Annotated in this window: 60 protein-coding genes (2 of these 60 only partly in view); 22 read left to right on the forward strand and 38 right to left on the reverse strand. The window is 38.7% G+C overall.

Translation table 11 applies throughout. The features are described 5' to 3' along the window. The 3 genes from HQN86_RS17935 to HQN86_RS17945 form a co-directional block, all read right to left on the reverse strand. Positions 1-196, reverse strand: the beginning of a protein-coding gene (locus HQN86_RS17935) for a superoxide dismutase (RefSeq protein WP_172662272.1). It extends 410 nt beyond the left edge of the window; 196 of the gene's 606 nt are visible here — the first part of the coding sequence; it begins with the start codon at positions 194-196; the stop codon falls past the left edge of the window. Positions 197-342: 146 nt separating this feature from the next. Beyond that, entirely contained in the window at positions 343-816 is a 474-nt protein-coding gene (locus HQN86_RS17940; protein WP_172662273.1) for a nucleoside deaminase, read from the reverse strand. After that, entirely contained in the window at positions 817-1152 is a 336-nt protein-coding gene (locus HQN86_RS17945; RefSeq protein WP_172662274.1) for a tRNA-binding protein, read from the reverse strand. 101 nt (positions 1153-1253) lie between these two features. On the opposite strand from HQN86_RS17945, the gene HQN86_RS17950 reads away from it, so the two are divergent. Continuing rightward, on the forward strand, positions 1254-1889 hold the full coding sequence (locus tag HQN86_RS17950) for a LysE family translocator (RefSeq protein WP_172662275.1): 636 nt from the start codon (positions 1254-1256) through the stop codon (positions 1887-1889). Between the two features lie 32 nt (positions 1890-1921). Continuing rightward, positions 1922-3106 carry a class I SAM-dependent rRNA methyltransferase gene (locus HQN86_RS17955; protein ID WP_172662276.1) on the forward strand — a complete coding sequence of 395 codons (1185 nt, stop codon included), beginning with the start codon at positions 1922-1924 and terminating at the stop codon, positions 3104-3106. Between the two features lies 1 nt (position 3107). On the opposite strand, the gene HQN86_RS17960 is transcribed toward HQN86_RS17955, so the two are convergent. From HQN86_RS17960 to HQN86_RS17990, 7 genes are all read right to left on the reverse strand, one after another. Continuing rightward, positions 3108-3347, reverse strand: coding sequence for a DUF6814 family protein (locus HQN86_RS17960; RefSeq protein WP_048908201.1), 240 nt, complete (start codon positions 3345-3347; stop codon positions 3108-3110). 21 nt (positions 3348-3368) lie between these two features. Further along, complete coding sequence (locus tag HQN86_RS17965) at positions 3369-4904, reverse strand: MFS transporter (RefSeq protein WP_172662277.1); 1536 nt, start codon at positions 4902-4904, stop codon at positions 3369-3371. Between the two features lie 87 nt (positions 4905-4991). Then, complete coding sequence (locus HQN86_RS17970; RefSeq protein ID WP_172662278.1) at positions 4992-6047, reverse strand: nucleoid-associated protein; 1056 nt, start codon at positions 6045-6047, stop codon at positions 4992-4994. An 8-nt stretch (positions 6048-6055) separates the two neighbouring features. Continuing rightward, positions 6056-6847, reverse strand: coding sequence for a TerC family protein (locus HQN86_RS17975; protein ID WP_048908198.1), 792 nt, complete (start codon positions 6845-6847; stop codon positions 6056-6058). Positions 6848-6932: 85 nt separating this feature from the next. Further along, positions 6933-8234: a hypothetical protein gene (locus HQN86_RS26900; protein ID WP_246269684.1), complete on the reverse strand. Its 1302-nt coding sequence runs from the start codon at positions 8232-8234 to the stop codon at positions 6933-6935. Next, entirely contained in the window at positions 8231-8758 is a 528-nt protein-coding gene (locus HQN86_RS17985) for a hypothetical protein (protein ID WP_172662279.1), read from the reverse strand. The genes HQN86_RS26900 and HQN86_RS17985 overlap by 4 nt, the downstream gene beginning before the upstream one ends. Before the next feature lies 1 nt (position 8759). Continuing rightward, on the reverse strand, positions 8760-9305 hold the full coding sequence (locus HQN86_RS17990) for an RNA polymerase sigma factor (RefSeq protein WP_172662280.1): 546 nt from the start codon (positions 9303-9305) through the stop codon (positions 8760-8762). Between the two features lie 232 nt (positions 9306-9537). Between HQN86_RS17990 and aspS the strand changes: the two genes are divergently transcribed. After that, complete coding sequence (gene aspS, locus HQN86_RS17995; RefSeq protein ID WP_172662281.1) at positions 9538-11283, forward strand: aspartate--tRNA ligase; 1746 nt, start codon at positions 9538-9540, stop codon at positions 11281-11283. A 44-nt stretch (positions 11284-11327) separates the two neighbouring features. Here aspS and HQN86_RS18000 read toward each other — a convergent pair whose 3' ends face one another. From HQN86_RS18000 to HQN86_RS18040, 9 genes are all read right to left on the reverse strand, one after another. Continuing rightward, positions 11328-11777: a hypothetical protein gene (locus tag HQN86_RS18000; RefSeq protein WP_172662282.1), complete on the reverse strand. Its 450-nt coding sequence runs from the start codon at positions 11775-11777 to the stop codon at positions 11328-11330. Beyond that, on the reverse strand, positions 11755-12144 hold the full coding sequence (locus tag HQN86_RS18005) for a phage holin family protein (protein ID WP_172662283.1): 390 nt from the start codon (positions 12142-12144) through the stop codon (positions 11755-11757). The genes HQN86_RS18000 and HQN86_RS18005 overlap by 23 nt, the downstream gene beginning before the upstream one ends. A 23-nt stretch (positions 12145-12167) precedes the next feature. Next, on the reverse strand, positions 12168-12434 hold the full coding sequence (locus HQN86_RS18010; protein ID WP_048908192.1) for a YtxH domain-containing protein: 267 nt from the start codon (positions 12432-12434) through the stop codon (positions 12168-12170). A gap of 52 nt (positions 12435-12486) precedes the next feature. Next, on the reverse strand, positions 12487-13539 hold the full coding sequence (locus HQN86_RS18015) for an AI-2E family transporter (protein ID WP_172662284.1): 1053 nt from the start codon (positions 13537-13539) through the stop codon (positions 12487-12489). Between the two features lie 11 nt (positions 13540-13550). Further along, entirely contained in the window at positions 13551-15008 is a 1458-nt protein-coding gene (locus HQN86_RS18020) for a hybrid sensor histidine kinase/response regulator (RefSeq protein WP_172662285.1), read from the reverse strand. Positions 15009-15021: 13 nt separating this feature from the next. Then, complete coding sequence (locus HQN86_RS18025) at positions 15022-16659, reverse strand: sensor histidine kinase (RefSeq protein WP_172662286.1); 1638 nt, start codon at positions 16657-16659, stop codon at positions 15022-15024. 1 nt (position 16660) lies between these two features. Beyond that, positions 16661-18061: a sigma-54-dependent transcriptional regulator gene (locus tag HQN86_RS18030; protein WP_172662287.1), complete on the reverse strand. Its 1401-nt coding sequence runs from the start codon at positions 18059-18061 to the stop codon at positions 16661-16663. A gap of 170 nt (positions 18062-18231) precedes the next feature. Then, positions 18232-19014 (reverse strand): enoyl-CoA hydratase/isomerase family protein, encoded by a 783-nt coding sequence (locus tag HQN86_RS18035; RefSeq protein ID WP_172662288.1) that lies wholly within the window; start codon positions 19012-19014, stop codon positions 18232-18234. 3 nt (positions 19015-19017) lie between these two features. Next, the gene (locus HQN86_RS18040) at positions 19018-19437 is read right to left on the reverse strand and encodes a cobalamin B12-binding domain-containing protein (protein WP_172662289.1); all 420 of its coding nucleotides are present in this window, start codon (positions 19435-19437) and stop codon (positions 19018-19020) included. Positions 19438-19516: 79 nt separating this feature from the next. Here HQN86_RS18040 and HQN86_RS18045 point away from each other — a divergent pair, with 79 nt between their 5' ends. Beyond that, positions 19517-21178, forward strand: a complete 1662-nt coding sequence (locus tag HQN86_RS18045; protein ID WP_172662290.1) for a glutamine--tRNA ligase/YqeY domain fusion protein — start codon at positions 19517-19519, stop codon at positions 21176-21178. Positions 21179-21277: 99 nt separating this feature from the next. Here HQN86_RS18045 and HQN86_RS18050 read toward each other — a convergent pair whose 3' ends face one another. After that, positions 21278-22111 (reverse strand): N-acetylmuramoyl-L-alanine amidase, encoded by an 834-nt coding sequence (locus tag HQN86_RS18050; protein WP_172662291.1) that lies wholly within the window; start codon positions 22109-22111, stop codon positions 21278-21280. A 126-nt stretch (positions 22112-22237) separates the two neighbouring features. Here HQN86_RS18050 and HQN86_RS18055 point away from each other — a divergent pair, with 126 nt between their 5' ends. Further along, positions 22238-23920 (forward strand): dipeptidyl-peptidase 3 family protein, encoded by a 1683-nt coding sequence (locus HQN86_RS18055; protein WP_172662292.1) that lies wholly within the window; start codon positions 22238-22240, stop codon positions 23918-23920. Between the two features lie 131 nt (positions 23921-24051). Here the strand turns inward: HQN86_RS18055 and HQN86_RS18060 are convergent, their stop codons facing one another. From HQN86_RS18060 to gltX, 8 genes are all read right to left on the reverse strand, one after another. After that, complete coding sequence (locus HQN86_RS18060; protein ID WP_172662293.1) at positions 24052-24420, reverse strand: response regulator; 369 nt, start codon at positions 24418-24420, stop codon at positions 24052-24054. A gap of 25 nt (positions 24421-24445) precedes the next feature. Then, a complete protein-coding gene (locus HQN86_RS18065) occupies positions 24446-25012 on the reverse strand; it encodes a chemotaxis protein CheB (protein WP_172662294.1) in 567 nt (188 codons plus the stop codon). Next, positions 25009-25830, reverse strand: coding sequence for a CheR family methyltransferase (locus HQN86_RS18070; RefSeq protein WP_172662295.1), 822 nt, complete (start codon positions 25828-25830; stop codon positions 25009-25011). The genes HQN86_RS18065 and HQN86_RS18070 overlap by 4 nt, the downstream gene beginning before the upstream one ends. After that, on the reverse strand, positions 25831-26196 hold the full coding sequence (locus HQN86_RS18075; RefSeq protein WP_172662296.1) for a response regulator: 366 nt from the start codon (positions 26194-26196) through the stop codon (positions 25831-25833). Positions 26197-26200: 4 nt separating this feature from the next. After that, complete coding sequence (locus HQN86_RS18080; RefSeq protein WP_172662297.1) at positions 26201-29788, reverse strand: response regulator; 3588 nt, start codon at positions 29786-29788, stop codon at positions 26201-26203. Positions 29789-29801: 13 nt separating this feature from the next. Continuing rightward, on the reverse strand, positions 29802-30926 hold the full coding sequence (locus HQN86_RS18085) for a hybrid sensor histidine kinase/response regulator (protein ID WP_048908180.1): 1125 nt from the start codon (positions 30924-30926) through the stop codon (positions 29802-29804). Positions 30927-31067: 141 nt separating this feature from the next. Then, positions 31068-31904, reverse strand: coding sequence for a KPN_02809 family neutral zinc metallopeptidase (gene ypfJ / locus HQN86_RS18090; RefSeq protein WP_172662298.1), 837 nt, complete (start codon positions 31902-31904; stop codon positions 31068-31070). Between the two features lie 65 nt (positions 31905-31969). Further along, positions 31970-33478, reverse strand: coding sequence for a glutamate--tRNA ligase (gene gltX / locus HQN86_RS18095; RefSeq protein ID WP_172662299.1), 1509 nt, complete (start codon positions 33476-33478; stop codon positions 31970-31972). Positions 33479-33526: 48 nt separating this feature from the next. Between gltX and HQN86_RS18100 the strand changes: the two genes are divergently transcribed. The 6 genes from HQN86_RS18100 to HQN86_RS18125 all read left to right on the forward strand — a co-directional run bounded on the left by HQN86_RS18100 (position 33527) and on the right by HQN86_RS18125 (position 38336). Beyond that, entirely contained in the window at positions 33527-34747 is a 1221-nt protein-coding gene (locus HQN86_RS18100; protein WP_172662300.1) for a sensor histidine kinase, read from the forward strand. After that, positions 34725-35228 carry a DinB family protein gene (locus HQN86_RS18105; RefSeq protein WP_172662301.1) on the forward strand — a complete coding sequence of 168 codons (504 nt, stop codon included), beginning with the start codon at positions 34725-34727 and terminating at the stop codon, positions 35226-35228. Before HQN86_RS18100 ends, HQN86_RS18105 begins: the two co-directional genes overlap by 23 nt. Then, positions 35225-35647 carry a hotdog fold thioesterase gene (locus HQN86_RS18110; RefSeq protein ID WP_172662302.1) on the forward strand — a complete coding sequence of 141 codons (423 nt, stop codon included), beginning with the start codon at positions 35225-35227 and terminating at the stop codon, positions 35645-35647. Before HQN86_RS18105 ends, HQN86_RS18110 begins: the two co-directional genes overlap by 4 nt. 160 nt (positions 35648-35807) lie before the next feature. Then, positions 35808-36965, forward strand: coding sequence for an ATP-binding protein (locus HQN86_RS18115; RefSeq protein WP_172662303.1), 1158 nt, complete (start codon positions 35808-35810; stop codon positions 36963-36965). Positions 36966-37387: 422 nt separating this feature from the next. Further along, complete coding sequence (locus tag HQN86_RS26905) at positions 37388-37750, forward strand: hypothetical protein (RefSeq protein ID WP_246269685.1); 363 nt, start codon at positions 37388-37390, stop codon at positions 37748-37750. Between the two features lie 31 nt (positions 37751-37781). Then, entirely contained in the window at positions 37782-38336 is a 555-nt protein-coding gene (locus tag HQN86_RS18125; protein WP_172662304.1) for a DUF2911 domain-containing protein, read from the forward strand. Positions 38337-38338: 2 nt separating this feature from the next. Here HQN86_RS18125 and HQN86_RS18130 read toward each other — a convergent pair whose 3' ends face one another. The 4 genes from HQN86_RS18130 to HQN86_RS18145 form a co-directional block, all read right to left on the reverse strand. After that, positions 38339-38719 carry a hypothetical protein gene (locus HQN86_RS18130; protein ID WP_172662305.1) on the reverse strand — a complete coding sequence of 127 codons (381 nt, stop codon included), beginning with the start codon at positions 38717-38719 and terminating at the stop codon, positions 38339-38341. Continuing rightward, positions 38710-39297, reverse strand: coding sequence for an RNA polymerase sigma factor (locus tag HQN86_RS18135; protein WP_172662306.1), 588 nt, complete (start codon positions 39295-39297; stop codon positions 38710-38712). The genes HQN86_RS18130 and HQN86_RS18135 overlap by 10 nt, the downstream gene beginning before the upstream one ends. Positions 39298-39431: 134 nt before the next feature. After that, the gene (locus tag HQN86_RS18140) at positions 39432-39755 is read right to left on the reverse strand and encodes a DMT family transporter (protein ID WP_172662307.1); all 324 of its coding nucleotides are present in this window, start codon (positions 39753-39755) and stop codon (positions 39432-39434) included. 70 nt (positions 39756-39825) lie between these two features. Next, entirely contained in the window at positions 39826-40317 is a 492-nt protein-coding gene (locus HQN86_RS18145; protein WP_172662308.1) for a Crp/Fnr family transcriptional regulator, read from the reverse strand. A gap of 220 nt (positions 40318-40537) precedes the next feature. On the opposite strand from HQN86_RS18145, the gene HQN86_RS18150 reads away from it, so the two are divergent. The 6 genes from HQN86_RS18150 (at position 40538) to HQN86_RS18175 (ending at position 48544) form a co-directional block, all read left to right on the forward strand. Further along, on the forward strand, positions 40538-40891 hold the full coding sequence (locus HQN86_RS18150) for a DUF6249 domain-containing protein (protein WP_172662309.1): 354 nt from the start codon (positions 40538-40540) through the stop codon (positions 40889-40891). A 274-nt stretch (positions 40892-41165) separates the two neighbouring features. Next, the gene (locus tag HQN86_RS18155; protein ID WP_172662310.1) at positions 41166-41786 is read left to right on the forward strand and encodes a TetR/AcrR family transcriptional regulator; all 621 of its coding nucleotides are present in this window, start codon (positions 41166-41168) and stop codon (positions 41784-41786) included. Next, entirely contained in the window at positions 41783-43099 is a 1317-nt protein-coding gene (locus tag HQN86_RS18160; RefSeq protein WP_172662311.1) for a TolC family protein, read from the forward strand. The genes HQN86_RS18155 and HQN86_RS18160 overlap by 4 nt, the downstream gene beginning before the upstream one ends. Before the next feature lie 21 nt (positions 43100-43120). Beyond that, complete coding sequence (locus tag HQN86_RS18165; protein WP_172662312.1) at positions 43121-44164, forward strand: HlyD family secretion protein; 1044 nt, start codon at positions 43121-43123, stop codon at positions 44162-44164. Positions 44165-44166: 2 nt separating this feature from the next. Beyond that, the gene (locus HQN86_RS18170) at positions 44167-45714 is read left to right on the forward strand and encodes a DHA2 family efflux MFS transporter permease subunit (protein WP_172662313.1); all 1548 of its coding nucleotides are present in this window, start codon (positions 44167-44169) and stop codon (positions 45712-45714) included. Positions 45715-45955: 241 nt separating this feature from the next. Beyond that, on the forward strand, positions 45956-48544 hold the full coding sequence (locus tag HQN86_RS18175) for a phosphoenolpyruvate carboxylase (RefSeq protein WP_172662314.1): 2589 nt from the start codon (positions 45956-45958) through the stop codon (positions 48542-48544). Positions 48545-48672: 128 nt separating this feature from the next. Here HQN86_RS18175 and HQN86_RS18180 read toward each other — a convergent pair whose 3' ends face one another. From HQN86_RS18180 to HQN86_RS18195, 4 genes are all read right to left on the reverse strand, one after another. Beyond that, positions 48673-48924, reverse strand: coding sequence for a DUF6952 family protein (locus HQN86_RS18180; RefSeq protein ID WP_048908165.1), 252 nt, complete (start codon positions 48922-48924; stop codon positions 48673-48675). Next, positions 48924-49232 carry a thioredoxin family protein gene (locus HQN86_RS18185; RefSeq protein ID WP_172662315.1) on the reverse strand — a complete coding sequence of 103 codons (309 nt, stop codon included), beginning with the start codon at positions 49230-49232 and terminating at the stop codon, positions 48924-48926. The genes HQN86_RS18180 and HQN86_RS18185 overlap by 1 nt, the downstream gene beginning before the upstream one ends. 13 nt (positions 49233-49245) lie before the next feature. Further along, positions 49246-49878, reverse strand: coding sequence for a peroxiredoxin (locus tag HQN86_RS18190; protein WP_172662316.1), 633 nt, complete (start codon positions 49876-49878; stop codon positions 49246-49248). A gap of 162 nt (positions 49879-50040) precedes the next feature. Then, entirely contained in the window at positions 50041-51210 is a 1170-nt protein-coding gene (locus HQN86_RS18195; RefSeq protein WP_172662317.1) for a hypothetical protein, read from the reverse strand. A gap of 120 nt (positions 51211-51330) precedes the next feature. Between HQN86_RS18195 and HQN86_RS18200 the strand changes: the two genes are divergently transcribed. Further along, positions 51331-52731, forward strand: a complete 1401-nt coding sequence (locus HQN86_RS18200) for an aldehyde dehydrogenase family protein (RefSeq protein WP_172662318.1) — start codon at positions 51331-51333, stop codon at positions 52729-52731. Here HQN86_RS18200 and ygiD read toward each other — a convergent pair whose 3' ends face one another. Next, positions 52732-53559, reverse strand: coding sequence for a 4,5-DOPA-extradiol-dioxygenase (gene ygiD, locus HQN86_RS18205; RefSeq protein WP_172662319.1), 828 nt, complete (start codon positions 53557-53559; stop codon positions 52732-52734). 52 nt (positions 53560-53611) lie between these two features. Further along, a complete protein-coding gene (locus tag HQN86_RS18210; protein WP_172662320.1) occupies positions 53612-54184 on the reverse strand; it encodes a YceI family protein in 573 nt (190 codons plus the stop codon). Between the two features lie 147 nt (positions 54185-54331). On the opposite strand from HQN86_RS18210, the gene HQN86_RS18215 reads away from it, so the two are divergent. The 4 genes in view from HQN86_RS18215 to HQN86_RS18230 are tightly spaced (at most 3 nt apart) and all read left to right on the forward strand, a layout consistent with a single transcriptional unit that may run on beyond the window. Next, positions 54332-55018, forward strand: a complete 687-nt coding sequence (locus HQN86_RS18215; protein ID WP_172662321.1) for a peptidylprolyl isomerase — start codon at positions 54332-54334, stop codon at positions 55016-55018. Beyond that, positions 55015-55785: an exodeoxyribonuclease III gene (locus HQN86_RS18220; RefSeq protein ID WP_172662322.1), complete on the forward strand. Its 771-nt coding sequence runs from the start codon at positions 55015-55017 to the stop codon at positions 55783-55785. Before HQN86_RS18215 ends, HQN86_RS18220 begins: the two co-directional genes overlap by 4 nt. A gap of 3 nt (positions 55786-55788) precedes the next feature. Next, positions 55789-57033 carry an imidazolonepropionase gene (hutI, locus tag HQN86_RS18225; protein ID WP_172662323.1) on the forward strand — a complete coding sequence of 415 codons (1245 nt, stop codon included), beginning with the start codon at positions 55789-55791 and terminating at the stop codon, positions 57031-57033. Further along, positions 57033-57671, forward strand: the 5' portion of a protein-coding gene (locus HQN86_RS18230; RefSeq protein WP_172662324.1) for a formimidoylglutamase. 330 nt of this gene lie beyond the right edge of the window; 639 of the gene's 969 nt are visible here — the first part of the coding sequence; the start codon lies at positions 57033-57035; its stop codon lies off the right edge, out of view. The genes hutI and HQN86_RS18230 overlap by 1 nt, the downstream gene beginning before the upstream one ends.

Raw genomic sequence — 57671 nt, forward strand, 5'->3', positions numbered from 1 at the left:
CAGCAGGAAATTTAGAAATGTTTTTAACGATTTCTTCGATGCTTTGGCTAGCTTCCGGCTTGCCTTCTAAAGCTTTATTTAAGTTGGTAACGTAAGCCTGGTGATGTTTACCATGGTGAATTTCCATAGTTTGTTTATCGATATGCGGTTCTAATGCATCTGTTGCGTATGGTAACGCAGGTAATTCAAAAGCCATATTATTTATGATTTAAGTTTAAAAAATATTTTCGGACAATCCTGGTTCAATTGTGTTTCAAAAGTTTAGGATTAAACACCAGAAAACAATTCAACTGAGCAAATATAACATTCGGAGGTTAAGTTTTGTTCAATTATTTGTCAATATTAACCCCTTTTATTTATAAAAAACCGTTTCATCAGATTTCCGCATTGCATGGCCAAAACATTTCCTTGCAGAATTGTTTTTGGATGCAATAAAGATGCTCCTTTGGTCGTAAAACCTCTTTTTGGTTCCGGGGCACCGTAAACGATGCGACCTATTTGTGCCCAATAGCTTGCGCCTGCGCACATTACACAAGGCTCAACGGTTACATACAGGGTGCAATCTTTTAAATATTTGCCACCAAGAGTTTGCGAAGCTGCTGTAAATGCCTGCATTTCTGCATGTGCAGTTACGTCATTTAACTGTTCGGTTAAATTATGCCCGCGCCCCACTATCCTGCCCTTACATACCACTATTGCTCCAATTGGGATTTCTTCTGCGTCAAATGCTTTTTGAGCTTCCTGAAGCGCTAAAAGCATGTAATGCTCGTCTTCTGCGGCAGGGTTCTCTTCTTCTGAAAAATTATAATAACTCATTTAGCACAATTTACTGCCATTAGGCACTTTACCATTTAGGGCTGTTAATACAATATCTCCATTTTCGTCAGCAAAGCCTGTTACCAAGAACTCTGACATAAATTTCCCTATCTGTTTTTTAGGAAAATTAACCACTCCTACTATTTGTTTACCAACCAACTCTTCTTTAGTATAATGTGCTGTAATCTGGGCACTACTCATTCTGATTCCAAGCGCGCCAAAATCTACCTTTACTTTATAAGCTGGCTTCCTCGCCTCCGGAAAATCAAAGACTTCAAGAATAGTTCCTGCCCGAAGTTCTACTTTTTCAAAATCATTCCAGGTTATTTCTTCCATGCGATAAAATTACAACTTCTCGGCAATACTGCCTATCATATCTCTGCTCTTCTGCATATATTTGTAAAGCAAGGCCCCTTAACATAACAATTCCAACCCCAATGATACCGTTTAAAGAGATTTCCTATTTTGCCCTGGCCGCGTTGATCCTTGTGATCAGCCCCGGTCCAAATATGATCTATTTAATATCCCGTTCCATTACCCAGGGACAACGATCGGGGTTAATTTCACTGGCAGGAATCATATCTGGTTTTCTCTTTCACATTGTTATGGTTTCTGCAGGTCTAACAGCTGTACTCTTTGCCGTCCCTTTTGTATACACTACCATTAAAACACTGGGGGTACTATATCTGTTGTACCTGGCCTATCAGGCAATTAAGCCAAACGGAAAAAGTCTTTTTGAAGTCAGACAAGACCTGGCTAATGACAAACCAGCCAAATTGTTCAAAATCGGGGTATTAACCACTGTATTGAATCCTAAAGTTGCTGTATTCTATTTATCTTTTTTTCCTTACTTTATAAAACAGGAATATGGTTCTGTATTCATACAAAGCCTGCAACTCGGCATTACCCAAGTAAGCATCAGCTTTACGATTAACTTTATCATCGTACTAACTGCCTCAAAAGTCGCGCTGTTCTTTTCAAAAAGCCCGGGCTGGGTAAAAATCCAGAAATGGTTTATGGCAAGTGTTTTGGCTTCGTTAGCTATAAAAATGGCATTAAGCAAAGAAAAGTAGCTGCTAGCCCCCCTTTTTTTTATCTTTGTGCCATGATCGATGTAATACTCAAAAAAGGCAAAGAAAAAGCTGCCGTACTTCGCCACCCCTGGATTTTTTCCGGTGCACTTGATAAAGTTAAAGGTAAGCCTTTAAATGGCGAGATTGTATCAGTATGGTCGGCAGAGAAAGAGTTTCTGGCTTATGCCTATTACAACGACCAATCCAGAGTGGCATTGCGCCTGCTAGAATGGGACCAAAATACCGAAGTAAACAAAGCCTGGTATCAGCAAAAGCTTAAAAGCGCAATTGCGTCCCGCAAACACGTATTAAGTGAGAATACCAATACCTGCAGGCTTGTATTTAGTGAGGCTGATTTTTTACCGGGCTTAATTGTAGACAAATATGCTGATTTCCTTTCCTTGCAGATTTTAAGTGCAGGTATAGAAACAGTAAAAGATGATATCATCGATATTTTAAGGGAAGAGTTAAACCCCATCGGAATATTTGATAAAAGCGATGCCGGAGCACGTAAACACGAAAACCTGGAGGTTACACAAGGGTTGTTATGGGGAGAGACACCTCCCGAGTTTATTGAAGTGAAGGAAAATGGAGTTGTTTACCACATCAATATTGCGGATGGGCAAAAGTCAGGCTTCTATTGCGATCAGCGAGACAACAGATTAATTCTTGCGGAATATACTAAGGACAAAACGGTATTGGATTGTTTCTGTTATAGCGGTGGTTTTTCATTAAACAGCTTAAAACAAGGTGCATCTCATGTAACCAGTGTAGACAGCTCTGCTCTTGCCATAGAAACACTGCAGCACAATCTTACGCTTAACGGACTTTCGCAGGATAAACAAACCAGCATCCAATCCGACGTAAACAAGCAACTGCGTGTATTTAAAGAAGAGGGTAAGAAATTTGATGTTTTAGTACTTGATCCACCAAAATATGCACCATCACGTTCTGCATTAGACAGAGCTGCACGTGCCTATAAAGACTTAAACAGACTTGGCATGCTTCTGCTTGAAAGCGGTGGTATCCTTGCTACTTTCTCGTGCTCTGGTGCAGTAGATCTTGAAACTTTTAAACAGATTATCGCCTGGGCAGCATTAGATGCAGGTAAGGAAGTGCAAATCATTAAGCAGTTTAGTCAGCCCGAAGATCATCCTGTGCGCATTTCTTTTCCAGAAGGTGAGTATTTAAAAGGCTTGCTCTTAAGGGTATTGTAGACTAATCTTCCGGAAGTTTATCGTACTCCCCTTTTAGGGCATAGTAGCCGAAAACAACAAGCCCTGCACTGATGGGGATAAAAATAAACAGGATAATACCCCACTGTAAAGCTGTGTTTGTTTTTGCCACTCCTTCTGGGGCAAGGCCTACTTTTTCAATAGCCTGTATAAACATAAATATGATAGATGCCGGACCTAGTAAGATCCAGAATATTCCTAATGCTTTTTTTAATCCGTTCATGGTAATTTCTCTTTTAATTGATTAATGATCAGCCTCGCCATGGTCCGGCTTTTTATTCGATAAATAAATCGCCCCTATAATAAAACTTAATGCGGCTATTCCAATTGGATACCACAAGCCAGATAATGGCGTAGAACCCGAGAAACTAGCTATAAGCGTTGCAATAAACGGCACCAACCCCCCAAATACGCCATTACCCACGTGGTATGGCAGCGACATGGATGTATATCTTATTTTGGTTGGGAACAACTCTACTAAAAATGCAGCGATAGGACCATATACCATTGTTACCAGCAAAATCTGAAAGAAAATAAGGAACACAAATTTCCAGAAAACAGGAGTAGAAAGCTTTTTATCCTTAAAAGCATCAGGCGAAATACTTTCAGGCTTACTTAAATCAGCGTATTTAGCATGCGCCTGTATTTTTGTAAACGACGCTCCACTTAATAAAGTAACCTGAGATGTGGTGGTAATTAAACTATCTGAAGTATTCTCAATCAAGGTTTTTGTTACCACAGGATTGGAAATTTCTTTAATATCTTTCTGCTCGATCTTGGTTACATCTGTATCATCAAGGAATATCTGATATATTGGCCGGTAAAAGATAATCCCCAGCAACATCCCTGTCAGCATAATCCACTTTCGACCCACCTTATCGCTCCATGAACCGAATATTACAAAGAAAGGCGTTGCAAAGGCTATACCCCACAAAAGAATGTATCTGGAGTCGTTAAAATCGACCTTACAAGTGTTTTCAATAAATGATTGGGCATAAAACTGACCGGTGTACCAAATAACCCCTTGCCCCATGGTTGCACCAAAAAGAGCCAGTAGCACCATTTTAAAGTTTGCTTTGTGGCTAAAGCTTTCTTTCAATGGATTTTTAGATATATTGCCCTCTGTTTTTAATTTAGTAAACATTGGCGACTCATGCATTTTCATTCTGATGTAAATGGAAACGCCTACCAGTAAAATGGATAATAGGAATGGAACTCTCCAACCCCAGGCAGCAAAATCTTCGGCACCTAGCAGGTTTTTAGTTAACACAATTATCCCTAATGAAAGGAACAATCCTCCGGTTGCCGTAGTTTGAATCCAGCTGGTAAAGAAACCACGTTTATTTGCAGGGGCATGTTCAGCCACATAAGTAGCGGCTCCGCCATATTCACCACCAAGGGCAAGGCCTTGTATCAATCGTAAAATCAACACCAAAATTGGCGCAGCATAACCAATACTGGAATAGGACGGGATAAGCCCAATAAGAAAGGTTGATCCACCCATGAGTACCAGAGTCAAAAGAAAAGTATATTTTCGACCAATAAGATCGCCCAAACGGCCGAACACCAAAGCACCAAACGGCCGCACAATAAACCCAGCAGCAAATATTGCAAGGGTATTTATTAATGCTGAAGCTCCTGCATCTGCAGGAAAAAGCTGTGATCCGATAATGGTGGCCAGACTGCCGAAAATGTAGAAATCATACCATTCGATTAGTGTCCCCAGGGACGACGCCCCAATTACTTTGAAAATGCTATTCTTTTGTGGTTCAACGTTCATATTATAGTTTAGGATATTTGGCTTACCACTAAACTACAATTATTTATTAATTACCGACAAACATTTTAACTATAATGCCAAAGCCGGTTACTCTTCCTCTCTGAAATAAACCTTATAGTAATTCATAGATTTATCATCGTCGAAACCTTTTTCTATCAGCTCTTTATCTCCATGGATATAAATATGAAAGTTCTTATCCAGTTTAAGCACACTTTTAAAAACACGCGCCTGTTTCTTTACCGCAGCGCCTGAGATATCAAAACTATCTGGAATAGGTGCATCAAATTCTTCTTCGTAATTTTTCTTATAGTTTTTAAAGGCCTCAATCCCTTCAGAATTGCCAATAACTTCATTCGAGAACTCATCAATATCAAAGCTTTCTTTCTCTTTAAAGTATTTCATAGACTTGTTTAATAAATCTATTTTATCGGCCTTAGAGATATCAAATTCCTGATCCAGTTTCTCCGTAACAAAGTTTTTGTATACACCCAATACATTGTTTGTCTGGTTGAAATTATCATTTCTCGTTTTCAATTTCAGAAACTCATCTTTCCAGTAAACAGCCTCTGCACTACGGTTTGTTTGATCTATCACCGCTACTCTGAAGCCTTCTTCTTTATCGGTATTAAAAATAAGACAGCCTTTATCAAGCTTATTGATGTTAATAGCATCCTGTTCGTAGCTTAAACCAAATCCGCTATTTTCTGGATATACTTTTAAATAAGTCTCTTTAGTTTCTGATTTAAAGATACCAATAGCATCATGAAGCTCACCTTCTATCTGCACATTTTCGAAATAGGCAAGATAAAGCTCTCCCGATTTTATTTTCGGATGCCCTGATACATCGTACAGGTATTTAGCAAGTTCTTTACTGTTTTCGTGAAAGGTTTCGCCTTTTTCAAATATTTCTGACGCAAAATGATATACTTCATTTAAGTTCAGATCTGAGTTGGGATGAAAGAAACGATAAATCTCGTTTACCTTTTCGTACGGACCAAGAAAATACTGCTGTAATAGGTTGCTCAACATATTGTCTTGTATTGCTACAGACTGCTCAGACAACACGTAAAATTCGTCTTGCGATTTATTTCCAATTCTATGTATGGAAAGCTCAGCAAGGGAGGCTTCAAAAAAAGAAATCATTAATGGTATTAGTTTTTAGTTTCCTCTTCACGAGGGGTATTTCTCAACTCAATAGGTTTTTTCGCATTTTTCTTCATTTTCAAATTCAGCATCTCTACTAAAACTGAAAAAGCCATAGCGAAATAAATATATCCCTTAGGAATATGCTGATCTAAACCTTCTGCCAATAGCGAAACACCAATTAACAACAGGAATGACAAAGCAAGCATTTTTACAGTAGGATGATCGTTTACGAAATTACTGATTGCACTAGCCGAGAACATCATTATAATCACAGCAATAACAACTGCAGCAATCATTATTTCAACGTGTTCTGCCATGCCTACGGCAGTAATTACCGAGTCTAAAGAAAATACAATATCTAAAAGCAAAATTTGAATGATTACACCGGCAAAGGAGTGAACCTTCCCCTTTATTTCTTTTTCTTCTTCACTTTCCAGTTTATCATGTATTTCATGAGTACTCTTATAAATTAAAAAGAGCCCCCCTACAATAAGGATTAGATCACGCCCCGATATCGAAAGTTTTGCTAACCATTCTGCGTTAGAAACACCTATTAAATTGCCTAGATTAAACAATTCGGATGTTAATGTCATCACCCAGGTAAGTGACAATAATAAAAGAACACGGGTAATCATTGCAAGAGCCAAGCCCAATTGTCTGCCTTTTTTTTGCTGATCAGCTGGCAATTTGCCCGACAGGATAGAAATAAAGATAATGTTATCTATCCCCAAAACGATCTCTAAAACGGTCAGGGTCAGTAGTGATATCCAAGCTTCCGGGCTGCTCAAAAATTCCATAGTTTTTAAATTATATTTTGAAGCTAAGATATAAAAAAAGCTTGCTGAATTATCAACAAGCTTTTGTAGTGTTTGGTTTATAATTTTATTTAAATGATACTGACCCGTAATCAGAATTGACCTTTACTCTGGCACCACCTCCATTACCTATTTTACCGGTATAGTTTTTAGTTGTCGACCCTCTATCTCCTCCATCAGTAATTCTTGCAGAAACCCTGTCGCCATAATTAAATGAAGCATAGCTGGTATGCACATCAAAATCGGCATTAAATGAATTGTTAAAATTAATAGAGATACCTAGGTATCCACCGTCAACAGTTAGCAATTTGCAACCATTGGTTACCTCATCAATACTTAGTTTGTTGTATTGCATATCGAACTTTCCATCGCCTCTTAAAGTTCCAATGCTGGCGCTTGTATATTGGGCATTCAGATCCAGATTGCCTACTGATGAAATGCTGATATTGTTATATTGCTGTCTGATTTTGGCATTTCCCTTAATGGTATTTATATTAACATTCGCATATTGAACATCAAGGTCAAGGTTTTCTACAGATCCTAGGGTAAGGCCTGAACCATATTGTTGCTTAATAATTGCATTTCCTTTAATGTTGGTTACATTAACTGCGGCATATTGGGCATCGATGTCAAGCGTATTGGCTGCGCCTATAGTTAATCCCGATCCATATTGGTGTTTCACAATGGCTTTGTTTACAGATTGAACATTATTGTTGCCATACTGAACAGAGATGTAGTTATTGGTGCTATTTAAGTTCTGCGCTTTGAAATTGCCATATTGTACTTTTACATAGAGTGGCCCGTTTAGGTCACCCATAGTTACATCACCATAATTTTGCGACATGGTTAATGCATTTGATGCGGGCATGTAAACAACATAATTAATCTTCACTTCTCTGCGCCACCTTCGACCATTTCGACTTCCATTGCCCCAATTGCCATTTTTTTGCTCCATTGTGGTTTTAAAAACAATCTGGTCTCCAGATTTTCCGGCTTCTATGGTAGTGTTATCCAACAATTTCTGGGCTTCTGCATCATTGCTGCTGTAAGCTTTAATATCAACATCTACTTTTACTTCTTTTCTGTCCCATACTTTAACCAGTATTGATCCGTATTGGTTACTCAGTATAATTTTATCAGAATTATCTGCAGGAAATGTTTTGCTGAATGTTTTTGATCTCATCGGATCATCATCCGCTTCAGTTGTGCTTTGCACAAAGCTTACAGGCGCCTCAATATTGATGTTTGTTTTCTGCGAAACATTAAGGGCCAGTTCTGTATTTCCGTTACTTTCAATATTTACAGATTGTGCATTGGCAAAGCTTGATACAAGCAGCAGGGCTGCAAGAATTCCCCCTAAATTTTTCATATTTTATTTTCCCTTTTATATTGACTGACCTCGTTAATAATAGATAACTGCTGATTTATTACCTGTAGCTGAAGCTCAAGATTCTTTACCATCGCTCTCACAACTAGCTTCTGATTTGGGCTGCTCTCCAACTGTTTCTTTAAGTTCTCGTAGTCGGCGCCCAGTTTTTGTAAATCGGCACTAAACTCACTGTATAGTTTTGGATTTTCCTGTGCATAAACCATCAGGCTATCTTTTTTCTGCTCAATAAGGCTGGCAAATTTCATCTCTTTCTGCGCATATCCCTGATTTACATCGGCTATTTCTACACCTGTTTCCCTGTTACGATAAGTATATATAAAAGTAACTGTCATCACCACGATCAGGGATGCAGCTATAGCGAACCACAACGGCACCCTCAAAGGCTTTTTTACTTTTTCTTTGTCTAATGCTGTTTCAATTTTACCCCACAACTGATCTGATGGTGTTCCAACATCAAAAGATTTTTTATGTTCTCTGATATACTCTTCTAACTTTTTGCTCATCTTATGCTCCTCTCTTTTCTAATAAGCCGTTCAACTTCATTTTGGCTCTCATATACTGTGTACGTGATGTATTTTCTGATATTTTTAGGATATGTGATATTTCTTCATGGTCATATCCTTCAAATAAGTACAGCGTTAACACCACCCTATATCCATCTGGAAGCCTGGCCACGGCCTCTCTGATTTCATTTACCTTAAATTCTAAATCTTCTTCATCCTCTGCCTCGGTATCCGCAATATCTACTTCATCAATGTTTATAAATTCTGCTTTTCGTTTCCTCAGCTGATTAATTGATTTATTAATGATGATCTGCTTTAACCATAATCCAAAAGTAGTTTCGCCTCTAAAGGTTTCTATTCTTGTAAAGGCATCTAAAAACCCCTCCTGCAAAACGTCTTCTGCCTCGGCTTCATGATTAACTATCCTCAGAGCTACATTGTACATAGCTTTAGCATACAATTTGTAAATTTCAAATTGTGCTTTCCGATTGCCTTGTCGGCAATCGGAAACTAACTCTACGTGTTTATCTATGTATACTGTTTCCAATGTTTTTCTGATTCGTTTAATATGACAACTACTTTTTTAAAACGTTGCATGTAGTATTAAAAAATTTTCATTTTCTTGATTTTACAGGCTACCATCCTCACCTCTTCTAAGCATAGTCATGACTTTTTTTCTTAATTCAAACAGATAATCAATTAAATATAGCAAGTAAAATCGCCAGCATTTAAAATATGTGGTTCAAAATGAATATTTTTGCCGCTTAATAATTTTAATAATGTTAAGAACAATTACTTGCGGCGCTTTAACCATTAAGAACTTAGGAGAAAATGTAATCCTTTGCGGTTGGGTACAGAAATCAAGAGATTTAGGAGGCATGACCTTCATAGATATCCGTGACAGATACGGGATTACCCAATTGGTTTTCAATATGGATGATAATCGTGAATTATGTGAAGCTGCCCGTGGTTTAGGAAGAGAGTTTGTAATTAAAGCCAGCGGATTGGTGGTAGAACGCTCTAACAAAAACCTTAAAATGCCAACAGGAGAGGTTGAGATAAAAATCACTGCCCTTGAAATATTAAATGCAGCTAAACTACCTCCCTTTTTAATAGATGATGAAACTGACGGCGGTGATGACTTACGAATGAAATACCGCTACCTTGATTTGCGTAGAAATCCGGTTCGTAACAACATGATATTACGCCATAAAATGGCGCAGGCAGTTCGCCGTTATTTAGATGGATTAGACTTTATAGAAGTTGAAACACCGGTACTTATTAAATCTACGCCTGAAGGCGCAAGGGATTTCGTTGTTCCAAGCCGTATGAATGCAGGTGAGTTCTATGCACTTCCGCAATCTCCGCAAACCTTTAAACAATTGTTAATGGTATCTGGCTTTGATAGATACTTCCAAATTGTGAAGTGTTTTAGAGACGAGGATTTACGTGCTGACAGGCAACCTGAATTTACCCAGATAGACTGTGAGATGTCATTCATTGAGCAGGAAGATATACTAAATACTTTTGAAGGTTTGATCCGCACTTTATTTAAAGAAGTTAAAGATTTTGATTTACCGGAAGTACCAAGAATGCAATATGCAGATGCAATGCGTTTTTATGGTTCTGATAAGCCCGATACCCGCTTTGACATGCAATTCGTTGAGATTACCGACCTGGTTAAAGGCAAAGATTTCCCTGTTTTTGACAATGCAGAACTGGTTGTTGGTATTAACGCAAAAGGTTGTGCCGGCTATACCCGCAAACAGGTTGATGAGCTTACAGACTTCATCAAACGCCCCCAAATTGGTGCGACAGGGCTCATTTATTTAAGACACAATGAAGATGGCTCATTAAAATCATCTGTAGACAAGTTTTACAATGAAGACGAGCTAAAGAAATGGTCAGCAGCGTTTAATACTCAGCCGGGTGATTTAGTATTAGTTATGGCTGGCATTCAAGACAAAGTGCGCAAACAATTGAGCGAGCTACGTTTAGAGATGGGGAATCGTTTGGGTTTACGCGATAAAAATAAATTTAGCGCTTTATGGGTACTCGACTTCCCTCTATTGGAATGGGATGAAGAGACCGAGAGATACCACGCAATGCACCATCCATTCACCTCTCCTAAGCCGGAAGACATTGATCTTTTAGACTCTAAACCAGGAGAAGTAAGAGCAAATGCCTATGATATGGTGGTAAATGGAACTGAAATTGGCGGTGGTTCAATTCGTATCCATGACAGGGCTTTACAGGCATTAATGTTTAAGCATTTAGGTTTTTCAGCTGAAGAAGCACAAAAGCAATTTGGATTCTTAATGGACGCATTTGAGTTTGGCGCTCCACCACATGGCGGCATTGCATTTGGATTCGATAGACTATGCTCTATTTTTGCTGGTCTTGATACCATCCGTGATGTAATTGCTTTCCCTAAAAACAATTCCGGTAGGGATGTTATGATTGATAGCCCTTCTACAATTGATGAAAAGCAATTGAAAGAATTGAAAATAGAGACAACGGTTTAGTTGTTAAAAGAGAAAAGGGAGTTGTTTGAACTCCCTTTTCTCTTTTAATACGTTTCACTGTCAGGTGGAATACCATAATCAACATCCGCGCCTTCTTTCTCTTTCTTTTTCTTAGAACCAGTAAACCACGATTTAACGGAATTAAAAATAGCTGACAAATGTTCTGCATCTAAGGTTTTTCCTACTTTATTCGATGCCAGTCCAACAAGGGTTTTAGTAAGAAACCCGGATCCTCTGAATAATGTAGTATTCATAATAAAAGGCAAGATATAAGACATCACGCTACTGCTCAGATTCAGTTTATCATCCATCTTAAGAAAAGCTGACGGAGTTGCATATTTTTTAATTAATCCTCCTAAAGTAAACTGCCTGAAGTACACTTTGGTGTCATTAAACAATACTTCTTCCTGCATTGTATATTCAGCCTTTAGGCTAGCTACCGTTGCGTGCAGGTCTTCCAGGTTCCGAATATTATATCTTCTTATCTTCTTCATCCTTATCCGCCAATTTGTTAAAGTAATTTCTGATAGTAAAGTTAATTATTGCCTTCTCGATGTATTTTTCTTTCGTGTAATAAACAATCAGCGCCAAAAAGACATAGATTAATGCCACACAACCAAAACCCCTTGCATAGCTTCCAAGCAGGTCTGACAAGAATAAGGCTAACGTAAAGGTACCAAACAAGAAAGCAAGTATAAAGCATATAGCTACTACAGCATTGGTTACCAAATCTGCAAATATCTTCGAAATCTTCTCCACAAGATATAAGCGAGTATACTCGACCCTGGTATCTAAATAACTCTTTGCATCTTCATATAAGTCCTCAATGCCCTTTTCCTTATTTTCGTGATTTTCCTCCATGCTGCTGGTTTAAAGCTTGTTTATTAAGCGTGTTCTACATCGTCAACAAATTCCTCTTCAGATTGACGAAGCTTGCTTTTAACAGACCCTACAACCTTATCTTTCAAACTGGCCAGATGGTTTATTTCATCTGCGGCTTTATCTCTGATAGAATCTCCAAGATCTTTTAATGATTGACTTAATTTATCTCTGGTATCACTTCCTTTTTCAGGTGCTAAAAGTAATCCCAATGCTGCACCCGCAGCCAAACCGGCTAAAAGCCCTATTAATACTTTTGAATTATCACTCATGACATTTTAATTTATGTTTAACATTTATATTCTATTTCCGCTCTCCGTATTATTATAACTCGCCATGCTCTGAAATTGTTTTAATTCTCTCCAATCTTTCAGATGCCATAGCGCTTGTTTCATATATTTTTATCAATAATACAAAATAAGATATCAATAATGGGCCAAATACCAACCCCAATATCCCAAATAAAGGTATACCAATAACTACGCCAATTACAGTGGTTATGGGATGAATATTTCCAATCCGCTTTGCAATCATAAAACGGATTACATTGTCGATGTTAATGATCACCACAAATCCAAATATCAGCATTGCCCAGCCAGCAAAATTGTTGCCTTCTGCAACTTGCAACAACGCAGCCGGCACAAAAATAACCGGAGGCCCAAGTATTGGAACAAACGATATAAAGGCCGTTATCACACCCCAAAATACCGGATCAGTATAACCTAAAACATAAAAGGCAAGCCCCAAAAGAGATCCCTGTACCAAAGCAATAAACCCCTGACCTACAACATTTGCATAGGTTGTGTTTCGCATTTCTTCGGCAAATCGTTGTGCGTTTTGCTCTCTAAAAGGCGCATATTTTACCAGAGCAGATTCAAATGTTTCTCGCTCTACCAGCATAAAGTAGAGTAAAAAATACATTAAAAGTAAGCCCAGAATAATATTAAACGCTCCGGTAATAAGTGAAGGGAATAATTCCGTGGCCCATACCCCAGCTTTTTTCACTCCCTCTTCAACAAGATTTTGAAGATCCCCATCGATTGGGATCAGGTGCTTTAGTTTAAAAATAACATTTTTAAAATATGATGGATCACTCTGCAGTTCCGCAATCTTATTGATCATCATACTGCTTAATGCATAAAAAGGGAGGATGATAACAATTACTGAAACAAAAAGCAATAAAATGGCCGAAAAACGTCTATTCATCCCCTTCTCGTCAACAAAGTAGATAAAGGCGGGCCGCAATAATGTATACAAAACAAGCGTGCTTAATATCGACCCAAAAATACCTTGTAAAGAAAATGCGATTAAACAGCCCAGGGCTATTATAATTACAAGATTGATATTATTCCTCTGCTTATATGTAAATATTGACATAATTCTTTAGGTTAAAACCAGAGCGTTCCTTCATGATATATCGGAATGCGAATCAGGAATAAACTCCCTTGTGCAAGTTGCTTAAGTTTAATGGAACCATTGTGAGTAGTTAATACACGTTGGGCATGGGTAAGCCCCAATCCGCTGGCACGTTTTTTTGTTGTGAAAAATGGTTCAAAAATCTTTTCCTTATTTTTTGGATCTACCCCCATACCATTATCCTCTATGGCGATTTCATACATCCCCTTATCAGCTGTGCATGTAATGTGAATAATTTTGGGGTAACTCTGCATGGCTTCCGCCGCATTTTTAATAACACTAACCAACGCATTTTTTATTTTAGGTTTATCGAGTAATACCTTCTGCTCAGATTGATGAAATTGCCTTGTTAACTTTATATTGTGCCCAACTATTAAATCCTCCACATCAGAGATAGCTTCCTCTATTACCGTTAATATATTATGCCGCTGAAGATTTAAGGTTTTTGTTTCAGTGCTGGAAATGAAGTTTTGCATCAGTTGGTTCACTCTGTCGCAATTACTTTTTATAATTTCCAGGTACGATTGAATTGTTTCATTACAAATAATTGCAGGATCAGCCGCCAGTTCGTCCAATGCAAGGTTTATAGTGCTTAAAGGATCCCTGATTTCTTCTCCAAGTCCTTTTGCAATATGTTCTGAAATTGACATTTTACCCAGGCTAACAGATCGTTCCTCTAAGTTCTTTCTATGGCTCAGATCATGAATAATGGTATGATAAACCTCTTTCACATTTACCATATCCGTTTGAATAAATGAAGATAAGCTACAGCAGTACACCTCTGATTTACTTGAAATCAATTCGCACTCAAAACCACTTAGAGAGCCATTGCTTTCCATTAGCTCCCTAAATCTTTCTCCTTCTTCTGTATTATTAAAAATTGCACTTGTATTTAATTGCAGTATTACTGATCGCTCATAATCAAGAAACTTTAATCCCGCACTATTGATATCATAAATTCTTCCTGAGGAGTCAGACACGAGAATTGGATCTTTTGCCTGTTCAAAAATGGCCCTGTATTTCCGTTCACTATCCTTCAACGCCTTTGTTGCGCTCGCTTCCTTAATTGAATATCGAATACTTCTATCCAATGAGGAGGAGTCTATCTCATCTTTCACCAAGTAATCAGCAGCACCAATATTCATAGCTTGTTCGTCGATAACCAAGTCGCCCTTACCTGTAAGTATAATTATTGGTTCTTCACATCCAGAGTTAATTGCTTCATTTAGCAAATCTATTCCTGTCCCCTTTCCCAATCGGTAATCAACCAGGTAAACATCAAATTGCTTCTTTAAAATGGCATAAATCCCCTTCTCATAACTGTTGACCCACGACAGCTCATATGACGCCGAAGTCTGATCAAAAACCTCCTTTGTAAGGATGTAATCATCTTCATCATCATCTATTAATAAAACTCTTACCTGCCTCATTCTCAGATTATTTTCATTTATTTTGTTTCTTCGGAAGAATCACCACAAAAGCAGTCCCTTCACCAGGTTTGCTTTCTGCAAAAATAAAACCAGAATGATTATCCGCTATCCTCTTACATATAGCCAACCCAATACCTGTCCCTTCGTAGTCAACTCTTGAATGTAAGCGATGAAAAATGTCAAATATTTTCAAAGCATCTTCGGTTTCAAAACCAATTCCATTATCTTTTACTTTAACAACACAATATAACTGGTTTTTGTTAATCTCAGCTATATTCAATTCATGCCCATACTTGGTGGTTCCAAATATTGAAATGTTGGGAACCTCATTTTGACTTGTGAACTTTAAAGAATTTCCTATCAAATTTTGAAAAAGTTGTACTAGCTGGCTTTCAACACCTTCAATTTCGTCCTCTTCAAAATCAATGTCAACTATGGCTTTCTTAAGCTCTATTGTAAAATCAAGATCGCTTAATGTCTTTCTTACAACATCGCCAAGTTTAAGTTTAGAATAACTTTTACTACCCCTTGTTAGCTTGGAAAATGCCAGAAGGTCATCAATTAACGCACGCATTCGCTCAGAGGCTCCCCTCATTCTACCGATGTAATCCTGAGCCTCTGCATTCATCTGCTCACCATACTTATCTTTCAGCCGGTCTCCAAAAGCTTGTATCTTTCTTAAAGGCTCCTGTAAATCGTGTGATGCAACATAAGCAAATTGTTCTAAATCCTGATTAGAGCGATTCAGTTCAACTACTTTTTCTTCAAGCTGTACCTGAGCTTCTCTTAATTGCGTTACGTCCTGTGTGTTTCCAATATAGGCATAGTTATCATTTAAACCTATTCGTTTATGCTCTGCTGTAGTAAGCACATGCCGGATCTCTCCTGAAGGCAACACAATTCTATAGTTTATTTTAAAAGAGATTTTATCCTTTTTGGCCTTATAAAAGTTATCCATAAAAAGCTGGAGATCATCCTCGTGAACAAGCCTTTTATAAAATGCAAAATTGACGAATACTGAATGAGGAAGAAAACCATGTATGTTATACATCTCATCAGACCAAAGAATAAACTCCTTACCATCCATCCATTCCCAACTTCCGCTATGCGAAACCATTTCTGCTTCTCTTAATAACGATTCGTTTATCTTGAGCTTTAAAACAGCTTCTTTTAACTCAGTAATGTCCTGGATGGTACCAACAAGTTTGTCTTCACCCTCGATATAAAACCCCTGACCCAGCACGTATTTTCTTTTACCTGAAGGTTGTATGATCTGGTATTCAACAGCAAAAGATGTTTTATTATCAATCGCAGATTTTAATTCTTTAGATACCTTTTCTCTATATTCAGGTGCTATAACCTGTTCATTAATGTGTATATCAGGTAAAAAATCATCATTTTTAAATCCGTACACTTTATAAAGCTCTTCTGACCATTTAACTTGCCCGCTTACTACAAAAATCTCCCAGCTTCCAAGGTGGGTAATTCGCTCGGCAAGATTAAGAACTTCAACTCTTTCTAAAAGATACTTATTCTGCTTTTGTAGCGCTGCGACTTCATCTCTTAGCCCACCCACTACCAACATACTCCTAAAAAGGAGATATCCCAGGATCAATAGCCCGATAAAGATGACAATAACTACCAGTAACACTTTATGTATCCAAATTAATCGCTCTCATTTTGTTGTACAACGTTTTTCGGTCGATATTTAGAATTTTTGCTGCCTTTGTTTTATTAAAATTTACTTCTCTTAAAACTTTTAAAATAGCATCGTACTCAGCTTCAAGAGCTGCATTTTTCAAATCCCTCGGTTTTTCGATACGAGAAATTGAACTTTCAATAGCTGATGCTTTGGCATAGGTTGAGATTTCAAGAGGAAGTGCCTTTAATTGTATTTCCTGGTTCTCAGTAAGCAAGGTCGCCCTTCTAACCACATTTTTAAGCTCTCTTACATTACCTGGCCAATTGTAGGTAAGGAAACAATCTACAACCTCTTCAGAAAACCCCTGTACGTTCCTCGACAATTCCTGATTTGCCACATCCAAAAACGTATATGCAAAAACCATAATATCGTCACCTCTCTGACTTAACGGAGGCAAACCGATAGAAAATTCATTGAACCTATGATAAAGGTCCTCTCTGAATTTCCCTTTCTGAATAGCATTGGAAAGATTTTCATTTGTTGCAACAATAATCCTTACATCCAAATCAATCTCTTTGGTGCTACCTATTCTTTTAATTTTTCTCTCCTGTACAGTTCGCAATAAAGCAGCCTGGATATCATAAGAAAGGTTCCCTACCTCATCCAGAAAAAGCGTTCCTCCATTCGCCATTTCAAAATGACCGATTTTAGTATAAAGGGCTCCTGTAAATGACCCCTTTTCATGACCAAAGAATTCGCTACCAGCCAATTCTTTAGTAAGTGAACCACAATCCATTGCCACAAACGGGCGATCTTTCCTTGGACTATTTAAGTGGATTGCTTTTGCTACAGACTCTTTTCCTGTACCGCTTTCGCCTGTTAAAATAACACTATAGGAAGTTGGCGCAACCAATTGAATCTGCTTCAATAACTCTTTTGAAGCAGGGCTTTGGCCCGCAACAAAATTATCCACCTGCTTGTAGGCTTGTTTTGCTGCCTTTTGTTTAGTCGTTTCGGAAGAGGTTTCAGATTGATTTGTGTTTAATGCAATCTGAGTTTCTATTGCCTTATTAATTGTATTTAAAATTTCATCGGGATATAGAGGCTTAGTAATATAATCATATGCCCCTAATTTAATCAGTTCTACTGCAAGCTTAATATCCGAATAACCTGTAATAATAATAACTCCGGTGCTAGGATAGCTTTCCTTTATCTTGATCAGCATTTCTCTCCCGTCCGTATCCTCAAGTCTATAATCACATAAAACAAGGTCATAAGCTTCTTTAGCCAGGTAATCCATTGCCGTCACACCGCTTGTAGCCGTTGATACACTAAAGGAATTTCTGGTTAAAAACTTGGATAACAGCACGCCGATGTTTACCTCATCGTCAACAATTAATATTTTTCTCATATTACCTAAAAAATTAGAGCGCATTTTATGAAATAAATATAACTAGTTTTTTTTATCTGGGAAATATTTTCTACAGTTTTATAAAAAAAGTATACAATTTTTTTCTCACTTTATGACAAAACCCCAATAAATCCCTCAAAGACTTAATGAGGTTCAGCGAATTGAGGACTTTATTTCCCGAAAAATACCGGCTTTCTTTTCTCAAGAAATGCGGTAGTTCCTTCTTTAAAATCCAAAGTACCAAAGCATTTACCAAATTCCTTTATCTCGGTATCAAACCCATCAACATCGGGTAATAATGATGCATTTACGGCTTTTATAGCACTGGCGATTGCTAATGGGGCTCTTAATTTTATTTTATTTAATATCTCTTCGGCCTTAGCAATAAGCTCGCTCTGAGGAACTACATAATTCACCAACCCTATTTTTTCTGCCTCTGAAGCAGTGATCATCTCTGCTGTTGTAATGATCTCAATTGCTTTTCCTTTACCTACCAACTGAGTTAACCTTTGTGTGCCCCCATATCCGGGAATTAAACCAAGACTAACTTCCGGTAAGCCAAGCTTTGCATTCTCAGAAGCAATACGTAGGTGACAAGCCATAGCCAATTCTAATCCTCCTCCTAAAGCAAATCCATTAATTGCTGCAATTACCGGCTTAGGACAATTCTCGATAGCATCAAACACGCTATTTTGTCCTACTCGTGCAAGCTCCTCTCCTTCGGCAATATTGTAGTTGGAAAATTCTGAAATATCTGCCCCTGCAACAAAAGCCCTCTCTCCGGCACCGGTAATTAAGACTCCTCTTACCTCATTGTTGTCTGCGGCAATTGAAATTGCTTCAGCTAATTCAGCCAATGTAGCTTTATTTAAGGCATTTAATTTATGCTCGCGGTTTATAGTAATATAAAGAATCTCATCTGTTATTTCCAGTAAAATGTTCTGATAAGTCATAATCTAAAAATTTCTGTTTTCAACAACCCAATTTTTAATATAGTCTACTATAGTAACCATTGTAGTTCCGGGGGCAAACAACTCTCCTACACCCATCTCCTTAAGCTTTTTTATGTCATTTTCAGGAATAATACCTCCGCCTGTCAGCAAAACATCTGTTAATTGTTTTTGCTTCATGATCTCTACAATTTTCGGAAAAACAGTCATATGAGCTCCTGATAGAATGGAAATACCAATTGCGTCTACATCTTCCTGCAAGGCGGTATTTACAACCATTTCCGGCGTTTGGCGCAATCCGGTATAAATCACTTCCATACCGGCATCTCTGAGAGACGTTGCAATAACTTTTGCCCCTCTGTCATGCCCGTCGAGCCCAACCTTTGCGACTAAAACACGTATTGGCCTGTTTAACGTTTTGCTCATAATTTATACTAATAGTAGGTGGTAAATGTAAGTAAATTAGCGCTTTTATGTTAACTTTGGCGCTAAATTTACAGTTTTTATGAGTGAAGAAAGATCATTGAACTTTATTGAAGAAATCATTGAGAACGATTTAAATAGCGGAAAATACGAAACACTAATCACACGTTTTCCACCAGAACCGAATGGATATTTGCATATAGGCCACGCAAAAGCTATATGCTTAAACTTTGGGCTAACAAAAAAATATGGTGGCTACACAAACTTAAGGTTTGATGATACCAATCCGGTTACAGAAAAAACCGAATATGTAGACAGTCAACAGGCAGATATTAAATGGCTGGGCTTTGAATGGAAAAACGAATTATATACTTCTGATTATTTCGATTCACTTTATGAATTTGCCGTAACCCTTATCAAAAAAGGTTTGGCCTACGTGGATGACAGTACCGCGGAAGAAATTGCTGAATTAAAAGGAACACCAACTGAAGCTGGTAAAGACAGTCCATACAGAAACCGCAGCATTGAAGAGAATCTTGATCTCTTTACCCGAATGAAGGGTGGTGAGTTTCCAGACGGCACCTGTACACTCCGTGCTAAAATAGACATGGCCAGCCCCAACATGATTATGAGGGATCCGGTGATCTATAGGATTAAACATGCTGAACACCACAGAACAGGAAATAAGTGGTGTATCTACCCAATGTACGATTTTGCACATGGACAAAGTGACAGCATCGAAACCATTACGCATTCTATTTGTACGCTTGAGTATGTGGCACATCGCGAATTGTACGATTGGCTAATCGAGAAACTTGAAATATTTCCATCAAAACAATACGAATTTGCGCGTTTAAACCTTTCATATACTGTTATGAGTAAGCGCAAGCTGCTTCAATTGGTAAATGAGGGTGTAGTAAGTGGATGGGATGACCCCCGCATGCCAACAATAAGCGGATTAAGAAGACGCGGATACACCCCGGAAAGTATCAGAGAGTTTTGTGACAGAATTGGAATTGCCAAAAGAGAAAACCTTATAGAGTTAAGTCTTTTAGAATTCTGTGTGCGTGAGCATTTAAATAAAACAGCGAACAGAGTTATGGCGGTGCTTGACCCGATTAAGCTGATCATTACCAACTATCCTGAAGGACAGAATGAAATACTAATAGGAGAAAACAACCCTGAAGCAGAAGATAAAGGCGGAACAAGAGAAATCCCCTTCAGCAATGAATTGTGGATTGAGCGAGAAGACTTTATGGAAGAGCCCGCCAAAAAATGGTTCAGACTTGCGCCAGGAGCAACCGTAAGGCTTAAACATGCTTATATTGTAAAATGTGAAGACTTCAAGAAAGATGCGAATGGGAATGTGACTGAAATATATTGCACTTATATCCCGGAATCTAAAAGCGGCGAAGATACCAGTGGCATAAATGTTAAAGGTACCATTCACTGGGTGAGCAGTAAACATGCAAAAAGCGCTGAGATCAGAATGTACGATCGTCTGTTTACCTCTGAATCTCCGGATTCCGAAGAGGGTGATTTCAAAGACTATCTTAATCCGAACAGCATTGAGGTTATAAAACAAGCATATATTGAACCTTATCTTGCAAATGCAGATAAGGATGCGCGTTACCAGTTTATCAGAAAAGGGTACTACTGCCTAGATAAAGATTCTATTCCTGGAAACTTGATCTTCAATCGTACCGTTTCCTTAAAGGATGCCTGGGCAAAGGCTAACAAATAGGCTACACCCGTCATCTCGACGATAGGAGAGATCTCTTGCTCATGTAGTTCAAGAGATCTCTCCTATCGTCGAGATGACGAATTCATAATGATCTCCATCTTACATATACTTCTTGTACAAGTTAAACAGAATTAGTTTAACTGCAGGGGTTAACTCAGGCGTTACATCTGTTTGCACAAAGTGGATCTTAAACGCCACAATTGCTGCAGGCAAATTGCTCACATCATACCCAATTATTTTTAGCGCAAGAGTTGCATCGAAATTATCTGGTGGCATTACAAGCACACTGTCGTACCATAATCCATACCCTTTTTCGGCAAACCTCTTCCAGGGGAAATTAGCGGGATCAACCTTTCTCCTTGGTGCCAGATCTGAATGGCCTATAAAATTTGCCGTTGGAATTTTATACCTGCTTTTTAAGGTCGACAGCAAAGTCATCAGACTTTGTAACTGCACTTCAGAATAAGGTTCAGTTCCCGAATTATCAATCTCTATTCCAATAGAAGACGAGTTTAGATCCGTATCGTTACCCCATTTTCCCACACCTGCGTGATTAGCTCTTAAATAGTCATTTACCATTTGAATAACCTTTCCGTCCCTCCCAACTACATAATGAGCGCTCACCTCTGTTTTAGCAATGGTAAAAGTTTTTATTGTCTGATCAGAAGATTTCTGGGCAGTATGATGAAGAACTACAAAGTTTGGTCTTCGTATACCGAAATTCACAGATCCAACCCAAGATTGAAGCGTCGGATCAGAAAGCACAACGCCTTGGCCTACTGGTGGCATTGATTTTATTGCTTCAGCAAACTCTCCTGCCTTTTTCTTATACACTTTATTTGTAGCTGCGTATTTACCTGCAGAGCATGATGCAAGCATAAGCATTGCTAAAATGTAGGGATAGCCTTTTTTTAATTTGATCTGATATACCATAATGAAAAGATAGAAGGCGTGAAATTACTATTTTTTACTATTTTAGTCGCAATTAAATCTGCACTATCAAACCTGTCTTGCCTAAAAGCAGGTCATATAGTCATAAAAGTACTAATATATTCATATATGAAAAACATTAGCAAAGCAAGCCTTTTTATTGCTGGATGCTCAATCATTGCAGGAATTGCTTCGTGCGGTAGCCCGCAGGACAAAAACACAAAAACAACAGAAAAGAAAACATCATCAAACGACAGTTTACAGAAGTATGTAAATGAGCGACTAGATATTTATGAAAAGGTAAAACTCACTACCAATTTAAATGACCTGACTATTAATGAACGTAAAATACTTCCTCTGCTAATACAATCTGCTCAAATAATGGATGAGCTATTCTGGAAACAGGCATACCCTCAGAGAGATAGTTTACTAAACACCATAAAGGATGAAAAAACAAAATCTTTCATCTGGATTAACTATGGGCCATGGGACAGACTTAATGGCGACAAGCCCTTTGTTGCGGGCATCGGCCCTAAACCGGATGCGGCTAGCTTCTATCCTGCGGGAATGACTAAAGAAGACCTCAAAAAATCTGACGCAAAAGATAAATACGGGCAATACTCTGTTATAAAAAAGGATAGCACAGGAAAACTAAATTCAATTCCTTACCATGTTCTTTTTGCTGCAGAATTACAAAAAGCTTCAAATCTTCTAAAACAAGCTGCACTGCTTGCAGAAGACGCGGGGCTTAAAAAGTATCTGAATCTACGTGCCGATGCGTTAGTAACAGACAACTATACTGCAAGCGACTATGCATGGCTAGACATGAAAACCAACAACCTTGATATCATTATTGGTCCTATTGAGAATTATGAAGACAAATTATTCAATGCTCGTGCCTCTTACGAGGCTTATGTATTGATAAAAGACAAGGTATGGAGCAAGCGTCTTGCCAAGTATGTAAGCATGCTCCCTCAGCTACAGCAAGGCCTGCCTGTTGATGCTAAATACAAGAAAGAAAAGCCAGGTACAGACTCCGAGCTAAATGCTTACGATGTGATCTACTATGCGGGTGATTGTAATGCTGGTTCAAAAACAATTGCAGTAAACCTTCCAAATGATGAAATTATCCAACAAAAGAAGGGCACAAGGCGTTCACAGCTAAAAAATGCGATGAAAGCTAAGTTCGACAAAATTCTAATACCTATAGCCCAAGAACTTATCGACAAAGATCAGCAACAATACATCAATTTCGATGCTTTCTTTGCCAACGTAATGTTTCACGAGGTTGCTCATGGCTTAGGAATCAAAAAAACAATTACAGGTAAGGGATTTGTTAAAGAAGCTTTGCAAGAGCAATATTCATGGCTTGAAGAAGGTAAGGCGGATGTTTTAGGGCTTTACATGGTAACCGGATTACTTAAAAAGGGAGAACTGAAAGGCGACATTAAGCAGTTTTACACCACATATATGGCGGGCATACTTCGCTCAGTAAGATTTGGAGCTGCAAGCGCACACGGAAAAGCTAACATGCAATGCTTCAATTTCTTTAAGGAAAATGGGGCTTTCATCAGAAATGAAAATGGCACATACAAGGTCGACTTTGCTAAATTTGAAATGGCTATGAATAAATTAAGCGGCTTAATTATAACCCTTCAAGGAAACGGGAATAAAGCGGCTGTAGAAAAGGCTCAAAAAGAAAAGGCTGTTATTTCAACTGAACTTCAAACCGATCTTGATAAATTAACCAAAAAGGGAATCCCTGTTGATATCATTTTTGAGCAAGGCGTTGATGTTTTGGGTGTGAAGTAACCTAAGCGAAATTCTTTCGTCATCTCGACGATAGGAGAGATCTCTTGAAGTAGCATAAAAACGAGATCTCTCCTATCGTCGAGATGACCCGCTATCCTCTTACCACTATCGTCTTAAGATCCTGTCTTCCTTTAAACGGAAAGGTGTTTGTGAATGATATCCTCCAATTCTTGGATATCAAAAGGTTTAGACAAATAGCCATCTGCCCCAGCTTCTGTTGCAAGCGCCTGTACATCGTTATTTGCAGAGAAATAAATTACAGGTATACCTTTCAGTGCCTCATGGCCTTTAAGCGCTCTGGTTGCGTCAATACCCCCCACATCCGGCAGCCAATTGTCCATAAAAATAATATCCGGTATATATGCCAACACCTGATCTATAATATTATTAGAGGTCGAAGATGTCTTAATATCGAAACCTGCATCTTCCAGAATAATTGTACATAATTCTAAAATTTCTGCATTATCATCAAATACAAATACTCTTTTATTCTTCTCCATTTGCGGGTATGGTTAACTACAACGTTTAGGGCAACAAATTTATGAATTCTGCTATATCTTCTATGCTTAAAACATGATCTATTTTTACGTTAGCTTGAGCTTGGGCAGGCATATATGCTACTTGAGCACTATTTGGATCCTGAATCAAGGTTGTTCCACCCCAAAGCTTAACACTTTTCAACCCATTTACACCATCAGCGTTCGATCCTGATAGCAAAAGACACACTAGGGTATCTTTATAAACCTCTGCTGCGGTTTGAAATGTTGCGTCTATTGCCGGTCTGGAATAGTTTATTTTTTCGGAATAATCCAAAGAAAATGAACGATCCTGCTCAATCAGCAAATGATAATCTGACGGAGCTATATAAATAGTGCCAGCAATTAACGGCTCTTTTTCGTCTACCTCTTTAACCTTAAGCTTAGTTCTGGTTGACAACAATTCAGGCAATAAAGAATCTGCGCCATGTTTACGATGGATAACAATGACTATTGGGAATTTTATTGCAACATTAACTAATGGAAGCACTTTTAAAAGCACATCCAAACTCCCTGCAGAGCCTCCGATAATAAATGCTTCACATTTTTTTATCATTGTATTTTCCTCCAGATCTTCTCTGAATCCAATCGTTTATACTTGTCCGAAATGCCCGAAAAATTAATTGTTTCCTTTGTTCCAAGTGCTAAATACCCCAGCTCTTCAAGGCTCTCATCAAAAAGGTTTAGCACCTTCTGCTGTAGTTCCCTATCAAAATAGATCAATACATTTCTACATAAAATGAGCTGAAACTCATTAAAGGAGTAATCAGAAACCAGATTATGTGTTGAAAATATGATCTTACTTTTTAAGTCCTCATCAAATTTAGCAAGCGAATAATTCGCTGTATAATAACTTGAAAAATCCTTTAAACCTCCAGATAAAATATAGTTCTCAGAATATTGCTTCATGCTATTCATGCCAAACATTCCTTGTGCGGCCTTTTCCAACACAATTGGGTTTAAATCTGTTGCGTAGATTAAAGATTTATGCAGCAGGTTAAGTTCTTTTAAAATAATTGAGATCGAATATGCCTCTTCTCCTGTTGAGCAGCCCGCCAGCCAAATTCTGATAAATGGGTATGTGCCCAACTTTGGCAATACAACGTCTCTTAATGTTTTAAAAAAAACAGGATCTCTAAACATTTCAGTTACATTAACTGTAATCTGTTCTACAAACCGTTTAAAATATAGATTATCGTTATTTATCTTATATCTGAACTCAGCAAAACTTACGGCTCTATCCAAACTGTACAGTCGTATAATTCTTCTCTTTAAAGATGCTCTGGAATACCCGGTAAAATCATACCCATACTTTTCCAGAAGGTCTGAAAGTAAGATCTCAACATGATCGTCGTTAATTACAGAGAGTTCCAATTATATATACTTTATGAGTAAACTTGTTAACTCTTCAACATTAATAGGTTTAGAGACATAGCCGGCAGCCCCCGCATTCATACACCGTTCTCTATCTCCAACCATGGCCTGGGCCGTAACAGCTATAACAGGAATATGTTTAATTTCCGGACTTTCATCTATTTTAGCTATTGCCTCATATCCATCCATTCCCGGCATCATCATGTCCATTAAAACCACTGCAATCTCTTTATTCTCTTTAAGCAGGTCTATTCCTTCTTCCCCTCCGGTTGCGGTTAAACATTGGTAGCCTTTTGCTTTTAAAACAGCCGATAACGCAAAAATGTTCCTGTTATCGTCATCAATTATCAATATCTTTTTCGCCATATAGCTACACTTTGTTGTAAAGCCAAACACGTAATAACGAGATTAGCTGATCAATATCAACAGGCTTAGAGATGTAATCAGACGCCCCTGCGGCAATACATTTTTCCCTGTCGCCCATCATTGCTTTGGCAGTAACAGCCAAAACCGGTAATTGTTTATATGCAGGGATTTTCCTGATCTCTTTAGTGCTTTCATATCCGTCCATCTCGGGCATCATCATATCCATTAGCACAATATCTATCAATGGGTTCTCTTTGAGCATTTGTAGCGCTTCCTTTCCATCCGTAGCTGCTAAAACTTTCATTTTATGTTGTTCCAATGCTTTTGTTAATGAGAATATATTTCTCACATCATCATCAGCAATCAGAACTGTTTTGTTATTCAGCACCTCATAAAGGCCTCCAAGTTTTTCAGTTGCCTGTTTTTTATGCTTACCATCCAATTCCTTCTCCTCTATTAGATGCAAGAACAGTCCGGCTTCATCTAGTATTCTTTGATAAGAATGGGCTGTTTTTACTACAATTGAATCGGCATATTGTTTAATCCTACTCTCCTCGCCCTTCGATAAGTTTTTCCCGGTAAAGATGATGATAGGTAAATTTTCCAATCCTTCACTTTTCTTAATCGTTTCAAGCGTTTCATATGCATTTTTATCTGGTATACCCATATCCAGAATCACACAATCCACTTCTTTTTCCTGTAACGCACCAATCCCTTCTTTAACATTATTAGCAACCTGAGTGTTGATGTTATAGTTACTCAAGAAATAACTCAAGGCTTGGGCATGCTGCTTGTTTTCTTCAACAATAAGAACTTTTTTGGGTCCTTTAGTTAATGCTTGTTCAAGCTTTTGGAATATCTGCGCCATATGCTCAAGAGCTACAGGCTTATTTATAAAATCTACCGCTCCCTTTAGCAAACTTTCCTTTTTAACCTCAAGAGATGACATAATATGAACTGGAATATGTCTGGTTTTAGGATTTGACTTCAGCTCCTCCATTACCTGCCATCCATCCTTAACAGGAAGTTGAATGTCCAATAAAATAGCAAGAGGGTTATAGTGATTGGCCAGTTCAATCCCAACATCGCCTCTAACGGCTACAATCCCTTTATAATTTCTTTTTCGGGTAAACTTCAAAAGCGTTTTCGCAAACGCAGTATCATCTTCTACTATTAAAATTACTTTATCGTCTTCTTTAATATCGTTCCTGTCGTCCTCAACCTCTTGTGGAATATGGTCAACAGTAAATCTTTCTAAAATAACCTCCCTTTGTTTTTCAAGGGGAGCGAAAGTATCGGTTTCCTGCTCTTCTTGTTTTTTAACTGCAGCCAATCTATCAATGGGTAAAGCGAACGTAAACTCACTACCTACATTTTCTTTACTGGTAAGCTCAATTTCTCCTCCCAACAGTTTCGATAGCTCCCTGCTTATAGAAAGGCCTAGCCCGGTACCGCCAAACTTCCTTCTGGTCGAACCGTCGGCCTGTTGAAATGCTTCAAATATAAGCCCAAGTTTATCTCCCGGAATACCTATGCCGGTATCTGTGACTTTAAACAAGATGAACTTATTCGTATCGTCTCTTTTAACCGTTAATGAGACCTTGCCATGATTTGTAAATTTGATCGCATTAGACAGCAGATTCTTTAAAATCTGCTCAAGTCGCATTTTATCTGTATTAATAACACCCTTGGTCTCCTCAGCATCAATAACCAACTCAAGCCCTTTATTCTTTGCCAATGGCTCAAATAAAGACCGCATATCAGTTATTACCTCATTAACACTAATATCATCAAACTCAAGTTTCATTTTCCCAGCCTCTATTTTAGAGAGATCCAGTATTTCGTCAATAAGCCCCAACAACCCCTGTCCTGAGCTTTGAATCACATCCGCATACTCCACATATTCCTTATCAAGCTCCTTATTCTCCGACATTAATTTAGACAAGAGTAATATTGAGTTTAGAGGAGTACGCAATTCGTGCGACATGTTTGCAAGGAATTCCGATTTATACTTGGTGCTTTGCTCCAATTGCTCGGCTTTCTGTTGTATATCCAGATTTCGCTCCTGAATGAGTTGATTCTTCTCTTCCAATAAACTGGTTCTTTCCTCAAGTTCCTGATTGCTCTGCAATAATTCTTCCTGCTGCACCCTCAGCTCTTCCTCAGAAGTTTGTATTTTTTGCGTCTGAGCTTCTAATTCGGCATTGAGTCCCTCCAGTTCACTATGCTGGGCCTGCAACTCTTCGGCCTGGGCCTGGGTTTCCTCTAAAAGCTCCTGTAATTTCTTGCGATTCTGTGCAACATGTACTGCAATTCCGATATTATGCGAAATATTGTTAAAGAACTCCAATTGAAGGGGGGTGTAAATATTCAATGAACCAAGTTCCATTACCCCAATAGTTTCATTATGTCTAATCACAGGAAAAGCAACAACATTTCTTGGTTTGGTAGCGCCTGTTGCATAGCTAATGGTCATTTCGCCCTCGGGAATATCATTGATCAAAATTTGTTTCCCCGATTTAAACACCTGTCCCGCAATACCTTCTCCGGCATTTAACCTATACTTTTCTCTATCTATTATCAGAGAATAGCTTCCTGCAAGATGTAATTCCGAATCATCTCCCGCCAGGTAAAAAGCTGCAACAGCACTATTCGTATGTACTATAATGTTCTCAAGAATATCATTAGCAAGCTCCTCTACGCTTTTTTCTCCAACCATCTTATCATTAAGAGTGGCAATGCCCGATTGGAGCCATTCTTTATCGGCCAAAAGGGCAAAAGAATACTGAAGTGATTCGGCCATTGAATTTAAGGACCCCGCTAAACTACCCAGGCCATCTTTTTGTTCCGCATTCATCCGGATCTGGTAATCGCCATTAGAAATTTGAGCAGCAATGCCTTGAATAACTTCAATCCTATTGGCTATCTCCTCATTCTTATCCTCCAGCTCTTTTTGTAATTGCCTTCTGGTATTAAAATCTGAGGAAACTCTTTTGTAGAAAATCACGGTAATCAAAATGGCAAAAAAAGCAGCTATAAGAATTAAAATTGGGGTATAGCCCGCCATCTTATTCATATTAGCGGTCCGTTCATCAAGCAATCTCTTTTCTTCAGCCTGCATTCTTTTAATAACAGTCCTCGACTTATCCATGTAAACCTTTCCGTCAAGTAATTGGGCAGTAGAAACACTTTCGCCTTTACCTTTTAACGCTATGGTTTTTTCAATAATACTTAACCGGTCATCAATAATCCCCTGTAACTCCTTCGCATTTTGCTGCTGAAAAGGATTGTCCTTTGTATCTGAGCTTACTTTGCTTAAAAGATCAATTGCGGTTTGCCTTGCACCGTTATAAGGCTCCAAAAAAACCTTATCACCAGTCAGCAAGTATCCTCTTTGTCCTGTTTCTGCATCTTTTAATGTCGAAATTACACCATCAAGGTTCGTCATAACTTCATTGCTATGCGAAACCAGATCTGCATTTTGAATCAGGTTCTTTATACTAATAAAAGACGCAAGTGATGAAATAAAAAGGATCAATAATGATAGCCCTAAACCAATTCGTAGATTATTTCTTAAAGATTTTTCTTTCATAAATTAATGTCTTTTAATCCGTTTCAGTGCCAGAATTTACAGGTAAAATGAAATAAAACTCAGATCCCTCACCAAGTGTACTTTTAACCCCAACTTCCCCGCCATGCCGTTTTATGATTTCGGCAGAGATGAACAGCCCAATGCCCAGACCCTGAAAATGGATTGAGGTTTCTTCCACTCTATAAAATTTATCGAAAACCGATTTTTGCTGGTCCGGGGCAATCCCGATCCCAAAATCCCTTACCCCCACGTACACCTTATCAGCAATCACGTCTACGTGAATATGAATTTCATTTGTACCAGGAGAGTATTTAATCGCATTTGTTAAAAAATTAATAATTACCTGTTCAATCCTCATTTCATCGGCATAAACCTCAATGCCTACTTTCCCTTTCCTAATGATGTTAAACTCAGGATTAGCCTGACGAATAATGTCGATTACACTATCCAGCAGATCATCAATTGCAAAGTCTTTTTTGTTAAACTTAAGTTTCCCGCTTTCGATTTTTGATATATCCAATAAATCGGCAATCAGCTCGTGAAGCTTTTCTAACTGGATTTGTGCTTTCTCAAGATGTTTTTTGACTGTGGGGATGTCTCCCTTTTCTACGCTTCTTCCCAGCAATTGCATGTACCCCTTAACACTTGTTAATGGCGTTTTTAATTCATGACTGGCGATACTGATAAATTCATCTTTTTTACGTTCGGCTTGCTTTCTATATTCTATTTCATCCAGTAATGCCTTTTGAATTTCAATCAGCTTCCTGCTCTGCTCATAGATGCGGTAAAACGTTTTTACTTTTAAAAGCAAAATATCCATATCAACGGGCTTGGTAATGTAATCGAGCCCGCCAGAAGAATAACCCCTGGTAATAAATTTGAGTTCTTTATTTACGGCAGATAAAAAAATTATAGCCGTTTCTTTGGCCTTACTGTACCCTGAAATAGCTTCCGCTACTTCAAAGCCATCCATCCCGGGCATTTGCACATCCAAAATAATCAGGACATATTCATTCTTAAGAACTTTTTTTAAAGCTTCTTCACCTGAGGATGCGGTATCAACTTCAAAATTATGCCTTTCAAGAACCCTTTTTAAAGAGATAAGGTTCTCTGGCGTATCATCTACAATTAATATCATTATTAAAGGGGAATAAGCTTCTAAATAGCATTAGCAAAATAATTTGTATAATAGTTTTGTTCTAAAGTTATACAACTCTTGATAATATTAAGCGTTTAAACTTATATATATATCAAAAAAATTGCAAACCTGCGAGCTTATTTATAATTGTTTTGAACTGAATGTATCCCCTTGGTTAATATCTCCGGTCTCAAATCCCTTCTTAAACCAATACATTCTTTGTGCAGATGTACCATGAGTAAATGCATCAGGAACAACCTCTCCTTGAGCCTGTTTCTGCAATTTATCATCACCTATTGCATTCGCTGCATTTAAAGCTTCGTCAATATCTCCCTCTTCTAATTTAAAGTCTTTTAAGTTTTGAGCATGATGTGCCCATAAGCCCGCAAGAAAATCCGCCTGTAATTCCAGTTTAACAGACAACCGATTGTACTCAACCTCACTTACCTGCCCTCTGGCCTTTTGCAATTTATCAGAGATACCCAACAAATTCTGAACGTGATGGCCTACCTCATGAGCAATTACATAAGCTTGTGCAAAATCACCGGCGGCACCAAATCTGTTTTTTAGATCCTGATAAAAGGACAGGTCAATATATACTTTATGATCTCCCGGACAATAGAATGGACCAACCGCCGAGCTTGCATTTCCACAGGCCGACTGTACCATATTGGTAAACAAAACCATTCTTGGCTTTTCGTATTCCTGTCCCAGGCTTTGAAATTGCTGTTCCCAGACTTGGTTTGTCGACTCAAGAACGCCATCCACAAACTTACCTTCCGCATCAGTCGGGTCTCCTTGTTTACCCTCAGATTGTGTCACATTATTTACAGGCAACTGGCTAACCAGACCTGTCAAATCTTTTCCGAAGAGAAGACCTAAAACTACAATGATAATACCAACGCCACCACCAATGGTGCCGCCACTCATACCCCTTCTATCGTCGATATTACCACTTCCTTTTCCGAACCACTGCATATAATTATTTTTTAATTTGATAAGACAAGAATCCGAGACAATTGTCATACCAAATTACAAAATAATTAGTTAAACGCAGTCAATGCATTCTTTATTCTTTGCACAGTTTCAGCTGCCCCTAAAACAAGGGCAATATCGAATACGCCGGGACCGAATTTACCACCAACAAGCATTATTCTAAGTGGCAGCATTAGTTCCCCCGGTTTAAATTGATGTGTGCCAGCTAATTCTTTAAATTTCTCTTCTAACTCTAAAGCAGTAGCATTATCGGTTACCAATAAAGTATAGGCATCAAAAAATGCAGCCTTCTCTGCTGTCCACTTTGGTTTTACCGCAGCCAGGTCATATTCAGCAGGGGCCACAAAAAAGTAAGTGGCCTGAGTAACAAAGTCGCTCAACAAATTACATCTATCTTTAACCAAATCAATTACTTTCAGCAAATAAGCATCATCTTTAACCATAACACCTTGATCCGCAAATGCTGCTTTTACTGTAGGTAATAATTTTTGGGCATCAGCATTTTTAATCCATTCATGGTTATACCACTTGGCTTTTTCGAAATCAAATTTTGCTCCGGCCTTGCTTATACGTTCAACCGAGAACTTATCAATTAATTCTGCTAAAGAAAACAATTCCTGATCTGTACCATCATTCCAGCCAAGCATTGCCAATAAATTCACAAACGCTTCAGGCATAAAACCAAGTTCTTTAAACCCTTTGGTTAAATCACCGGTTTTTGGGTCAGTCCAGTTTTGTGCATAAACCGGGAAGCCTAATCTGTCGCCATCACGCTTACTTAGTTTTCCGTTCCCATCTGGTTTTAATATCAGTGGCAAATGAATCCATTGAGGCATTATATCTTCCCATCCAAGGTAACGCCACAACAAGATATGTATTGGAGCAGACGGAAGCCACTCCTCGCCTCTAAAAATATGACTGATTTCCATTGCCTTATCATCTGCAACAACGGCTAAGTGATAAGTAGGCATCCCATCGGCCTTTAATAAAACTTTATCGTCAACTAAATTTGTATCAAAACTTACATGCCCCCTAATCAGATCTGTAAAAGAAACCAGTTCATCTTTAGGCATTTTAATACGCACAACGTGCCGGGTATTATTGGCCAAAAGTTCAGCTACTTCATTTTCGCTAAGTGTGAGGGAATTGCGCATCCCTTCGCGTGTTGCTAATCCGTAAGTAAAATTAGGAATCTCCTTACGTTTTGCGTCCAGTTCTTCCGGGGTATCAAAAGCATAGTAAGCATAGCCATCAGCAATTAACTGATCCGCATACTGTTTGTAGGTTGCTTTACGTTCACTTTGACGATACGGCCCAAATTCCCCACCTTTTTGCGGGCTCTCATCTGGCGACATCCCACACCATTCCAAACAAGAAACGATGTATTCTTCTGCTCCCTCAACAAAACGCGTCTGATCCGTGTCTTCAACACGCAAAACAAACGTTCCGTTATGTTTTTTAGCGAACAGATAATTAAACAAAGCGGTACGTACACCACCTAAATGCAGCCCTCCTGTCGGACTAGGGGCAAATCTTACTCTTACTTTCTTTTCCATAATAACACTGCAAAGATATATTTTTGTAATTTGCATTTTTCATATTCTATGAATCCTTACGAGAAAAAACGACGATGGAAGTTCTTTTTGCTGTTCTTTGCCATTATTATTGGAGCAGCATCTGTTTTCTACAGCGACTTCTTTGTTAAAAAAATGGAGCGGGAGGAGCAATTACAGCTTCAACTCTATGTAAAAGTAACAGAGCAGTCACTGGTTATGTACGATGATGACCGCTATACCAGTTTGATAGAACTCATCAGAACCAATACCAAGCTTCCGGTTATCATGACGGATTCTACAAAGATGGAAATCCTTAGTTTTCAGGGGCTGGATTCGACTAAAACAAACTACGATCTCGAAAAAAAGACAAACGTTACTTACGATCCTGCCTATTTCGCACGTGAATTAAGAACCATGAAAAAACAGCATCCTCCTACTCCAATTACAGGGTTGGATGGCACCCGATGGTGGATTTTCTATAAAGATTCGCCTACCCTAACACAGCTTCGTTACTTCCCTTATATACAATTGGGGGTAATTGCCCTATTCCTGCTTACAGCATATGTAGCTTTCAGTTCTGCTCGTAAGGCAGAGCAGGATCAGGTATGGGTGGGTATGGCTAAGGAAACAGCACATCAGCTGGGCACCCCCATATCGTCGCTCATGGCCTGGGTTGAACTGATAAAATCGAGATTCGATGCAGAAGACGATCCGCTCATTGCCGAAATGGAAAACGACATTAAACGCCTTGAAGTAATTACCGACCGTTTTTCAAAAATAGGCTCCAAACCAATAGTAGAAGACCACGTGGTATACACCGTTATCTATAATTTTGTAGAGTACTTTAAATTGCGCACATCAGACAAGATCATCTTTACCATTAACGGCGATGAGCAGGTGCGTGCATTATTGAACGTTCCATTATTTGATTGGGTAATAGAAAATTTGCTTAAAAATGCAGCCAACGCCATCGAAAACGAAGGCACAATTACCATAAATATCATAGAAAATCTGACCAAAGAAGAGGTCTTTATTGATGTAACCGATACCGGAAAAGGAATTGCAAGATCTAAATTTGATGCCGTTTTCCAACCCGGCTATACAACCCGAAAACGGGGATGGGGCTTAGGGCTATCTCTAACCAAGCGCATTATCGAGAACTATCATAGCGGACAAATATTCGTTAAAGAATCTGAATTAGGTAAAGGCACAACATTTCGTATCGTTTTAAAAAGCAGTATAACTTATGAACCGACCTCAAACACATGAGTACCCCGCCTGGGCTGAAACATACATTAAGCTTGTAGGCGAAGATGTAATTGAATTACTGGAAAAACAAGCCATCGAATTTCCAGATTTTATAAACTCGTTGATAGAAAAGGCAGATTACGCCTATGCCCCCGGAAAATGGACCATCAAAGAATTGATCGGCCATATCATTGATACTGAGCGTGTATTTGTATACCGGCTAATGTGCTTTGCCCGCGGAGAACAACATGCACTTCCCGGCTTTGAAGAAGATGATTATGTAGCAAACGCTCATTTTTCAGATAGAAGTCTATTGAGCCTTTCTGAAGAATTTGCGCATTTACGTAAGTCGAATCTTTATTTAATTAAGTCGTTTACAGAAAGAGAGCTTAACAGAAGCGGAACGGCTTCTGAAAGACAAATCACGGTAAGAGCAATCCTTTTTGTAATGGCAGGCCATATTATGCATCATGTTGGTATTATTAAAGAAAGGTACTTATGATCTGGTTTACAGAATTTTCACCGGCAAAGCTAAATAACCAGCCCAAAAATCACATGGGAGGCTTTTTAGATATACAGTTCACCGAAGTGGGCGAAGATTTTTTAACAGCAACCATGCCGGTTGATGAGCGCACACACCAGCCTGCCGGAATTTTACATGGCGGGGCTTCTGTCGTGCTGGCCGAAACCCTTGGCAGTGTTGCTTCCTATATGTGTATTGATCCGGAAAAGTATGTGGCTGTAGGTTTAGAGATCAATGCAAATCATTTGCGCCCGGTAAAAAGCGGCCTTGTAACCGGGATTTGCAAGGCCCTGCATATTGGTGCAAAAACCCATGTATGGGAAATCAAGATTTATAGCGACAAAGGCAAAATGAATTGTGTAAGTCGGCTTACTGTGGCAATCATCAATAAGCCTTGAAAAAGTTGATTACAAAAAAGGCAACAGAATATGTTGCCTTGTGAATAATTCTATAGAGCATCTATTTAGGCTCAAAACAGAAGCCATGCAAATTCAAAATAAATCTCATGCAAATTCAAAATAAAATACATGTAAATTCAAAATTACCGTATATTTGATAATGGAAAAATTCATTACACGACAGATTTCCAGACATATACATCTGCAAAAAAATAAATTCCCAATCATCGCTTTAACTGGTCCCAGGCAGTCAGGGAAAACTACATTATTAAAAGAATTATTTCCTGAATATCGCTATATATCATTAGAAAATCCAGATATACGCGCCTTCGCAACAGATGATCCTATTGGATTTTTAAACCTATATAACCAGCATGTTATTTTTGACGAGGTGCAACGCGTACCCCAACTTTTTTCTTATATACAAGGTATCGTAGACGACAGTGGACAAATGGGTCAATTTATCCTATCAGGCTCTCAAAATTTTCACCTGTTAAACAGTATCACACAAACGCTAGCCGGACGGGTAGCTCTATTTAAACTTTTACCATTCGATTTTTCTGAATTAAAAAACGCTGGTATCCAGAAAAATTCCTATTCTCAAACAGCGGTTAAAGGATTTTATCCCGCTATTTACACCCGAGAAATCGATCCTGTAGTATTTTACGCCAATTACATCCAAACCTATATAGAAAAAGACGTAACCGAGTTGTTAAATATCCGCGATTTAAACCTTTTCCGTACATTTATTGGTTTATGCGCGGCTCGTGCTGGGCAACTGTTAAATATTAGCGCGCTGGCTAACGAATGTGACATTTCGCAACCTACCGCAAAAGCATGGCTTTCTATTCTCGAAAGCAGTTATATTACATTTCAGCTACAGCCTTATCATCAAAATTTCAATAAACGTCTGGTAAAAAGTCCTAAGCTTTATTTTTATGATACAGGTTTACTTAATTACCTGCTAGGCATCAGAACACCAGAAGATTTTGAACAAAACAGACTCAAGGGCAACCTTTTCGAAAATATGATCATTGCCGAATATCAGAAGAAAAACAATCATCAATATCTCCATCAGGATTATAACTTCTGGCAGGCAAGTAATGGTAGGGAAGTAGATTTATTAATAAAAACACACAATGGCTTTGACATTTTTGAAATCAAGGCAACTCACACCATTTCTGCCTCTTTATTTAAAGAGTTAGATTATTTTGAAGAATTAACGACTGGATTATTTATCAAAAAGCACTTAATTTATGGTGGTGATGAAGATCAGAAACGTACTAAATATGATGTAATCAGCTGGAGAAATACTTAGTTGTATTCTTTAGCGCCATGTTCCCTTCCTGGCGAACTACAACATACTACCTAAATTATTTTCCATCAAAAACGGAATAGACAAGGGAACCTGACCCCTGTCCACTTATTAACTAACATTCCGTAAGAGGACGGAAAGATCTTTATATTATAACAGCAATATTTATCCTCCGCATCCCAATTATTGAGATAAAATTAATCTGGATTCGAAATTTAATGCGGTAATATAGCTCCGTATGCGGAAGTTTATGCTCAGAACGAATCGTAAGATTTTTACTCCTATATCTCTGTATCTTTGGTATGGCTCCAGGCAACCCCTGCATTTTTTTCCAATACCGGTTATAAATAGCAGTAAACACAACTTGGTCTCCAGACTTCAATAAGCCTGAGAGCTCCTGATCAGAATAATTACTGTAAATAGCCATGAAAAATAAGTCCCTTTCTGTAAAGCGATACAAACTCCCGCACATAAAGGGTATTTACATCTGCTTCGTATCAGATTGGGATCTGCTTAGGAGAAAAGGTGCCTTTTGCCCAACAATTAGAGATAAATTATACACAGATAAAATAAATCAATATCTTTGCGGCCTAAGTATTTTAACAATGACTGAACAAGAAAACAACAACAGTTTTGACTGGGTTTACTACATTTTAGGTATGTTTTTTGGAATTTTAACAGCCTTTATCATTTCCGGAAGTTTTGGGTATGCAATTCTTGGCGGTATCGTCGGTTTTATTTTTGGTGCCATTTTCTTAAACGGAATCGTTAAAGGCCGCGAATATTAAACTACATTTTTCTTTACTACACCTTCTCCCTATGAAGAAAATAATGCTTTTTGCTCTGTTTGCAATATTTGCCGGCAACACAATGGCGCAGGATGTAAAATTCCCGGCTATTGATTCGAGCCCTGCTGATATTGCTTATTTCCCTTTAAGTGTTGCAAAGGCGAAGGACGATTCTAAACCATTAATCAAAGTCGTCTATTCTCGCCCTTCAAAAAAAGGTCGGGAAATTTTTGGTGTACTTGAGCAATTTGGCAAAGTATGGCGTGTAGGTGCAAATGAATCGACAGAAATTAAATTCTATAAGACCGTAGTTATTGCCGGCAAGAAGATAAAAGCTGGTTCTTATAGCTTATTTGCCATCCCAAATAAAGACAACTGGACACTTATCATCAATAAACAGACTGATAAATGGGGCGCTTTTACTTATAATCAGGAAAAAGATTTGGTAAGAGTTGATGTTCCGGTAAAAACGCTAACCAGCACGGTTGAGTCACTGTGTATTACTTTTACATCACAGGAAAAGGGCGCTAATTTAATTATTGCCTGGGATAAGACCTTTGTGGAACTCCCTATAGAAATAAAGTAGTTTTATTGAAGGCTCTTGCCTTTTTTTCTTCTCAGGATACTATCGAAATAGATCAATGCAATAACTACATCTATAAACAGGAAAGCAGTTAAAAAACCGGGAGTCAAGGTTTTGTCAACCGCCCCGGTTAGGTCAATTTTAACTTTAGGCAGTTCGTATGTAACAGTGCTATTGGCTATTGCATATATAAAAACCCCCGCAATGAACGCTCCAAAAATAGCAGCTATACCATAAATAATTCGATTATCTACCCGTGTCTTTAGAGCTACAGGTTGCTTTTCAAGCTTTATCTGCTCCATCACGTTACGAGTAAAAGACATTGATGGCTCTTCCATCTCCATGCCTTTCAGTAACCTGGTTAATTCTTCGTCTTTTAATTCCATAACAATTCCTTTACCTCGTCTTTTAATAAAAATTCTAACCGCTCTTTTAGTCGCGCCCTTGCTCTGTGCAGCCTGACTTTAACTGTATTTGCCGGCATATTTAGCGCCGCCGCAATTTCTTCTAAACTTTGTTCGCCCTTATAAAACAACGTAACTATCGCGATATCATCGTTAGAAAGCGTAGAAATTGCCTCATCAAGATATTTGTTTGTAGATTTCCTTTCGGCCAGGTTATCACTCAAATCAGATTTATGTCCTTCCAGCTCCAGTTCATTTTCATTTCCGTGTATTGATTGTGTATCAATTCGCTTTTTCCGTAAAAAAGACATAGCCGTAGTATAAGTAATGGTATACAACCATGTAGAAAATTTAGACGTTTGCTTAAAGGTACCTAAGGCTTTGTATGCCTTTACAAAGCAATCCTGAGCAATTTCTTCTGCATCTTCCCTGTTTTTAGCAAAACGTATAGCAAGCGTAAATACAAAGCGCTGATGGCGTTTTACCAATTCCGAATAAGCGGAGGTATTACCCATCAGGACTTCTGCAATTAGGTCTTGATCTGTTTGCTGTTGCTGCATATACAGCTATGACGCCGAGGTAGGCCTGCAGGTTACAACAATTGATAAAAACTAATGGCTTACATTGGCCGTGATCTCCTTTGGTTAATCAAAGGAGATGACGAAGGTTGCTGCACCACACTTAAGCCCAAAACCTAATGGCTTCCAGCAAAGAATTTTAACCCCAGAATAGACCCAATTAGCGTTGCGATAAAAAAGATGCGCCAGAAATTGGCAGGTTCCTGAAAATACAATATTCCAACTATTACAGTTCCTACCGCTCCTATACCTGTCCACACTGCGTATGCCGTTCCCATTGGTAAAGTTTGAGTGGCTTTATTTAGGAAGTAAAAACTTAACGAAATACAAACAGCAAAAGCCAAACTCCATTTAAAGTTGGTAAAGTTATTGGATAGCTTTAAACAGGTGGTAAATCCAACCTCAAACAATCCGGCAATTATTAAAATAATCCAGCTCATAATTTTTTTTTCTGCAAAATTAGGCCGAATTAACAGGCCATTTTTTTACAAATGTTAAAAAATGAGTTTGCTATTTTATTTCTGCACGGATTCGGCTAAGCGTAACCTGGGTAACGCCAAGGTAAGAAGCAATATATCCCAGTTGGATTCTTTGGATCAAATTAGGTGAGTTTTTTAGCAACTCAGCATAACATTCTGACGCCGATTTAAATAATCTGGAAATATAGCGTTCTTCGAGCTTAATCAGCTCAAGCTCTGCCAGCTTTCTGCCCCAGTTTGCAAGGTCTATATTTTCCAAAAATAAGCGTTGTAAGGCTTCATCTTTAATTTCATAAAGAGTACTGTTCTCTAACAATTCTATGCTCTCGTAGCCCGGCTGTCCATTTATATAGCTGTTATAGGAAAACACAAAATCGCCTTCAAGGCCAAACCAAAAGGTGATCTGGTTATCCCTTCCTTCGCAATAAGCACGCGCAATGCCTTTCTGGATAAAGTAAGCCGAGCGGCCTATATGTCCCGCTTCAACTAAAACCTTATTTTTTGGCAGCGCTATCTTATGCATTTCACCAAGCAAAAGCTTAAGACTATGGGGCTTTAGCGGATAAATGCTGTTTATTTTTTTTATAAGCTCATCCAATGTATCTCAAAATTTAAATAAAGATAAAATAACAGCGACAAACATTTTTTTAAAATCTGTGTAACCTGAAATATTTTGATGTAGTCATAGCACACAGAACACAGATTCAAAACAACAGAATATTTAAAATATAAAATAGAATAACATGGGACCAGAATTAGTATTTATATCGCTTTTTGTTTGCACAACAGCAATGGTTTTTGGCATAAGATACATGTCTAACAAAGAAAAAATGGCAATGATAGAGCGCGGAATAGATCCGGGAATTGCCCGATCAAGGCAAAGCGCCCCTACTCCTTTTTTGAGTTTAAAATTTGGATTACTGATGGTTGGTTTAGGATTGGGTATACTAACTGCACTATTTTGCGTGCTGCAAGCAGGTATAGATGATGAAGAGGCTGTAGCAGTATATTTTGGATCAATCTTCATTTTTGGAGGCCTGGGGCTAATTGTATCTTATGTTGTAGAGAAAAAATGGCTTGATCAGCACAACAACTAAAGTTACGGTAAGAATGTTTTTAGAGAGCCTGCTCATATTTGAGCAGGCTTTTATATTTTGTATCGCACAATTCGTCATCTCGAACGCATGTGAGAGATCTCTTGAACCTGCATAACCAAGAGATCTCTCACATGCGTTCGAGATGACGGAAAGAGTGGAGGATACAACGACATGTGCTGACTTTTGTCAACCCAAAGTCAACAAACATTTTCTATATAAAATTAGATATAAATTAATCAATCGATTGATTAATTTTGCCTCACAATTTGATTACATGGAAAAAGCAGATAAGAGATCGAGTATTCTGGAGGCAGCTTCAAAGCTGTTTGCTGAATTAGGATATGAAGGTGCCTCAACCCGTCAGATTGCGAAAGAGGCAGGCGCAAATATGGCTATGATTAACTATTATTTTGGGTCAAAAGAAGGCGTATTCGTTGAAATGATGAATAACCGGATACAGGGATTCAAAGAGGAACTGAATAGCATTAGCAAAGACCGCCTATCGGGAATGGAAAAACTGTTAAAAGTAGTTGATGGCTATGCCACACGCATACTTTGCAATCACACTTTTCATAAAATGATGCATAGAGAGTTGTCTTTATCTCAAAGACCAGAAATGTTCATCACCATCAAAAATGCAATGGCCGAAAATCTGTTGGTTATCCAGCACATTATTGAAGATGGAATTGAAGATGGAAGCTTTAAAAAAGTGGATGTAAAAATGCTTATCGCTACTGTAATGGGAACCATAAGTTATGTAGCCATCTCCCCTTCTAAAATAACATCAGGAACTACGCTCGACATCAACAACAAAGAAGACCGAAAAATCATCACAGATCGTTTAATTACCCATTTAAAGGATCTCATCACTATTTATCTAACACCCCAACAATGATACGCAACACAATTAAATTAAGCCTTGTGGCTTTTCTGCTCCCTGGAATGCTATATGCCCAAAACATAAAAAAGCTAAGCCTACAGGAAGCAATTGAGTTAGGCATAAGTAACAGCAAGAATTTAAAACTATCACAAAGTAAAATTGATGAAGCTGTTTCTAAACTCGCATCAGTTAAAGACAACGCACTGCCTACAGCCAGTGCTTCCTTTTTATACAACCATGCCGAGATCCCCACTAATAAATTAAGCATTGGTGGTGCAGATCCAATTAATTTACCCAACAGAGCAGATGCATTTATAGGAACTGCCGCGGTGGAACAATTAGTATACGGAGGGGGTAAATTAAGGTATGCAGAAGCATCAACAAAATTGCTTACCGATGTTGCCCGTTTAGATGCCGATAAAAACAAAGAAGAAGTTAGCTACGCAGTAATAAACACTTACTATTCGTTGTTTAAAGTATTGCAAAGCAAAAAAGTAGTCGCCCAGAATCTGGAATCTATTGCCGGACAATTAAAGCAATCGCAGCGCTTTTTTGAGCAGGGAATAGTAACTAAAAACGATGTTTTAAGGTTTCAATTACAACAAGCCAATGTTTCGCTAACCGAAATGGAGATCGAAAACAACAGGAAAGTAATTAACTACAACCTGGATATTTTATTAGGGCTGGATGAAAACACGGAGATAGAAATTGCTGATCCGGATAATGCTTTAAAACCGGTTTCGCCATTAACATCATATATCGATTTGGCCTTATCCAACCGTCAGGAACTAAAGCAGGCCGATTTGCAGAATAAGGTTGCTGATATGAACATCAAATCCATTCAGGCAAATACAATACCTACAGTTGGTGTTGGGGCAAACTTGTACTACATTAACCCAAGCGGGAAATTTATCCCTCCAACCAATCAGTACATTGTACCAATGACGCTTGGAGCCAATATTTCATGGAATATCGGAAGCTTATGGACCAATAAAAACAAAGTAACCGAAGCTCGCATTCAACAGAAAAATGTAGGTATCCAAAAAGATATTTTATCAGATCAGGTGAAAACGGAGATCAACAAAAATTATCAGGATTATCAACTGGCTTTAAATAAAATAAAAGTGCTCGAAACTTCTATTGCACAGGCTACTGAAAACGACAACTTACTGGCTTCGAAATACAAAAACAATGTTGCCTCAGCCATCGACCGCATTGATGCAGAAACGTTGCTTTACCAAGCCAAAATCAATTTAGAATTAGCTAAAGCAGATGCCGGACTGGCCTACTATACGCTATTAAAATCAACAGGAAAAATCGCCCAATAACTACCATAACAAATTACAGCAATGACAACTGAAAAGAAAAAGAAAAACAAAGTTATACCAATCATATTAGGGGTATTAATTGTAATTGGAGCCATATTTGGCACCAAAGAGTATATTTACTACAGCAAACACGTTGATACGGATGACGCACAGATTGATGGAGACATTAGCCCGGTAGTTGCACGTGTTGGAGGCTATGTAAAGGAAATTAAATTTGAAGAAAACACCGCTGTAAAAGAAGGCGATATCTTGGTTAAGCTTGATGATAGCGATTACAAAGTAAAGCTTGAGCAGGCCATGGCCGGACAAAAAGGTGCCAGTGCTGGCGTGGGTGTTTCTGAATCACAAATTGCGGCCACTGCAGCAAATACAAGTACTGCAAGGGCTAATATTGAAGAGGCAAGAGTTAAATTATCATTAGCCCAAAAGGATTACGATCGTTATGCAAACCTGATTAAAGATGGCTCTATTACCCAGCAGCAATTTGACCAGGCTAAGGCGCAAAAAGAATCGGCCCAAGCTGCATTTACTGCCGCTAACGACCAATATACTGCCGCAGTTAAGCAGGTTGGTACTACTCAGTCGCAGTTAGCAGTAAGCAATACTGGAGTTAGCCAGCATCAGTCGGAAGTTGATTTTGCTAAATTGCAGCTATCATATACCGACATTAAAGCACCGGCAACAGGAATTGTTTCTAAAAAGAATGTTCAAAAAGGGCAGCTGGTACAGGCCGGTCAGTCTTTGTTTTCTGTTGTAAATGATAACAGTATTTATGTTACTGCTAACTTTAAAGAAACCCAGCTTGAAGAAATCAATCCCGGGTTAAAAGTTAAGGTAGAGGTTGACGCTTATCCGGATGCCGATGTACAGGGAGAGGTTTACAATTTTGCGCCTATTACCGGTGCAAAAGGCTCTTTGTTACCTCCCGACAATGCTACAGGTAACTTTGTAAAAGTAGTACAACGTGTGCCCGTAAAAATAAAAATCACTAAAGCACCTAAAGAGATCATGGCAAAATTACGCCCTGGTATGAGTGTTAAGGTTTCTGTTTCTATAAAAGACTAAAAATGGCCGAGAAAGGTTTAAAAAAGTGGATAATAACCTTTACAGTGATCACAGCTTCCTTACTGGAGCTGATTGATACCACTATTGTAAACGTTGCTATACCCCAAATACAAGGTAACCTGGGGGCCACCCTAGAGGATGTTGCCTGGCTATCTACCGGCTACGCTGTAGCTAACGTAATCGTATTGCCTATGTCGGGATGGCTGGGTAGTCGTTTTGGCCGTAAAAACTATTTCCTGTTCTCTATTATACTTTTTACCGTTGCATCATTTCTTTGCGGAAATGCAACCAACCTCGAAGAGCTGATCCTGTTCCGTATATTACAGGGGCTAGCCGGAGGAGGCTTAATTTCAACTGCTCAGGCCATATTAATTGAGACCTGGCCACGAGAAGATGTTGGTATTGCCACAGCCTTGTTTGGATTGGGCGCCGTTGTAGGGCCTACTGTAGGGCCAACAATTGGTGGTTATTTGTTAGAGATCAGTTCATGGCCGTTAATTTTTTATGTAAATATTCCCGTCGGCATCCTGGCTGCCTATTGTACCTATATGTTTGTTCGAGAGACACCTAAGGATGGAAAGGGTATGCCTGTAGATTGGTGGGGTATTGCATTACTTGCCGTTGCAGTTGGAAGTTTACAGACCGTATTGGAAAAAGGCGAAAGTGAAGACTGGTTTGCCACCCCTTACATCACAGCACTTGCAGTTACATCTGTCCTTGGCTTACTGCTGTTCATTTGGAGGGAGCTGAGCACCGACCACCCTATTGTGAACTTTAAGATTATGCGCCACAGGAGCTTTTCAGTGGGTATGTTTACCTCGTTTATCCTGGGCTTCGGGCTTTATGGGTCCGTTTTCGTGTTCCCTGTATTTTGCCAGAATTTACTGGGCTTCTCGCCTCTCCAAACGGGCGAATTGTTGTTCCCTGGTGGTTTATGTACCATCGTGATGATGCCATTTATTGGGATTTTCCTTAAAAAAGGCATTCCGGCTCAGTTTATGGCAACCATCGGGATGTTCCTCTTCTTCGTATTTTGTTCTATGCTGAGTAAATCTACCCTGCAATCAGGCACCAATGATTTCTTTCTTCCTTTAATGATAAGGGGTGTTGGTATGGCATTATTGTTTGTACCGTTAACCACTTTGGCCATTCAGGATCTGAAAGGTGCCGAGATTGGACAAGGCTCTGGTTTGAACAACATGATGAGACAACTTGGCGGTTCATTTGGCATCGCTGCATTAACTACTTTGATACATGTTCGCCAGGGTTTTCACCGCAGCAATTTACTCATAAACATTAATGAATATAACCCTGCATTTACCGATCGTTTTAATGGCTTTATAAAGAATTTTATGGCCAAGGGATATAACTATTTAGACGCAAAAGCTTTGGCCGCAAAGGCCGTTGAAGGTGTGGTTACAAAACAGTCATTACTGCTCACTTATAGTGATGCATATTGGGTGGCGGGACTGATCCTTTTATGTTCAATTCCGCTGCTGTATCTTCAAAAGTTCAAAAAGAATGTTGAAGTTCCGGCAGACTTACACTAAACAAAACAGCCGTTAAGATTTTCTTAACGGCTGTTTTACCCCAAAAAATTAACAATTAAATTGCTTCATTTATTGCGTTTCCGCCCTCAAATCAGCACATAAGTTTAAAAGGATTTGTTTAACCTCTATGGTACTAAGTTAGTTTTTTTTGCAAAAAAATCAAAATTAAATTAATAGCACTTTGGGGTCTTTTTTTTGAATCATTTTTGGTAGCTTAAGCGCGAAAAAATACCCTTTAAATATGATGCAGAAACAACGCGCAAAAGGTCAGAGAGAATCAGTATTTAACAACGAAGTAGTATCCAGATTTGAACTCTATAACAGCCTTTTCCTTACCCTTCCTTTTTACAAGATTAAAGATACCGGCACACTGTTGCCATTATTTATAAAATACTGTGAAGATGGTGTAAATAACCATGAAACTCCGGCAGAAATTATTAATGCTTTTTTCAAGAAGTATACGCAAAATAACGGAGCTAAGGACGTGATTGATCTTCTGTTCAGATTTATCCAATATATTGAGCGCCAGGTGGTGTTATTTGATGCTGTTGAAGATGCATCTTTTAACAAACTTAATGCTTCTGATGAGCATAATGCATTGCTTTCTTATCTAAAAAAAGGAATTGATGACAGCTCTTTAAATCAGAAAATAGAAAAACTGATTGAGGAATTCTCTTTAAGACTTGTTTTAACCGCACACCCAACTCAATTTTATCCCGGAAGCGTATTGTCTATCATCACAGACCTTACCGCAGCCATTAAAATTAACGACATCACCAGCATCCACCTTTTGCTTCAGCAATTAGGTAAAACGCCATTTTTCAATAAAAAATCACCAACCCCGGTTGATGAAGCGCTAAGTTTAGCATGGTACCTCGAAAATGTGTTTTATTTTGCTGCAGCAAATATCCAATCGGAAATAGACAAAAGCCTGAACGATTACAGCCTTGACTCTAAAAAGATTATAGAATTAGGTTTTTGGCCGGGTGGCGATAGAGACGGTAACCCTAATGTACATACCGAATCTACCGTGCAGGTATCAAAAATGCTTCGCCAGATCTTGTTCAGATGCTATTACCGCGATTTTAGAAACCTAAAGAGACGCATCACCTTTAGAGGTGTGGATGAGCCTATCGCGATAGTTCACGATGTATTATACAAAAATGCATTTGATCCGAATATTGAAATGGAAAACATTTCAGACTTTCTGATCGAACACCTGAATAAAATTAAAAACACACTGATAGATAGCCACGACGGCCTGTTTGCCGATATCGTTTCTGACCTGATCCGTAAGGTTGAGCTTTATGGCAGTCACTTTGCCTCGCTTGATATCAGACAGGACAGCAGGGTATTAAGAGACGTGCATGCCTATTGCCGACAAAGTAAACCGATCAATTCTATGTTCCCTGAGAACTACGACAGCTTATCGGAAGAAGAAAAAATCAAGACCCTTTCCTTTAAAAGTGCCAGAGTATCGCATAGCGATAAGGCCGATTCATTGGTTCAGGATACGCTTCAAACCATTACTGAAGTGAAACAAATACAGCAAAGCAATGGAGAACTTGCCTGCCACCGATTCATTATCAGTAATTGCCAGCAAGCGAGCGATATTTTGCAACTCATAGAGCTTTTCTTATGGAATGGATGGGAAGAAGATGATCTTTCTATTGATTTTGTTCCGCTATTTGAAACAGTTCATGACCTTGCTGATGCGGCTACAATTATGGAAACCTTGTATTCTCATCCGTTTTACAAAAAACATTTAAAGAAAAGAGGGAACAAACAAGACATTATGCTGGGCTTCTCTGACAGCACGAAAGATGGTGGTTATTTAATGGCAAACTGGTCCATTTTTAACGCCAAGGTTGCTTTAACAGAAACGGCAAACAAACACAATATTCAACTTGCATTTTTTGACGGTCGCGGTGGTCCGCCTTCAAGAGGTGGAGGTAAAACGCACCGTTTCTATGCCTCTATGGGTAAAGAGATTGCTAATAAAAACATCCAGCTTACCATTCAGGGACAAACAATCAGTTCTCAGTATGGGTCTATAGACAGTGCCGAATTCAACATTGAACAATTAATAAACGCAGGTATTTCTGCGGGTATTAAGGAGAGACATAATATTTTATTAGATCCTGTTCATAAAAATCTTTTGGATATAATGGCGCAGGAAAGTTATGAATCATTTGTAGCCCTGCGTAAGCATCCATTGTTTTTAAGTTACCTGGAGAAATTCTCGCCACTTACTTTGTTGTCTAAAATTACCATCAGCAGCAGGCCGGTAAAAAGAAATTCTGGTGGCGCATTAAAACTGGAAGACCTGAGAGCGATAAGCTTTGTTACTGCATGGAGCCAGCTTAAACAGAATATTCCAGGATTTTATGGTATGGGTACGGCATTAAAAAGCCAGGAAAAAGCAGGAAACTGGGATAAGGTTGTTAAAACCTATCAGGAATCCGGCTACTTTAAAACCATCATAGACAACTGTATGATGTCTATGAGCAAGTCTGACTTTGCTGTTACGGCTCATTTTATAAACGACAAGGAATACGGTGCTTTCTGGAAGATTCTTTTTGATGAATTTACGCTTTCTAAAGAGATGCTTTTAAAGTTGGCGGGTCATGAGACACTAATGGAGAATTATCCTGTAGAAAAGCGCTCTATTGCCGTTAGAGAGAAGATCGTACTGCCTTTGGTGCTTATCCAGCATTACGCTTTAGAACAGCTACAGAACGAAATTACAGAGGAAGAAAAACAATCATATGAGAAGCTTGCCATCAGAACGGTATATGGCATTGTAAATGCCGGACGTAACCTGGCATAAGATGGTCCCGTCATCTCCTTTGATTAACCAAAGGAGATGACGGGCGGAATGACGAGTGTGCTAAAAAAGTTTAAGCAATAAAAAGGGGGATCTCACACTGAAATCCCCCTTTTTATTATGTTGCTAAATTAATGCCTGTCAATTGATCCCATTACTTTTTGACCAAATGCATTTAATGCATCTTTTTCAACTGCTCCTGCTTTTACGTTCTCATGAACTTCAAGCGCTCCGCAGATATTGGTGATCATCTCTCCTGCTACATCAATTTCTTCCTCACTTACCCCTCTGAATTCACAAAAAGCTTCTAAAACTGATAAAGTTGCCTCAAGATTTTCTGGAGTAGTATTTTGGAATAGCTGTCTTATAACCGGAATTTTCATTATTTTATTTTATTAAATAATTCGCTTAATACTTCTGCTTTGTTCGTTTGAACCTGATCTACCAAAACGCCGCCTTCAAAGGCTGCAAAAGTTGGTAAATTGTCAACCGTTGCCAGTTTACGTGAAGCCGGAAGTTTTTCGGCATCCACAATTAAGAAAGCAACATCTTCGTTTTCAGCAGCTAGTTTCTTAAACTTAGGCTTCATGATTCGGCAATTCCCGCACCACGATGCAGCATACTGAACCATTACTTTCTTGTTTTCAGCAACATATTGTTGAAGATTATCTTCTGTTAATTCTAAAAACATAATTTTTAATTGATTAGTTAGCGCTTAAATATTCAGCAACGCCAGTTCTGTTTGCATTCATTGCTTCTTTTCCTTCTTCCCAGTTTGCAGGGCAAACTTCGCCATGTTTCTGAACGTGAGCGTAAGCATCAATTAAACGTAAATATTCTTTAACATTTCTACCTACTGGCATATCGTTAACGCTTTCATGGAAAACTTTGCCGGTTTCGTCAATTAGGTAAGTTGCTCTGAATGTAACGTTTGATCCAGAGAAGATTTCGTTTCCTTCTTCATCATATTCAACCTCTTGCTCAACAATACCTAAAATGTTAGACAATTGTCTATGAGTATCTGCTAAAATTGGATAAGTAACGCCTTCAATACCACCATTATCTTTTGGAGTGTTTAACCATGCAAAGTGCACTTCGTTTGTATCGCATGATGCACCAATTACAATTGTATTTCTTTTTTCAAAGTCAGGTAAAGCTGCTTGAAAAGCGTGCAATTCTGTTGGACAAACAAAAGTAAAATCCTTTGGATACCAGAATAATAAAACTTTTTTCCCTTTGCTTACTGCTTCTTCAAATACATTGATCTTTAAATCGTCACCCATTTCTGACATCGCATCGATACTAACACTTGGGAATTTTTTTCCTACTATAGCCATAATTATATTTTGTGTTTTATTGTTGTTTTTGATGGTGCAAAGGTAAGCCTATCTGTACTCAAAAACAACCATATTCAAGATATAACAGATACTTAATCTTGATAGGCACATAGACACAAACTATAACACAGAAAAACAAATTAGTTTTTATCTATTTGTGTTTTACCTCATTATTCTTCCTGCTTTATCAGTATTAACAGCAAATGGTTTTAGATATTCGTTTACCAGAACGGCAAACTCTCTTCTTGTAATATTTCGCGCAGGATCGTATTCCGTTTTAAACTTATATACAGTTTTCCAGTTCTTCTTAATCTCGTCTTCGGTATTCTTTGGCGATTTCCCTCCCACATAACAAACAAGGTTTAGTGTTGCGCCGATAGTCATTTCGGGCTCCTTATGTTCATCAAACCAGATCTGTGCCTTATAATAATACTCCTTAACAGGTTCTTTTATTTCTGCGGTTGATACCGTCCGCTCCGGTTCAAAATTAGCCACTCCGTTAACTATATCTGCTTTTAAAAATCCCGAAAGACCCAGAAACTGAATAGATTTCCAATTGGTATCAGTTGGTTTAATATCTGAAAATGGCATTAGGGACAACTGGTACTTCATTAGCTCGCCCTGAATCTCCTTTAACGGAGCCTGAGAGGTTTTAGTTTTGAAAAAAGCAGCATAAGCAGCCACAGCTCCGGCAGCCTGTCCTGCGGCGATGCTTTCAATTCCTGAATTTAGCAGCACAAGATTATCCTGTTCAGGAATAAGCAGATCGCTTAGAAATAGCTGATTTGAGGACGTATTTCCTGTATGTTCACCAGAGGCAATACTTGTTCTGTAAAGATTGTTATTATAAGTAAGGGAATGCCACGACTTATTTACATTTTGCAAAGGAATAGCAGCATTAACCTTTCCTGTTTTATCCGCATTAACCATGGCAATAGCCTTTATTGTTCTGCCGTCACTTAGCTGCGCACTCCAGCCGCTTCCAGATCTTTTTAATTTTATCCAGTTCGCATTTTTTATTATTGTCAGGTTTTTAAGTGTGTCTGTCCATGATTTTATCGCGGAGTTGATTTCGGCTTTATCTTGGGGCTTTTGCCTCTTAATCAGGCTGGCTTCTATCCCAGAAGATAAATTCCCTGAGGCGAGTGTGGCTTCAAAATCTTCTCCCGGTAATAATAAAACTGTTTTAGCACCAGAAACACTTGATTGAATGCTTGCTGCCAATGCACCCCTGCCATTACCAATAACCAAAACCCCTGTTTTAACGGTCTGGGCATTCCCCAACTGGAGAAATAATATAGTGGCTAGTACAGTAAAAAATCCCCTTTTCATTTTGTATATTTATTTTACATGTGCAATATCCCTTAAATCAATCTATTTTCAATACAATAGTAATTAAGGACAATTAATTTAACCTATTTTAACAATTTTAGGCCGGTTTGGCAAGCTAACATGACGCAAACGATCAACTCTGTTTTTAATGCCCAGCAAGCGCATAAATATACGCTTAGGACCAGTAATGCCGCACAAAGAATTAATAAATTAAAGGCATTAAAGCGCGGTATAGAAAAGCATGAGGCTGAGGTATATGTTGCTTTACAGCAGGATCTTCGCAAAAGCCAGTTTGAAGCTGCCGTTACCGAACTGATTTTTACTTATGCTGAAATTGATTTTGCGATTAAGAACGTCAAAAATTGGATGAGGCCTAAATACATTGGCAAAACAATAACCAACCTTTTTGCAAAAAATAGGCTTTATTATGAACCAAAAGGCGTTTGTTTGATCATTTCGCCGTGGAACTATCCTTTTCAATTGCTGATGGCCCCCTTAATCTCTGCCATTGCAGCAGGGAACTGCGCTATATTAAAACCATCAGAGCTCAGCCCGGCAACCAGCTCAGTTATTGCACGGATTATTGCCGAATGTTTTGAAGAGCAGGAAATCTGCTGCTTTGAGGGCGATGCCTCGGTATCAACAGCTTTGCTTGAACTGCCATTCGATCATATTTTCTTTACAGGAAGCACCGCCATTGGAAAGGTGGTGATGGAAGCCGCTGCAAAAAACCTCACTTCTGTAACATTGGAATTAGGAGGGAAATCTCCTACTGTAATTGATGGTACCGCCAACTTAAAGAGTGCAGCAGAAAAGATTGCCTGGGGGAAATTGATGAATGCCGGACAAACTTGTATTGCACCTGATTATGTTTTTATTCCGGAAGAAAAACAAGCTGAATTTATTGGGCATTATAAGGAATCCGTAAACAAAATGTTCTGCAACGGGAACAATACCATCGATCACTCCGTTTATGCTAAAATTATAAACGACAGGCATTTTAAAAGATTAACAGGACTGATTGCTGATGCAACAAATAAAGGCGCCAATGTGGCGTTTGGAGGCGAAACAGACCAGGGAAATAACACCATTAGCCCTACGGTTCTTACGCGAATCAGCGATGATTCAAATATCATGAACGAAGAAATTTTTGGCCCTCTATTGCCAATCATTACTTATAAAAGTTTAGATGAAGTAATTGACCGCATCAACAAAAAAAGCAAACCGCTGGCCCTATATATATTTAGCGATAGCAAAGAGAACATCCACCGTATTATAGCAAATACCAGTGCAGGTGGTACCTGTATTAATGATGTATTAATTCATATCTCAAACCCGAAATTGCCTTTTGGGGGGGTAAACGGAAGTGGCATGGGAAGTTGCCATGGAGAATTCGGCTTCAAGTCGTTCAGCCACGAAAGAGCTGTTGTTTTCCAATCTAAGTTAGATATGACCGGGATGATTTATCCTCCTTATTATGGCAAAGACTGGGTATTAAAGTGGCTGAAAAAACTAATGTGATTAGCCTACCTTAACAGAAGTCATGGTTAATGAACCGCCGACTGCCTTATCGTTAAATAACGAAACTTCCTCATTATCATTTTTCAGACCAAGGGTATACATTAAGGGCAGATAATGCTCCGGAGTAGGGATGGCCAGCATAGCCTCTTTACCAAGCGATTGATAGTTCATCAAGGGATTGTGCTCATTGTTTAGAATCAGGCTTTTAAACTTATCGTTCATTTGTAAAGCCCAGTCATAGCCTCCGCCATTTATCATTTCCCAGCTCATCATCCTAAGATTGTGAACCATATTTCCGCTCCCAAGAATTAAAACCCCCTTCTTTCTTAAAAGTTGCAATTCCCTGGCCAGCTCATAATGATAGCGCGCATCCTTGGTATAGTCGATGCTCAATTGCAATACAGGGATATTTGCCTCTGGGTACATGTGTCTTACAACAGTCCATGCACCATGGTCAAGCCCCCAGTCATGATCCAGGCCAACTTGCGTATGTTGTATAAGTCCTGCCGTTTCAGCAGCAAGTTCCGGATTTCCGGGTGCGGGATAAACTACATCAAAAAGTGCCTGTGGAAACCCGCCAAAATCATGTATAGTTTTAGGGAAATCCATGGCAGTAATGTGCGTGCCTTTGGTAAACCAATGTGCAGAAACCACCAGTACTGCTGTTGGAACTGGCATATTTTGAGCCATAGAGGCCCATTTGTTGCTAAACTCATTATCCTCAATCCCATTCATTGGAGATCCGTGCCCCACAAATAGAACAGGCATAAGGTTTTCCTGAATTGGCAACCCGCTTGTGAATGTTTTGAATTGAGATAAGTTAGTCATAATGAGTAGAAATTAATACAGGCCGTCTGGATAAGACGGCCTGTAAAATCAATTATTTTGCCTGAACAAATTCCAGGTTTAAGGCTATTTTAACGTCTTTACCTACACCCATTCCTGTTGGATCATATTTGATATTATAATCTAAACGATTAATGGTTGTGTTAGCTGAGAAACCTGCTTTGGTATTTCCTTGCTGATCTTTAGCTGTTCCGCCGAATACTACATTGAACTTAACATCTTTCGTTACATCACGAATTGTCAATTTTCCACTCAATTCATAGTTATTTCCTTTCAATTTTTTAAATGAAGTGCTTTCGAAAGTCATGTATGGAAAAGTTTCAGCATTAAAAAAATCATCAGATTTTAAGTGCTTATCGCGAGGTTCAACACTTGTAGAAATACTGTTTACATCAACTGAAAAGCTGATTTTTGCATCAGTTAAATCCTCTTTAGCTGCAGTAACTGCGCCATCAAACTTTTTAAATGATCCATCTACAAATGAGATTCCCATGTGTTTCACTGAGAAATTTATAAATGAGTGCATCGGATCTACCGTCCACTTTGTTTGTGCGAAAGACGCAACACTGATTGAAATTGCAACCAGGAATAAAAATACCTTTTTCATAATTTTTTTGAGTTTTAATTTTACAAAAGTACACCTCTGGGTTTTAGCCGGCCTTGATGTATGGTAAGAAAGATAATCAATAAAATTGAAGCTTCCCACATTTCAATAAAGCCATTTTTAACTTACCTTAGCTCCAAAGTAATATTAATGAACAGGATTCTAGCCTTACTACTATGTCTGGGTGTTTTCTCTGCCTTCGCTGCAAAGCCAAAACACCAATACGTTAAAATTAAAACGGATATGGGCGAATGTATAATCATGCTTTACAATGAAACTCCCCAGCACCGGGATAACTTTGTATCCCTCATTAAAAAGGGTGTTTTTGAGGGCACTTTATTTCATCGGGTTATCAAAAACTTCATGATTCAGGGGGGCGATCCGGATTCAAAAGTTGCAAAACAAGGGGAATTGCTGGGAAATGGAACTGTAGGCTATACCATTCCCGCTGAATTTAGAGACAGTTTATTTCATAAAAAAGGTGCGCTTGGCGCTGCAAGAGACGACAATCCCGAAAAGGCATCAAGCGGATCTCAGTTCTACATTGTTCAGGGTAAAAAATTTACAGATCAGGGATTAGATTCATTAGAAACGAATCGCCTCCATTTCAAAATACTGGTTTGGCAGAGAGAAGTCTATAAGAATTTAGGCGGCACACCACATCTGGACAGAAATTATACTGTTTTTGGTGAGGTTGTTCAGGGCTTAGATATGGTTGATAAAATCGCTGCTGTTTCCAGGGATTCAAACGACCGCCCCTTTGCTGATGTGAAGATGTCTGTTTCTGTATTAAAAAGGCGCGCAGCAAAAAAATTAGAAAAATTATATAATTTATGAAGATCATCTCTTACAATGTTAACGGCATTCGCTCTGCATCAACAAAAAATTTTTTTGGGTGGCTACAGTCAACCGATGCCGATATGGTTTGCTTGCAGGAAGTGAAGGCCCTGCCTTCTCAAATTCCGGAGATACTTGCCTTAATTGAGCAATTAGGATATCATCACTACTGGTTTCCGGCAGAGAAAAAAGGATATAGCGGAGTGGCTATCCTTACCAGAATAAAACCAAATCATGTGGAGTACGGTTGCGGAGAAGAATGGATAGATAAAGAAGGACGTATTTTAAGAGCTGATTTTGACGGCTTCTCTTTAATGAGCCTCTACATGCCATCTGGATCCAGTGGGGACGACAGACAGGTTAAGAAGTACGAATTCATGCGTTTCTTTGATACATATATTGGATACCTGCGCAAGGAGTATCCTAATTTGATTATTTCAGGCGATTACAACATTTGCCATACCGCCATCGACATTCACAACCCAAAATCAAATGCAAACTCTTCGGGTTTCTTACCGGAAGAACGTGAATGGATGGAGCTGTTTTTAAACAATGGGTTCATAGATACTTTCAGGCACTTTAATAAAGATCCGCACCACTATACCTGGTGGAGTTTTAGAGCAAATTCAAGGGCTAAGAACCTGGGGTGGCGCATCGATTACCATTTAGCAACCCAACCTCTTTTAAATAGGCTGAAACACGTTTCAATACTTCCCGACGCAATTCATTCGGATCATTGCCCTGTTCTATTAGAGCTAAATCCCTAAACCATGTCTGCCCTCTTAATAACAGATATTGACACGCTTGTAGGCACTCACCCTAAAAACATTTCTGTTTTAAAAGGTGGTGCTATGAATACTTTGCCTGTTATAAACAACGCCTGGATATTATGTGAGGGGGGATTAATAACTGGTTTTGGCAGTATGGACAACCTACCTGCTGATCTGCCTACATCATTAACCTCCATTTCTGCTAAAGGAGGTTATGTTTTTCCCTCTTGGTGCGACTCACATACACACATTGTATTTGCTGCTTCCAGAGAAGAGGAATTTGTAATGAAGATTAAAGGAAAAGGCTATGAAGAAATAGCGGCTGCAGGGGGTGGTATTTTGAACTCGGCCCGTAAACTCCAGCACGAATCTGAAGATCACCTATTCGAAAGCGCCTCCATCAGGCTAAACGACATGATTAAGCAGGGAACCGGAGCCGTTGAAATTAAGAGCGGCTACGGACTAACTTTTGATAGTGAATTAAAAATGCTTAGGGTAATCAGGCGGCTTAAAGACGCTTTTAAAGTTCCTGTTAAGGCGTCGTTCCTTGCTGCTCATACTTTTCCTGAAGACTATAAAAAAGATCGTAACGGATACATTAGGCTTATTATAGAGCAAATGCTCCCTGGAATAGCTAACGAAGGACTGGCAGACTATATGGATGTTTTTTGTGAAAAAGGCTTTTTTTCTGCGGAAGAAACGGATAAACTTTTAGAAGCCGGTGTGAAATATGGATTACCGCCTAAAATTCATGCAAACCAATTGTCTATATCAGGCGGCGTTCAGGTTGGTGTAAAACATAATGCGATTTCCGTGGATCACCTTGAAGCTACCGATGAGGATGTGATTAACTGTTTAAGCACAAGCAATACAATTGCTACCCTTCTTCCATCTTGTTCTTTGTACCTTGGTATTCCCTTTGCAAATGCCCGCGGCCTAATTAATGCGAATGTTCCCGTGGCATTAGCCTCTGATTTTAACCCCGGTTCTACGCCTTCAGGAAATATGAATTTTGTGGTTTCGTTAGGCTGTATTAAATTAAAGATGCTCCCGGAAGAAGCTATTAATGCCGCTACTTTAAATGGAGCTGCCGCAATGCAGTTATCAGATGTTGCAGGAAGCATTGCAATAGGGAAAAAAGCGAACCTTTTCATTACCCGCCCCATGAGTTCAATAGCTTATCTGCCTTATAGTTTTGGGCAGTCGCAAATAGAAAAAATCATTTTAAACGGAGAAGTAAACTAATGGATGGACTTAGAATTTATTTGAATAAGGATATTCTAAAATTAGTCAATATCCGCAGCGGCGAAACAAAATTAGGTGAACGCGTGAAGGTCATTGCTACTTTAGAAGATCTGAATACTTCCGAGGCCCGTTTTGTATTACTGGGAATTCCTGAAGATATCGGGGTAAGAGCCAATTACGGTCTGTCGGGCACATCTACAGCATGGGGCCCGGCGCTTAAAGCTCTTCTTAATACCCAAAGTAACCGTTTTTTAGATGGGTCAGAATTAATCGTTCTAGGCCATTTTGAGTTTACTGAACCCCAAAATAATACGATTGAAGCATTACAGAAAAAGGTATCAGAAATAGATAATCAAGTTTACGAATGTGTTCTTAAAATTATAGCTGCAGGCAAAACCCCCATTATTGTTGGCGGAGGGCACAATAATGCCTATCCCATCATTAAAGCGCTGGCCTCAGTCCACAAGAAGGCTGTTGATATACTCAATATAGACGCTCATGCCGACTTAAGAGAGCCAAAAGGCAGGCATAGTGGTAATAGCTTCAGTTATGCCTTAAAAGAAGGTTATTTAGCCAAATACGGGATCTTTGGATTGCACCATAATTACAACAATGAAGCAATTCTAAAACAAATAGAA

This window comes from Pedobacter panaciterrae (genome assembly GCF_013204795.1).
GTDB classification, from domain to species: domain Bacteria; phylum Bacteroidota; class Bacteroidia; order Sphingobacteriales; family Sphingobacteriaceae; genus Pedobacter; species Pedobacter panaciterrae.

Excerpts from the sequence above, each read along its gene's own strand:
- HQN86_RS18055 (WP_172662292.1), top strand. The coding sequence starts at position 22,238 with ATGAAAAACATTAGCAAAGCAAGCCTTTTTATTGCTGGATGCTCAATC.
- HQN86_RS17975 (WP_048908198.1), bottom strand. The coding sequence starts at position 6,847 with ATGGAATTTTTGAGCAGCCCGGAAGCTTGGATATCACTACTGACCCTG.
- HQN86_RS18065 (WP_172662294.1), bottom strand. The coding sequence starts at position 25,012 with ATGATAAAAAAATGTGAAGCATTTATTATCGGAGGCTCTGCAGGGAGT.
- HQN86_RS18050 (WP_172662291.1), bottom strand. The coding sequence starts at position 22,111 with ATGGTATATCAGATCAAATTAAAAAAAGGCTATCCCTACATTTTAGCA.
- HQN86_RS18100 (WP_172662300.1), top strand. The coding sequence starts at position 33,527 with ATGAATCCTTACGAGAAAAAACGACGATGGAAGTTCTTTTTGCTGTTC.
- HQN86_RS18210 (WP_172662320.1), bottom strand. The coding sequence starts at position 54,184 with ATGAAAAAGGTATTTTTATTCCTGGTTGCAATTTCAATCAGTGTTGCG.
- HQN86_RS18175 (WP_172662314.1), top strand. The coding sequence starts at position 45,956 with ATGATGCAGAAACAACGCGCAAAAGGTCAGAGAGAATCAGTATTTAAC.
- HQN86_RS18045 (WP_172662290.1), top strand. The coding sequence starts at position 19,517 with ATGAGTGAAGAAAGATCATTGAACTTTATTGAAGAAATCATTGAGAAC.
- ygiD (WP_172662319.1), bottom strand. The coding sequence starts at position 53,559 with ATGACTAACTTATCTCAATTCAAAACATTCACAAGCGGGTTGCCAATT.
- HQN86_RS18195 (WP_172662317.1), bottom strand. The coding sequence starts at position 51,210 with ATGAAAAGGGGATTTTTTACTGTACTAGCCACTATATTATTTCTCCAG.
- HQN86_RS18080 (WP_172662297.1), bottom strand. The coding sequence starts at position 29,788 with ATGAAAGAAAAATCTTTAAGAAATAATCTACGAATTGGTTTAGGGCTA.
- HQN86_RS26905 (WP_246269685.1), top strand. The coding sequence starts at position 37,388 with ATGAAAAATAAGTCCCTTTCTGTAAAGCGATACAAACTCCCGCACATA.
- HQN86_RS17965 (WP_172662277.1), bottom strand. The coding sequence starts at position 4,904 with ATGAACGTTGAACCACAAAAGAATAGCATTTTCAAAGTAATTGGGGCG.
- HQN86_RS18075 (WP_172662296.1), bottom strand. The coding sequence starts at position 26,196 with ATGGCGAAAAAGATATTGATAATTGATGACGATAACAGGAACATTTTT.
- HQN86_RS18125 (WP_172662304.1), top strand. The coding sequence starts at position 37,782 with ATGAAGAAAATAATGCTTTTTGCTCTGTTTGCAATATTTGCCGGCAAC.
- HQN86_RS26900 (WP_246269684.1), bottom strand. The coding sequence starts at position 8,234 with ATGAAAAATTTAGGGGGAATTCTTGCAGCCCTGCTGCTTGTATCAAGC.
- HQN86_RS18155 (WP_172662310.1), top strand. The coding sequence starts at position 41,166 with ATGGAAAAAGCAGATAAGAGATCGAGTATTCTGGAGGCAGCTTCAAAG.
- HQN86_RS18160 (WP_172662311.1), top strand. The coding sequence starts at position 41,783 with ATGATACGCAACACAATTAAATTAAGCCTTGTGGCTTTTCTGCTCCCT.
- HQN86_RS17985 (WP_172662279.1), bottom strand. The coding sequence starts at position 8,758 with ATGAGCAAAAAGTTAGAAGAGTATATCAGAGAACATAAAAAATCTTTT.
- HQN86_RS18105 (WP_172662301.1), top strand. The coding sequence starts at position 34,725 with ATGAACCGACCTCAAACACATGAGTACCCCGCCTGGGCTGAAACATAC.
- aspS (WP_172662281.1), top strand. The coding sequence starts at position 9,538 with ATGTTAAGAACAATTACTTGCGGCGCTTTAACCATTAAGAACTTAGGA.
- HQN86_RS17945 (WP_172662274.1), bottom strand. The coding sequence starts at position 1,152 with ATGGAAGAAATAACCTGGAATGATTTTGAAAAAGTAGAACTTCGGGCA.
- HQN86_RS17970 (WP_172662278.1), bottom strand. The coding sequence starts at position 6,047 with ATGATTTCTTTTTTTGAAGCCTCCCTTGCTGAGCTTTCCATACATAGA.
- HQN86_RS18030 (WP_172662287.1), bottom strand. The coding sequence starts at position 18,061 with ATGAGAAAAATATTAATTGTTGACGATGAGGTAAACATCGGCGTGCTG.
- HQN86_RS17955 (WP_172662276.1), top strand. The coding sequence starts at position 1,922 with ATGATCGATGTAATACTCAAAAAAGGCAAAGAAAAAGCTGCCGTACTT.
- HQN86_RS18010 (WP_048908192.1), bottom strand. The coding sequence starts at position 12,434 with ATGAGTGATAATTCAAAAGTATTAATAGGGCTTTTAGCCGGTTTGGCT.
- HQN86_RS18220 (WP_172662322.1), top strand. The coding sequence starts at position 55,015 with ATGAAGATCATCTCTTACAATGTTAACGGCATTCGCTCTGCATCAACA.
- HQN86_RS18200 (WP_172662318.1), top strand. The coding sequence starts at position 51,331 with ATGACGCAAACGATCAACTCTGTTTTTAATGCCCAGCAAGCGCATAAA.
- HQN86_RS17940 (WP_172662273.1), bottom strand. The coding sequence starts at position 816 with ATGAGTTATTATAATTTTTCAGAAGAAGAGAACCCTGCCGCAGAAGAC.
- HQN86_RS18000 (WP_172662282.1), bottom strand. The coding sequence starts at position 11,777 with ATGAAGAAGATAAGAAGATATAATATTCGGAACCTGGAAGACCTGCAC.
- HQN86_RS18110 (WP_172662302.1), top strand. The coding sequence starts at position 35,225 with ATGATCTGGTTTACAGAATTTTCACCGGCAAAGCTAAATAACCAGCCC.
- HQN86_RS18115 (WP_172662303.1), top strand. The coding sequence starts at position 35,808 with ATGGAAAAATTCATTACACGACAGATTTCCAGACATATACATCTGCAA.
- HQN86_RS18085 (WP_048908180.1), bottom strand. The coding sequence starts at position 30,926 with ATGATATTAATTGTAGATGATACGCCAGAGAACCTTATCTCTTTAAAA.
- HQN86_RS18035 (WP_172662288.1), bottom strand. The coding sequence starts at position 19,014 with ATGACTTATCAGAACATTTTACTGGAAATAACAGATGAGATTCTTTAT.
- hutI (WP_172662323.1), top strand. The coding sequence starts at position 55,789 with ATGTCTGCCCTCTTAATAACAGATATTGACACGCTTGTAGGCACTCAC.
- HQN86_RS17960 (WP_048908201.1), bottom strand. The coding sequence starts at position 3,347 with ATGAACGGATTAAAAAAAGCATTAGGAATATTCTGGATCTTACTAGGT.
- HQN86_RS18060 (WP_172662293.1), bottom strand. The coding sequence starts at position 24,420 with ATGGAGAAGAATAAAAGAGTATTTGTATTTGATGATAATGCAGAAATT.
- HQN86_RS18180 (WP_048908165.1), bottom strand. The coding sequence starts at position 48,924 with ATGAAAATTCCGGTTATAAGACAGCTATTCCAAAATACTACTCCAGAA.
- HQN86_RS18130 (WP_172662305.1), bottom strand. The coding sequence starts at position 38,719 with ATGGAATTAAAAGACGAAGAATTAACCAGGTTACTGAAAGGCATGGAG.
- HQN86_RS18150 (WP_172662309.1), top strand. The coding sequence starts at position 40,538 with ATGGGACCAGAATTAGTATTTATATCGCTTTTTGTTTGCACAACAGCA.
- HQN86_RS18165 (WP_172662312.1), top strand. The coding sequence starts at position 43,121 with ATGACAACTGAAAAGAAAAAGAAAAACAAAGTTATACCAATCATATTA.
- HQN86_RS17950 (WP_172662275.1), top strand. The coding sequence starts at position 1,254 with ATGATACCGTTTAAAGAGATTTCCTATTTTGCCCTGGCCGCGTTGATC.
- HQN86_RS18190 (WP_172662316.1), bottom strand. The coding sequence starts at position 49,878 with ATGGCTATAGTAGGAAAAAAATTCCCAAGTGTTAGTATCGATGCGATG.
- HQN86_RS18135 (WP_172662306.1), bottom strand. The coding sequence starts at position 39,297 with ATGCAGCAACAGCAAACAGATCAAGACCTAATTGCAGAAGTCCTGATG.
- HQN86_RS18185 (WP_172662315.1), bottom strand. The coding sequence starts at position 49,232 with ATGTTTTTAGAATTAACAGAAGATAATCTTCAACAATATGTTGCTGAA.
- ypfJ (WP_172662298.1), bottom strand. The coding sequence starts at position 31,904 with ATGCAGTGGTTCGGAAAAGGAAGTGGTAATATCGACGATAGAAGGGGT.
- HQN86_RS18215 (WP_172662321.1), top strand. The coding sequence starts at position 54,332 with ATGAACAGGATTCTAGCCTTACTACTATGTCTGGGTGTTTTCTCTGCC.
- HQN86_RS18040 (WP_172662289.1), bottom strand. The coding sequence starts at position 19,437 with ATGAGCAAAACGTTAAACAGGCCAATACGTGTTTTAGTCGCAAAGGTT.
- HQN86_RS18005 (WP_172662283.1), bottom strand. The coding sequence starts at position 12,144 with ATGGAGGAAAATCACGAAAATAAGGAAAAGGGCATTGAGGACTTATAT.
- HQN86_RS18170 (WP_172662313.1), top strand. The coding sequence starts at position 44,167 with ATGGCCGAGAAAGGTTTAAAAAAGTGGATAATAACCTTTACAGTGATC.
- HQN86_RS18145 (WP_172662308.1), bottom strand. The coding sequence starts at position 40,317 with ATGCATAAGATAGCGCTGCCAAAAAATAAGGTTTTAGTTGAAGCGGGA.
- HQN86_RS18020 (WP_172662285.1), bottom strand. The coding sequence starts at position 15,008 with ATGAGGCAGGTAAGAGTTTTATTAATAGATGATGATGAAGATGATTAC.
- gltX (WP_172662299.1), bottom strand. The coding sequence starts at position 33,478 with ATGGAAAAGAAAGTAAGAGTAAGATTTGCCCCTAGTCCGACAGGAGGG.
- HQN86_RS18140 (WP_172662307.1), bottom strand. The coding sequence starts at position 39,755 with ATGAGCTGGATTATTTTAATAATTGCCGGATTGTTTGAGGTTGGATTT.
- HQN86_RS18015 (WP_172662284.1), bottom strand. The coding sequence starts at position 13,539 with ATGTCAATATTTACATATAAGCAGAGGAATAATATCAATCTTGTAATT.